48 protein-coding genes (2 of these 48 only partly in view) are annotated in these 57,671 nt (G+C 40.0%); 16 read left to right on the top strand and 32 right to left on the bottom strand.

What is annotated here, in order from left to right:
* Positions 1-539: the 3' portion of a tRNA cyclic N6-threonylcarbamoyladenosine(37) synthase TcdA gene (gene tcdA, locus ACRRSQ_RS02185; protein WP_440874050.1), read on the top strand. It extends 250 nt beyond the left edge of the window; 539 of the gene's 789 nt are visible here — the last part of the coding sequence; its start codon lies off the left edge, out of view; it ends in the stop codon at positions 537-539.
* Here tcdA and ACRRSQ_RS02180 read toward each other — a convergent pair.
* Positions 536-2,221 carry a SufS family cysteine desulfurase gene (locus ACRRSQ_RS02180; protein ID WP_440874049.1) on the bottom strand — a complete coding sequence of 562 codons (1,686 nt, stop codon included), beginning with the start codon at positions 2,219-2,221 and terminating at the stop codon, positions 536-538. The two genes, tcdA and ACRRSQ_RS02180, sit on opposite strands and share 4 nt — an antisense overlap.
* A 160-nt stretch (positions 2,222-2,381) precedes the next feature.
* Between ACRRSQ_RS02180 and ACRRSQ_RS02175 the strand changes: the two genes are divergently transcribed.
* Positions 2,382-2,603: a hypothetical protein gene (locus tag ACRRSQ_RS02175; RefSeq protein ID WP_440874048.1), complete on the top strand. Its 222-nt coding sequence runs from the start codon at positions 2,382-2,384 to the stop codon at positions 2,601-2,603.
* Positions 2,604-2,653: 50 nt separating this feature from the next.
* Here the strand turns inward: ACRRSQ_RS02175 and ACRRSQ_RS02170 are convergent, their stop codons facing one another.
* From ACRRSQ_RS02170 to pnp, 3 genes are all read right to left on the bottom strand, one after another.
* Positions 2,654-4,135 (bottom strand): tetratricopeptide repeat protein, encoded by a 1,482-nt coding sequence (locus ACRRSQ_RS02170; RefSeq protein ID WP_440874047.1) that lies wholly within the window; start codon positions 4,133-4,135, stop codon positions 2,654-2,656.
* A gap of 90 nt (positions 4,136-4,225) precedes the next feature.
* A complete protein-coding gene (nlpI, locus tag ACRRSQ_RS02165) occupies positions 4,226-5,131 on the bottom strand; it encodes a lipoprotein NlpI (protein WP_440874046.1) in 906 nt (301 codons plus the stop codon).
* Positions 5,132-5,258: 127 nt separating this feature from the next.
* Complete coding sequence (pnp, locus tag ACRRSQ_RS02160) at positions 5,259-7,382, bottom strand: polyribonucleotide nucleotidyltransferase (RefSeq protein WP_440874045.1); 2,124 nt, start codon at positions 7,380-7,382, stop codon at positions 5,259-5,261.
* 443 nt (positions 7,383-7,825) lie between these two features.
* On the opposite strand from pnp, the gene ACRRSQ_RS02155 reads away from it, so the two are divergent.
* The gene (locus ACRRSQ_RS02155; RefSeq protein WP_440874044.1) at positions 7,826-8,131 is read left to right on the top strand and encodes an Mpo1-like protein; all 306 of its coding nucleotides are present in this window, start codon (positions 7,826-7,828) and stop codon (positions 8,129-8,131) included.
* 245 nt (positions 8,132-8,376) lie between these two features.
* Positions 8,377-9,732: a YjiH family protein gene (locus tag ACRRSQ_RS02150; RefSeq protein ID WP_440874043.1), complete on the top strand. Its 1,356-nt coding sequence runs from the start codon at positions 8,377-8,379 to the stop codon at positions 9,730-9,732.
* 115 nt (positions 9,733-9,847) lie between these two features.
* On the opposite strand, the gene ACRRSQ_RS02145 is transcribed toward ACRRSQ_RS02150, so the two are convergent.
* The 9 genes from ACRRSQ_RS02145 to rimP all read right to left on the bottom strand — a co-directional run bounded on the left by ACRRSQ_RS02145 (position 9,848) and on the right by rimP (position 21,378).
* The gene (locus tag ACRRSQ_RS02145; RefSeq protein ID WP_440874042.1) at positions 9,848-12,835 is read right to left on the bottom strand and encodes a TonB-dependent receptor domain-containing protein; all 2,988 of its coding nucleotides are present in this window, start codon (positions 12,833-12,835) and stop codon (positions 9,848-9,850) included.
* A 101-nt stretch (positions 12,836-12,936) separates the two neighbouring features.
* A complete protein-coding gene (locus ACRRSQ_RS02140; RefSeq protein ID WP_440874041.1) occupies positions 12,937-14,004 on the bottom strand; it encodes a FecR family protein in 1,068 nt (355 codons plus the stop codon).
* Between the two features lie 28 nt (positions 14,005-14,032).
* Complete coding sequence (locus tag ACRRSQ_RS02135; RefSeq protein WP_440874040.1) at positions 14,033-14,596, bottom strand: RNA polymerase sigma factor; 564 nt, start codon at positions 14,594-14,596, stop codon at positions 14,033-14,035.
* A 110-nt stretch (positions 14,597-14,706) separates the two neighbouring features.
* On the bottom strand, positions 14,707-14,976 hold the full coding sequence (gene rpsO, locus ACRRSQ_RS02130; protein WP_440874039.1) for a 30S ribosomal protein S15: 270 nt from the start codon (positions 14,974-14,976) through the stop codon (positions 14,707-14,709).
* Positions 14,977-15,123: 147 nt separating this feature from the next.
* Complete coding sequence (gene truB, locus ACRRSQ_RS02125) at positions 15,124-16,071, bottom strand: tRNA pseudouridine(55) synthase TruB (protein ID WP_440874038.1); 948 nt, start codon at positions 16,069-16,071, stop codon at positions 15,124-15,126.
* Between the two features lie 3 nt (positions 16,072-16,074).
* Complete coding sequence (rbfA, locus tag ACRRSQ_RS02120) at positions 16,075-16,482, bottom strand: 30S ribosome-binding factor RbfA (protein WP_440874037.1); 408 nt, start codon at positions 16,480-16,482, stop codon at positions 16,075-16,077.
* A gap of 209 nt (positions 16,483-16,691) precedes the next feature.
* Positions 16,692-19,376 (bottom strand): translation initiation factor IF-2, encoded by a 2,685-nt coding sequence (gene infB / locus ACRRSQ_RS02115; RefSeq protein ID WP_440874036.1) that lies wholly within the window; start codon positions 19,374-19,376, stop codon positions 16,692-16,694.
* A 22-nt stretch (positions 19,377-19,398) separates the two neighbouring features.
* The gene (gene nusA / locus ACRRSQ_RS02110; protein ID WP_440874035.1) at positions 19,399-20,895 is read right to left on the bottom strand and encodes a transcription termination factor NusA; all 1,497 of its coding nucleotides are present in this window, start codon (positions 20,893-20,895) and stop codon (positions 19,399-19,401) included.
* A gap of 21 nt (positions 20,896-20,916) precedes the next feature.
* Entirely contained in the window at positions 20,917-21,378 is a 462-nt protein-coding gene (rimP, locus tag ACRRSQ_RS02105; RefSeq protein ID WP_440874034.1) for a ribosome maturation factor RimP, read from the bottom strand.
* 480 nt (positions 21,379-21,858) lie between these two features.
* Between rimP and ACRRSQ_RS02100 the strand changes: the two genes are divergently transcribed.
* The 8 genes from ACRRSQ_RS02100 to nth all read left to right on the top strand — a co-directional run bounded on the left by ACRRSQ_RS02100 (position 21,859) and on the right by nth (position 30,503).
* Complete coding sequence (locus tag ACRRSQ_RS02100; RefSeq protein WP_440874033.1) at positions 21,859-23,748, top strand: EAL domain-containing protein; 1,890 nt, start codon at positions 21,859-21,861, stop codon at positions 23,746-23,748.
* A 241-nt stretch (positions 23,749-23,989) separates the two neighbouring features.
* On the top strand, positions 23,990-24,571 hold the full coding sequence (rsxA, locus tag ACRRSQ_RS02095; protein ID WP_440874032.1) for an electron transport complex subunit RsxA: 582 nt from the start codon (positions 23,990-23,992) through the stop codon (positions 24,569-24,571).
* Positions 24,571-25,128 carry an electron transport complex subunit RsxB gene (rsxB, locus tag ACRRSQ_RS02090; protein ID WP_440874031.1) on the top strand — a complete coding sequence of 186 codons (558 nt, stop codon included), beginning with the start codon at positions 24,571-24,573 and terminating at the stop codon, positions 25,126-25,128. The genes rsxA and rsxB overlap by 1 nt, the downstream gene beginning before the upstream one ends.
* Positions 25,129-25,139: 11 nt before the next feature.
* On the top strand, positions 25,140-27,419 hold the full coding sequence (gene rsxC, locus ACRRSQ_RS02085; RefSeq protein WP_440874030.1) for an electron transport complex subunit RsxC: 2,280 nt from the start codon (positions 25,140-25,142) through the stop codon (positions 27,417-27,419).
* A gap of 4 nt (positions 27,420-27,423) precedes the next feature.
* Positions 27,424-28,485, top strand: coding sequence for an electron transport complex subunit RsxD (rsxD, locus tag ACRRSQ_RS02080; protein ID WP_440874029.1), 1,062 nt, complete (start codon positions 27,424-27,426; stop codon positions 28,483-28,485).
* Positions 28,485-29,105, top strand: coding sequence for an electron transport complex subunit RsxG (gene rsxG / locus ACRRSQ_RS02075; RefSeq protein ID WP_440874028.1), 621 nt, complete (start codon positions 28,485-28,487; stop codon positions 29,103-29,105). Before rsxD ends, rsxG begins: the two co-directional genes overlap by 1 nt.
* A gap of 15 nt (positions 29,106-29,120) precedes the next feature.
* Entirely contained in the window at positions 29,121-29,828 is a 708-nt protein-coding gene (locus ACRRSQ_RS02070) for an electron transport complex subunit E (protein ID WP_440874027.1), read from the top strand.
* Between the two features lie 42 nt (positions 29,829-29,870).
* Positions 29,871-30,503, top strand: coding sequence for an endonuclease III (gene nth, locus ACRRSQ_RS02065; protein WP_440874026.1), 633 nt, complete (start codon positions 29,871-29,873; stop codon positions 30,501-30,503).
* A gap of 166 nt (positions 30,504-30,669) precedes the next feature.
* On the opposite strand, the gene ACRRSQ_RS02060 is transcribed toward nth, so the two are convergent.
* The 11 genes from ACRRSQ_RS02060 to ACRRSQ_RS02010 form a co-directional block, all read right to left on the bottom strand.
* Entirely contained in the window at positions 30,670-31,143 is a 474-nt protein-coding gene (locus tag ACRRSQ_RS02060) for a hypothetical protein (RefSeq protein ID WP_440874025.1), read from the bottom strand.
* 47 nt (positions 31,144-31,190) lie between these two features.
* Positions 31,191-31,871: a 2OG-Fe(II) oxygenase gene (locus ACRRSQ_RS02055; RefSeq protein ID WP_440874024.1), complete on the bottom strand. Its 681-nt coding sequence runs from the start codon at positions 31,869-31,871 to the stop codon at positions 31,191-31,193.
* Positions 31,864-33,036 carry an NAD/NADP octopine/nopaline dehydrogenase family protein gene (locus tag ACRRSQ_RS02050; RefSeq protein ID WP_440874023.1) on the bottom strand — a complete coding sequence of 391 codons (1,173 nt, stop codon included), beginning with the start codon at positions 33,034-33,036 and terminating at the stop codon, positions 31,864-31,866. Before ACRRSQ_RS02050 ends, ACRRSQ_RS02055 begins: the two co-directional genes overlap by 8 nt.
* A gap of 238 nt (positions 33,037-33,274) precedes the next feature.
* On the bottom strand, positions 33,275-33,724 hold the full coding sequence (locus tag ACRRSQ_RS02045) for an adenylyltransferase/cytidyltransferase family protein (protein WP_440874022.1): 450 nt from the start codon (positions 33,722-33,724) through the stop codon (positions 33,275-33,277).
* Positions 33,725-33,994: 270 nt separating this feature from the next.
* Positions 33,995-34,657, bottom strand: coding sequence for a CDP-alcohol phosphatidyltransferase family protein (locus ACRRSQ_RS02040; RefSeq protein ID WP_440874021.1), 663 nt, complete (start codon positions 34,655-34,657; stop codon positions 33,995-33,997).
* A 628-nt stretch (positions 34,658-35,285) separates the two neighbouring features.
* Positions 35,286-36,428, bottom strand: coding sequence for a hypothetical protein (locus ACRRSQ_RS02035; protein WP_440874020.1), 1,143 nt, complete (start codon positions 36,426-36,428; stop codon positions 35,286-35,288).
* Positions 36,429-36,520: 92 nt separating this feature from the next.
* Entirely contained in the window at positions 36,521-38,017 is a 1,497-nt protein-coding gene (locus ACRRSQ_RS02030) for a winged helix-turn-helix domain-containing protein (protein WP_440874019.1), read from the bottom strand.
* Positions 38,018-38,348: 331 nt separating this feature from the next.
* On the bottom strand, positions 38,349-41,543 hold the full coding sequence (locus tag ACRRSQ_RS02025) for an Lcl domain-containing protein (protein ID WP_440874018.1): 3,195 nt from the start codon (positions 41,541-41,543) through the stop codon (positions 38,349-38,351).
* A 168-nt stretch (positions 41,544-41,711) separates the two neighbouring features.
* Complete coding sequence (locus tag ACRRSQ_RS02020) at positions 41,712-43,100, bottom strand: histidine kinase dimerization/phospho-acceptor domain-containing protein (protein ID WP_440874017.1); 1,389 nt, start codon at positions 43,098-43,100, stop codon at positions 41,712-41,714.
* A complete protein-coding gene (locus ACRRSQ_RS02015; RefSeq protein ID WP_440874016.1) occupies positions 43,097-43,777 on the bottom strand; it encodes a response regulator transcription factor in 681 nt (226 codons plus the stop codon). The genes ACRRSQ_RS02020 and ACRRSQ_RS02015 overlap by 4 nt, the downstream gene beginning before the upstream one ends.
* A gap of 335 nt (positions 43,778-44,112) precedes the next feature.
* Positions 44,113-45,090 (bottom strand): helix-turn-helix domain-containing protein, encoded by a 978-nt coding sequence (locus ACRRSQ_RS02010; protein ID WP_440874015.1) that lies wholly within the window; start codon positions 45,088-45,090, stop codon positions 44,113-44,115.
* 388 nt (positions 45,091-45,478) lie between these two features.
* Here ACRRSQ_RS02010 and ACRRSQ_RS02005 point away from each other — a divergent pair, with 388 nt between their 5' ends.
* From ACRRSQ_RS02005 to ACRRSQ_RS01995, 3 genes are all read left to right on the top strand, one after another.
* A complete protein-coding gene (locus ACRRSQ_RS02005) occupies positions 45,479-45,898 on the top strand; it encodes a VOC family protein (RefSeq protein WP_440874014.1) in 420 nt (139 codons plus the stop codon).
* Positions 45,899-46,015: 117 nt separating this feature from the next.
* Complete coding sequence (locus tag ACRRSQ_RS02000) at positions 46,016-46,549, top strand: YaeQ family protein (protein ID WP_440874013.1); 534 nt, start codon at positions 46,016-46,018, stop codon at positions 46,547-46,549.
* 10 nt (positions 46,550-46,559) lie between these two features.
* On the top strand, positions 46,560-47,909 hold the full coding sequence (locus tag ACRRSQ_RS01995) for a M20/M25/M40 family metallo-hydrolase (RefSeq protein WP_440874012.1): 1,350 nt from the start codon (positions 46,560-46,562) through the stop codon (positions 47,907-47,909).
* Positions 47,910-47,951: 42 nt separating this feature from the next.
* On the opposite strand, the gene ACRRSQ_RS01990 is transcribed toward ACRRSQ_RS01995, so the two are convergent.
* Together ACRRSQ_RS01990 and ACRRSQ_RS01985 are read right to left on the bottom strand one after the other, a co-directional pair.
* Positions 47,952-48,413 (bottom strand): GNAT family N-acetyltransferase, encoded by a 462-nt coding sequence (locus tag ACRRSQ_RS01990; protein WP_440874011.1) that lies wholly within the window; start codon positions 48,411-48,413, stop codon positions 47,952-47,954.
* 89 nt (positions 48,414-48,502) lie between these two features.
* Positions 48,503-49,396: a DMT family transporter gene (locus ACRRSQ_RS01985; RefSeq protein ID WP_440874010.1), complete on the bottom strand. Its 894-nt coding sequence runs from the start codon at positions 49,394-49,396 to the stop codon at positions 48,503-48,505.
* A gap of 389 nt (positions 49,397-49,785) precedes the next feature.
* Here ACRRSQ_RS01985 and ACRRSQ_RS01980 point away from each other — a divergent pair, with 389 nt between their 5' ends.
* On the top strand, positions 49,786-50,244 hold the full coding sequence (locus ACRRSQ_RS01980; protein ID WP_440874009.1) for a methyltransferase family protein: 459 nt from the start codon (positions 49,786-49,788) through the stop codon (positions 50,242-50,244).
* 6 nt (positions 50,245-50,250) lie between these two features.
* On the opposite strand, the gene ACRRSQ_RS01975 is transcribed toward ACRRSQ_RS01980, so the two are convergent.
* From ACRRSQ_RS01975 to dnaE, 6 genes are all read right to left on the bottom strand, one after another.
* Complete coding sequence (locus ACRRSQ_RS01975) at positions 50,251-50,820, bottom strand: PhnA domain-containing protein (protein ID WP_440874008.1); 570 nt, start codon at positions 50,818-50,820, stop codon at positions 50,251-50,253.
* 87 nt (positions 50,821-50,907) lie between these two features.
* The gene (locus ACRRSQ_RS01970) at positions 50,908-51,366 is read right to left on the bottom strand and encodes a hypothetical protein (RefSeq protein ID WP_440874007.1); all 459 of its coding nucleotides are present in this window, start codon (positions 51,364-51,366) and stop codon (positions 50,908-50,910) included.
* A gap of 192 nt (positions 51,367-51,558) precedes the next feature.
* On the bottom strand, positions 51,559-52,737 hold the full coding sequence (locus tag ACRRSQ_RS01965; protein WP_440874006.1) for a dicarboxylate/amino acid:cation symporter: 1,179 nt from the start codon (positions 52,735-52,737) through the stop codon (positions 51,559-51,561).
* Between the two features lie 55 nt (positions 52,738-52,792).
* Positions 52,793-54,178: a tRNA lysidine(34) synthetase TilS gene (gene tilS / locus ACRRSQ_RS01960; RefSeq protein ID WP_440874005.1), complete on the bottom strand. Its 1,386-nt coding sequence runs from the start codon at positions 54,176-54,178 to the stop codon at positions 52,793-52,795.
* 43 nt (positions 54,179-54,221) lie between these two features.
* On the bottom strand, positions 54,222-55,178 hold the full coding sequence (gene accA, locus ACRRSQ_RS01955; RefSeq protein WP_440874253.1) for an acetyl-CoA carboxylase carboxyl transferase subunit alpha: 957 nt from the start codon (positions 55,176-55,178) through the stop codon (positions 54,222-54,224).
* A 70-nt stretch (positions 55,179-55,248) separates the two neighbouring features.
* Positions 55,249-57,671, bottom strand: partial view of a DNA polymerase III subunit alpha gene (dnaE, locus tag ACRRSQ_RS01950; protein WP_440874004.1) — the 3' portion only. Its footprint extends 1,135 nt past the window's final position; only the last 2,423 of its 3,558 coding nucleotides appear in the window; its start codon lies beyond the right edge, outside the window — the gene reads right to left on this strand; it ends in the stop codon at positions 55,249-55,251.

The raw sequence follows: 57,671 nt of genomic DNA, 5'->3' as shown, positions 1-57,671 counted from the left end.
TGGCAGAGCGTATTTTGGCGATTAACCCTGATTGTCAGGTTAACCAAGTAGAAGATTTTGTCACTGAAGATAATCTCGCGCAATTACTCACCAAAGAGTTTGATTATGTTGTTGATGCGATTGATTCAGTGCGGGTAAAGTCAGCAATTATTGCTCATTGCAAACGCAATAAATTGCCGATGATCACCGTAGGCGGCGCAGGTGGACAAACAGATCCAACTAAAATTAGTATTTGCGATTTAAGCCAAACTTACCAAGATCCTTTACTTGCAAAAGTAAGAAACCAGCTCAGACGAGACTTTAATTTTTCACGCAATGTTAAGCGCAAGTTCTCGATTGACGCCGTATTTTCTACTGAGCAACTGGTTTACCCAGACAACGACGGCAATGTATGCCATGCAAAACAATCAAATGACGGCGCTATGCGCTTAGACTGTAGCGGTGGCTTTGGCGCGGCAACGCATGTAACAGCAAGCTTTGCCTTTTTTGCCGTCGGTAAGGCGATCGAAAAAATATTGCGTAAAAAGTTAGCCGCCTAATCAGGGGATTTGTTAACGAGTGTTTTAATTCTCGCCACGATTGCTTTAAGCCCGTTACCTCTTGATGGGCTTAAATGCTGCAATAAACCTAATCGCTTAAAATAGCTCTCTAGGTCAAATTCATTAATTTGTTCAGCCGTTTTGCCACTTAGCGCAGTTAGCACAATCATCAGTAAGCCGCGAATCACTTTGGCATCGCTGTCAGCGCTAAAAATAAAACAACCGTTATCTTGTTGCTCGAAGCTGAGCCAAGCCAAACTTTCACAGCCATGAATTAAGGTAGACTCCCCTCGTAACGATTTATCCATTCGATTAAGCGCTTTGCCTAATAGCATAATTTCACGATGGCGTTGATCCCAGCCTTTACTTTTTTCAAAGCGACTAATTATTTCATCAGTGGTTAATACTGATGGATTTTCTGGTGGCGATGTTTTAGCAGCAACCGTAACTTTCTCTGATGAAGCACTGCTATCAATAATTTCATTTAGACAGGTAATTAAAAAATCGACTTCTGCACGCGTATTGTAAGCTGCAAGCGATACACGCAAGCATCCACCGATATTCAAATAAGTCATTAACGGCATCGCACAATGATGACCACTACGAATAGCAATACCATAACTGTCAAGTGCCGCAGCGATATCATGGTTATGATGACCATCGATAGTGAACGACAACAACGGCACATCAGGTTCGCCTTCGCAAATGAATCGCACCCCTAACACGCGCTGTAATTTCAGATAACAATATCGTGTTAGTGTCTGCTCGTACGCCAACATAGCTATAGCGTCTTGCTGAGATAAAAATGTTAACGCTGCGCCAAAAGCGATCACTCCGGCAATATTAGGCGTGCCCGGTTCAAACTTAAACGGGATTTGGTTATAGTGAGTTTGCTCGAAACTCACTTGTTTTATCATTTCGCCGCCTCCTTGATAAACCGGCATGGCTTCAAGCAGTGCTTTTTTACCATAAAGTACACCAACGCCTGTTGGCCCAAACATCTTATGCGCTGAAAAGACATAAAAATCACAATCTAACTGTTCAACATTAACCGCCTGGTGAGCAACAGCTTGTGCGCCATCAATAACCGTAATTGCACCGGCTTTTTTAGCTTGCGCAATAATGGTCTTTACAGGATTAATTTTGCCAATAACATTAGAAATATGCGCCACACTGACGACACGCGTTTTACTGCTGATTAAACGCTCGAGCGCAGATACATCAATTTCACCGGTTTGTGTTAACGGCAGCACTTTAATGCAAGCACCAGTTTGCTCTGCAACAATTTGCCACGGCACAATATTGGCGTGATGTTCACTTTGGCTTAATAAAATTTCATCGCCCGCTTTAAGGTTTGCTCGCCCCCAAGTTTGGGCAATGAGGTTAATGCTTTCCGTTGTACCTTTTGTCCATATCACCTGCTCAAGACAAGATGCATGAATATACTTTTGCACCTGCTCTCGCACTGCTTCATATGCCGATGTAGATTTTGCACTTATAGCGTGTGACGCCCGATGAACATTTGAATTAAGCGCTTGATAATAATTCTGATAAGCGTCGATAACTGTCTGGGGTTTTTGACTAGTCGCTGCATTGTCAAAATACACTAAATCAGCATTATTTACCTGAGTTTTGAGTAACGGAAATTGCGCGCGAAATGCTGTTTTTTCGAAGGTATGCATGACAGGTTATTGACAAATAAGAGGAAAAATTTAGGGAGCATTATACATCAAATTAATGCATAATATTAGCGAATAAAATTTGTAATAAAAATGTTAAATTTAAAGCGTATAATGCCTAAATGGACTATAACTAAATAAGTGGAATAATAAGGTACGTCGTATGTCACTATTTTCATGGTTTGCTCAAAAGTCTGATCTCAGTACAAGTAAAAACAGCCCTGAAACCATTCAAAAAGAGTTAACTGCATTTAACAATACATCAATGTGGCCAGTAGCTAAAGCAAGACCAAATACCGTTGTAAAACAACATATTTTTGTTAATGAAATGAATCACAAACACTCACATCAGGAAGTGACCAAGCTACAGAAAAAAACTGTTTAAAGGGCTACACACTTTCAAAAAATAGATAAAAGCACAAAGAAGCAATTAAATTAAAAACCTCCTATTTTAACTCGTTCTTGGCGGCTTTTATCTATTTCTTTCATACTCGCTCTATTTAACCATTTAACTGCCTGCCCTTTATCCCCCAACTTAAATTTTGCTAAGGCAATATTGTATTCAAAACTTGGCATCGCAAACCGACCATTTAAGTGATCTAGCAAGCGCTGATAACTTGATGGGAATGGTGTTTCGAAGCTCTGCATAAATGTACGTCCCTTTGTGGGTTTATAAGCAAAAGTTTTCGATAAGCTGCAACTGTCGGCATTAAAAACGCCAATTTCATTTTCATTTTCATGTGTTTCTGGAGTACCCAACTGCCAACCTGTTTTATGCGCGGTTAAAATCGGCGTTGAAGATTTAATTTGCTCAGCCCATGGAAGCTTAGTTAATATAAGGCGACGAGCGTCTGCACGTCGGCCTTGATAAAATGAGTCTAAAACGACAATATTATTGGCAAATGGTTCTGTTTGAATTGATGCACATGCTTGATGCTGGGCACTTAGGGGATATTCATCGATAAACCCCAACCAATGTGACAGTTCATGTGCCAATACAAGCTCGTTATCTTGCTGGTCAATATACATAATGCCAAAATGCACATTGGCGCCACCTTCTGGCAGCATGATACCTATATACCGACTATCAATATTATCTGCCCATCGTTGCCAATAACTTTCATCACATTCAATCGCTAATGTTTTCGACTGACCCGCCCGCTTTTTACAATTAAGCTCGGGCAAAGGTACATAGCGCGGTGTTTCAAAACAGAAGTATGTCGATAATTGATGCTTTGAAAATTTAGATAATAACTGCTCAAGCCGTTGTAAATCAGCGAGGTTCGTTGCGTAAAATTGCACACTATTGTGACATTGCGTCGAGGCAGAATTTGTCTTGTTTGCCAAAAGCTGATGAGGTTGATGTTTCGCATCAAATAAACCTCGTTGTATGAGTAACTCAAAAACGCCATAGTCAGCAAGCTGTTTTAGCATAGGCAAATGGTCAGTTTGCTCTATTGGCTTTAATAGCTGGGCAAGCGATGCTAATTGTCCTAAGTGCAGCGCTGTTTGGATACGTAAACTATCCGTTTCTTTATTATGGTTAATCTTATCTAATAGTTGCTTGGCTTGTTCAAAGCGTTTTTCTGTAAAATGTAATTTAGCCAATGCGAAATAGGCAGGTTGGTAGTTAAGGTTAATCGCATGACGGTACCAAAACTGTGCTCTCTCGAGGTGTTGTTGCTCTGAAAAATAATTGGCGAGCAAGTAGGCTTGTTCCCCCTGAGTGTTTGCCAATAGTTGACTATATTTTTGCCAAAGTTCAGAGCCGTAGCTAAGCTGATTTACATGATATTGATAAGCGCTCGGAAGCTTTAGCTCGGTCGCCAAATCAAGTTCAGCTGATGTGGCCTGATTATTATCCAGCTTTATCGTTAATGCTCTGCTTAAAAAAAATGAGCTCGACGATAGTGACACCGTCAAGCTCATTATAATTAATATGAATGTTAGCTGCTTATACATCGAGTTATGCTATTTTCACAATCATCAATAAGCTAAGTTGGCTAACTAATTTTGTGGCTGCGCGTTCACACGAGATTGAAAGTCTGCTCGCATCAGCTCTAATTCCAGCTTTGCATAACGATGCTCAACAAATTCATAGACATTGGTGCTCATCGATAATTTAAAGAAGTTTGCTGCGGCATTCATTTGTCCGGCAAATTGGTTATATTTACCTAAATAAAAATAAGCCTCACACAAGCGTTCCGTCAACTCTTGACTTGACTGCACGCCCCTTGGAACTTGACGCAAAAATTGATTTTGCTCGACATCACCTAAGAATAAATCAATGATATCTTTTGCCCAGTTATTATCACTCACTAATTGCGCACGCTTAGTTAAATTTTGCAGTGCTTTTACTGCATCGACATCGCGTTCAGCTAAATATAGCCATAATACGCGATACGGGTCGTTATCTTGTTTACCATAAAAGTAATCTAAATCTTCAACCGCTAATTCAGCTCGACCACCATAATACAGCGCCACGCCACGGTTTAAATAGGCATAGTCGTGCTCTGGTGCTAATTCGATTGTTGAGTCAAAGGCATCATAGGCTTGCGGAAATTCTTGAAGCTGGGTGTAGTGAATACCAATAAAGTTATAAGCGTCAACTAAGTCAGGTTTTAAACGCAACGCCAAGTTAAAGTCTAAACGAGCGAGTGAACGTAAACCGACACTGTCGTATATTACACCGCGATCATAATAAAGCTGTGCTTTTTGCACATCAGTAATTTCTGCGCGTGAAATCACTTCAGATAGACGAGCAATTGCTACTTCGCTTTTATAATTAATCGGTAAAGGCTCTGCAATAATTAACTGGCCAACTGAGCTACTGTCATTGTTTTGGCCAACAGACGAACACGCTTGTATTAGCGTAACTAAAAAAAGGAAAACTAACTTAATATAAAATTTCACAAAAATTATTGCCTTAGAGAATTCGTTTTTTCGATTATATAAAAAAGGGAGCTAGTTAGCTCCCTTTTTATGTGACAAGTTGTTAGAGAATAAGCAATTAAACTTATCTCGTTACCCGTTTATTTAATTATTCAGCGTCTGGCTTAGCTTCAGCTTCTGCAGCTGGCTTTTCCATTGCTTCTTTAATACTTAAACGAACACGGCCTTGACGGTCAACTTCTAGTACTTTAACCGTTACTTCTTGACCTTCAGATAATACGTCAGTTACTGCATTTACACGCTCTTCAGAGATTTGTGAAATGTGAACTAAACCGTCTTTACCTGGTAATACGTTAACAAACGCACCAAAGTCTACGATACGTACAACTTTACCTTGGTAAATAGTACCTACTTCAATTTCAGCCGTTAATGCAGTAATACGTGCGATAGCATCTTTTGCTTGCTCGCCGTCAGTCGCTGCAATTTTAACGGTACCATCGTCTTCAATTTCAATAGTCGTACCGGTTTCTTCAGTAAGTTGACGAATAGTTGCGCCACCTTTACCGATGATGTCACGAATTTTATCTTGAGAAACTTTCATGGTATGAATGCGAGGAGCAAATTGTGAAATCTCTTCACGAGCGCCACCAATAGCTTCATCCATTACTGATAAAATGTGAGTACGAGCAGCACGTGCTTGGTTTAACGCGATTTGCATGATCTCTTGTGTGATACCTTCAATCTTGATATCCATTTGTAGTGCAGTAATACCTTCAGTAGTACCGGCTACTTTAAAGTCCATGTCACCTAAGTGATCTTCATCACCTAGAATGTCAGAAAGAACAACAAAATCGTCGCCTTCTTTAACTAGACCCATGGCAATACCAGCAACAGAAGACTTAATTGGAACACCTGCATCCATAAGTGCTAATGATGTACCACAAACTGACGCCATAGAAGATGAACCATTTGATTCAGTAATTTCTGAAACAACTCGAACCGCGTAAGGGAATTCTTCAACTGAAGGCATAACCGCTAACATACCGCGCTTAGCTAAACGACCATGGCCGATTTCACGACGCTTAGGAGAACCAACAAAGCCAGTTTCACCAACACAGTATGGAGGGAAGTTATAATGAAGCATGAAATTATCAGTCTTCTCGCCCATGATAGTATCAAGACGTTGAGCATCACGTTGTGTGCCTAACGTTGCTGTTACTAACGCTTGTGTTTCGCCACGAGTAAATACAGCACTACCGTGAGTACGTGGTAACACACCAGTCATTACGTCTAGTGCACGGATCATTTCAGGATCACGACCGTCAATACGAGGAGAACCTTGTGTGATACGACCACGAACAACTGTTTTTTCTAAATCGTGGAATAAATCTTTTGCTTCTTGAACATTAAGCTCTTCATCTTGAGCTAATAATTGCTCGACAACAGCGTTGCGAATTTCAGCAATTTTTTCATAACGAACAGCTTTTTCAGTAATTTGGTAAGCTTCGTTTACTTGTGCTTCAGATAGTTCAGCAATTTTAGCGACTAGGTCAGCATTTTTAACTGGTGCTTCCCATTCCCATTTCGGGTTATTAACTTCAGCAGCCATTTCTTTGATTGCTGTGATAGCTGTTTGCATTTGCTCATGACCATAAACAACCGCACCTAGCATCACTTCTTCAGATAATACGTCAGCTTCTGATTCAACCATTAATACTGCAGAGTCAGTACCTGATACAACTAAGTCTAGTTGAGAGCTTTCTAACTCAGATTGTAATGGGTTAAGAATATATTTACCGTCGTTGTAACCAACACGTGCAGCGCCAACAGGACCACTAAATGGCATACCTGAAATCGCTAATGCTGCAGATGTACCTAATAAAGAAATAATATCAGGGGCAATTTCAGGGTTAGCTGAAACAACTGTAATGATCACTTGAACTTCGTTAGTAAACCCTTCTGGGAATAATGGACGAATTGGACGGTCAATTAAGCGCGCAATTAATGTTTCTTCTTCTGAAGGACGACCTTCACGCTTGAAGAAACCACCTGGGATTTTACCTGCAGCGTAAGTACGCTCTTGGTAGTTTACCGTTAATGGGAAAAAGTCTTGACCTTCTTTTGCTTCTTTTTTACCAACAACTGAAACTAATACCGAAGTATCGTCCATGCTTGCCATAACAGCACAAGTTGCTTGACGAGCGATTGCGCCCGTTTCTAAAGTTACGGTATGTTGACCGAACTCAAAGGTTTTAGTAACCGGATTGAACATAAAGTAGTTCCTTAAATATTTTAGATTTTAATCAATCTGTACAATTATTTATTCACTTAAAACCAGCAAAAATCATGTATTAAGTTGAACAAAAAATTATACAGTTTGATTGATTAGTTAAATTACAAACACTACAAAATTTCGCCTTATAACCATAAGAACAAAATTTTGCAGGCACATTATACTAACAAACCGTTTATTTACTAGCGCCAAAGCAACTTTGTTGAAATATTTTTCTTAACTCTATTTCATTGCTTATTAAAGGAACATAAATACTAGCGGTTGTTGATCTTTGCGGTAGATATTTTGTCTCTATTGTTATTAGTCATGAATTCTTGACAAAGTACGATGAAATTTTGATATCGACATTAGGCACTCTCCTTGCCACCTATGTTATGCTCTGCTTCATCTTTAACAACGTAGTTACAATTGCGATAATAATAATGAAAAAGCAATATCAAAACTTTACTGAGTTTTATCCTTTTTATTTAAGCGAGCATAACAACAAAACCTGTCGACGTTTGCACTTTGTCGGCTCATTACTCATTGTCATGCTTTGCTGCTATGTGCTGCTTTCACATCACGTCCAGTTGCTATGGGCAGTCCCCCTTATAGGTTATGGGTTTGCGTGGTTTGGTCACTTTGTTTTTGAAAAAAACAGACCGGCAACTTTCCAATACCCCTTGTATAGTTTACTTGGTGACTGGGTGATGTTTAAAGATATGCTCATAGGAAAAATTAAATTCTAACACGCGTTTAATTCGCATTTTTACCATACTGTTTGAGAGTATTAGTCAATATTCTAAATAGTCACTGGCCAACAGCTAACCCCGTGACGAATTAAAAAGCGATATTGTAATCAAGCACCATTAAAATCTTGCCAAACGTAACGACTTGCAACCTTAACGTAAAAGTAGCTCACTTAAATTGCATTGCATAAATACTATTGCTATAACGCAATTAATGAATAGAAATGACAAATAACTGAATAAGTATGAAAAATATAATTAATCAATCGCCACGTAATTTTCTGATGTTTTTATTGCCCTCGTTATTGGGTTTATTCCTTTTTATGACGCCGGTTGAATATCAAGGCAACATGACCATTCCTGTCGCAATATTAGCTAAGGAATTACAAAATCAATTCAGTCAATACTTAACACTCGTAGTAACACTCGTTGTGGTAACTACCGGTGTTTTTTCGCTTATTGCTAAAACAGTAAAGCCTAAGTGGCTAATAAATAACGCGCTATTAAATCAATTATTCAATGTTTCACTTCCTTGGCTTATTGTGCGCATCCTTGGCGCGGCATTTTGTTTACTGACTTATTTAAAGGTTGGCAACGAACTTATTATTAGTGGCGATACTGGCGGCTTAATTTTAAACGATTTATTACCGGTGCTTATTTCGGTATTTCTCTTTGCTGGCTTGTTATTACCGCTACTATTGAACTTTGGATTGCTTGAATTAGTTGGCACGTTATTAACCAAAATAATGCGTCCTATTTTCAAGCTACCGGGCCGAGCAGCAATTGATTGTACAACGTCTTGGTTAGGCGATGGCACTGTTGGTGTAATGCTAACAAGTAAACAGTTTGAGCAAAAAATATATACGCAACGAGAAGCGGCTATTGTAGGCACGACTTTTTCAGCAGTATCAATTACCTTTTCCATGGTAGTGATCTCTCAAGTAAAACTTGAACATTTATTCATTCCCTTTTACATCGCCGTTTGTTTAGCTGGCTTTGTTGCAGCATTAATTATTCCAAGGCTACCACCACTTAACCGCAAAAAAGACTTACTTATTGACGGCACTAAACGTGATCAAAATGACGAAGTTATTCCACAAGGAAAAAACTCGTTTAATTATGGTGTTGAACTCGCCGTTGAGAAGGCAGCAAAAATAACCAGTTTATCAAAAGAGCTCAAACACGGTATTCATACTGCACTGGATATGATTTTTGGCGTATTGCCTGTGGTTATGGGCATAGGCACAATCGCGCTAATTTTGGCAGAGCATACATCACTCTTTAGCTTGTTAGGTGCGCCATTTATTCCTTATTTAGAATTGTTGGCGATTCCTGAAGCGGCTAAAGCCTCTGAAACTATGGTAGTGGGGTTTGCTGATATGTTTATTCCATCGATTTTAGCGGCCTCTATTGAAAGCGACATCACCCGTTTTGTCATCGCTGCAATGTCAGTAACGCAATTAATTTACATGTCTGAAGTTGGCGCATTGTTATTAGGCAGTAAAATTCCGGTCAATATTGGTGAGCTTTTCATTATTTTTATTTTAAGAACCTTAATCACTTTACCGGTTATTGCGGGTGTTGCGCATTTAATCTTTTAACCCTAATAAATGTGTTAAAGTTAGCAATCATTAAAAAAGGAGCTAGATGAAATTCTAGCTCCTTTTTATTTCAAGTTAACACATGGCTGCGTTAACGTTTATCACAACCAATCACTTAAAAAGTGAATTCCGCGCCGGCATAATAATAAGCACCATTAAAACCAAACGGCGCTGAACGTCTTGAGTAAGTAAACACACCTGGGCTACTGACAATCACGTTACCGTCAGCATCAACAATAGTACCAGTACGAGAATTACCTATTTCGTTTTTATCGGGCATCACATCAAACAAATTATTTGCGCCAATATTAAACGATAAATTATCGTTTAGCTGATACTTAACACGTAAATCCGTTAAAACTTCAGCGCCATAGGTTTGGCGGCCACCATCGGTTATCGTATATTCACCATAGCGATTAAAGGCTAAGTTAACGGTGAAATCACCCGTTTGATATAAGCCACTTAAGCTCATGCGATCTTGCGGTTGCCATTCTTCTATAATCGAAATATCTTGCTCTGAGAAAATAATACTTGGGTCAATATCGCCTAAGCCACTATCTTGAGGTGCAAATAAATCAACAACATCCGTTTCAGTAAAGTTCGCGGCAAAAGTTAAATCAAGATCGCCATTAAGCACTTCAGTATTCCAGGTGGCAATAATATCAACCCCTTTGGTTTCAGTATCAGCACCATTTAAGAAAAACTGTCCCGCGCCCGCACCTGCAGCTTTTAGCGCGGCATCAAGTGCCGTAGAAAGGCCATCACCTAATTTATTACTAATAACAATGCGATCATCAATATCTATGGTGTAAAAGTCGATAGTGACATTAATATCATCAGCGGGTTTTATCACAGCGCCAATGCTGAAGTTGGTTGACTCTTCTTCTTTCAGTTCAGGAATGCCAATCGCTTGTGCTAAGGTACTGTCATTTCTAAAAGTACCTATTTGCACAGCAATTTGATCCCCCGTAGGATCGTCAGGGTTAGTGACAAATTGCGTACTAATATTATTAAAATACAGTTGTTGCATTGAAGGTGCTCTAAAACCTGTGCTCATTGCACCGCGTAAAGCAAAATCGTCAGTAATTGACCAGTTCGCTGCGAGTTTAAAATTGGTACTGTCACCAAAACCTTCGTAATCATCATAACGCACTGCACCGCTAACGATTAGATCTTCAGTTAACTCAGTTTCGGCATCAAGGTAAAACGAAATCACATCGCGGGTTTCATCAACTTCAGACACTGGGCCAATACCGCCAAAGCCTTGCGAACCAGCACTGCGATCATCAACATATAAACTTTCGCCATCAACGGTGTCGTAATCACGGTATGAATATTCTTCACCAGGGGTTACTTTATATTCATCAGTTCGAATTTCAGCGCCCATCGCAAAAGAGAAATTATCAAACTCTTTAGTGTAATCTAAGTTCAACGTTTGCAGGGCAAGTTCAAGACCATAGGCATAGGCTTCTCTTGGAATAGTGCTTCGAATTTCATCTGCGGTTAAACCAGAACCACCGTAACGAAGGTCATTAGCAAACGAAGAGTTAATGGTATCGCTCGTGGTATAATCTATGGTATTTGAGCCATAGGTGTAGGATAAATCGAGTGATGAATCATTTGAGAATTCAACTTGGTAACCGACATTGTAAGAAACATCACGAATGTCTGAGTTAATTTTAGGTAAAAAACCTTCAGGGATGGTGGCATCGCCATCTTGTAACTGAGCATTGCCGCCCGAGTTATTGTTATGACGAAAGAAGGCTGCCGATTGATTATCGCGTTTCGAATAGGTAATGAAACTATATAACTCACCATCTCCTAATTCATAACCGGCATTAATGGTTAAGGCTACCTGCTTAGAGTCAGCATCACCAATTCTAAAGGTAGTGCGTGGCGCAGTTGCTTCACGAGGATCACCTAAAAGCATGTCGCCATTGGCAAGTTCAGTACAACCAGAAAACTGACAAGAACCATGTAAGCCAGCTCGGTTAGTTGGGCTACGATCACGAATATTTAAGGTGGTATTTAAATACCCCTCTTCCCCAAGGGCAAAGCCTTTTGAAATATCAAGGTTTGTGGTTTCGCCATCACCTTCTGAGTATTCCCCGTAAGAAAGTGCCACTTTGCCGTCTTCATCGTCATCATTTAACACAATGTTGATAACTCCTGCGATCGCATCTGAGCCATACTGCGCAGCAGCGCCATCTCGCAATACCTCTATGCGTTTAATGGCTGCAGCCGGAATGGCATTCATATCTGTGCCGGCAGTACCGCGGCCAACCGAAGTATTAATATGAATTAAGCTGGCTTGGTGGCGACGTTTACCGTTAATCAAAACCAAAGTTTGATCAGGCCCTAAGCCACGTAATGTCGCTGGACGAAGTGCATCGGTGCCATCACTGATCGCTGAGGTAGAAAAGTTAAAAGAAGGCGCAATAGCTTGTAACATCCTCCCTACTTCCGTTTGCCCGGTATTTGCTAGGGCTTCTGCCGATAAAATATCAACAGGTACGGGTAAATCATCTGCCGAGCGGCCAGCAACACGGCTGCCAACAATAGAGATTTTTTCGATACTTTCTTCACTCGCAGCAGGTGTTTCTTGTGCCAAAGCCGTTTGACTGGCGGTGCCTACTAAAAGTGGAATTAAGGTCGCTAACGCTGTTTTTTTATTGTTCATTGTTATAGTTCCATCATGTTTTTGGGGTTGAATGCCCAAATGGCCTGACTCGTGTACTACAACGCTTAAACCAGTAACGGCTAATAATTTTTTTAATCCTGATTCTGCTGAATAATGCCCTTTAAGTTCATTGGCCTGAAATTGCTTCACCTCACCAAATGAAAATAAAATGGTTTGATTGGCTTGTTGACCAAACGCAATTAAGGCTTTATCAGCTCGCTGTTTTTTTATGTCAAAATAAATAACCTCGTTAGCACTTACCTGCATACTTATTGAACTGGCTATACACAACAGCCAAAATCGATAAACGCTAAGTTTTTGTACTAACAGTGCCTCTATTTCGAACAAATGTCGCCATCTGTGCAATATCAATAAACAGCTCAGAATTAAAAATCCTCTATTATTTTTTTGTATGAACGACATTAAAGAATCGTTGGCGATAATTCAAACAATTCTTTTTTAATAATTACTTGGAAATAAAGGAAAAGATAGAAATGATTCTTGAAGACTAAAAATTGGAAACCTTAGCCTTGAATAAGTTTTGATAGGGTAATTTGTTTATTGCCTGTACCACTTCTTTGAATACTGACATCAAAATCGTACTGTAATGACAGTAACAAACCTTCGATATCGCCGGCTTTAAAATAGCCTGATATTTTTAATTGTGCCAGTTCAGCGCTGTCGATGTGAAAATGGGTATCGTTATATCGGCTAATTTCACTTAAAGCATCGGCTAAGGTTTCATTATCAAAAATGAGCATGCCTGAACGCCAAGCTAAATCTCGGCCTAGCTCGTCAGCATTAATCTTTTCAACAACTTTTGATTTGTTATCCTCAATAACCGCTTTCTCGCCTGAGGTCACCAATACGCCGTTAACCGCTATTGGCGTATCATCATATAACTGACTGATATTGTCTGGTGATAAAGAAAGTTCATTGATTAAAACTTTCCCTTCAGTGACTAACAACTCGATAGCTTGTTCACTATTTTTTTGAATATTAAATACCGTACCTAAAGCGGTAAAAGACTTATCGCCAACATTGACCACAAAAGGCCGCGACTTATCTTTGGCGACATCAAAATTAGCTTCACCTTTGACCAGTTCTAAAAATCGTTTTTGCTCAGTATAACTGACCATGACAACGCTATTTGTATTTAGCTGTAGAGTTGAACCATCAGGTAGAGAAAACGATTGTTGCTGCCCAAGCGGAGTTTGGTAAGTTTGAGCGAATGAAATACTCTTATTGCTGATAATAGACGAAGGGCCAAATTCAAATACTAGCGCTGCAAATAGCACCGAAACAAACATAATACTGGCCGCAATCGGCCAAGCGCGCCAAAAGGAAACAGGTTGAGATGCAGTCTTTGTTTTAGATAATGGAAACAAACATTTTAATTCTTCAAGAACCGTTAGATCATCCCACAAAGATGCCATTTTCATTAACGCTTGGTAGTGCGCTGCGCTTTCTTCAACCCACGCGGTTAAGTCAAGCTGTTCAGACGTAGTTAAGCCTCGATCAATTTTACTTACCCAAAGGCTCGCTTGCTCGAGAATCTCGTCTTTACTGTGAAATTGAGTCACCTTAGCCATCAATCATCAACTCAATCGAATATTTTCATTATTTAACATTACGCTGTTTTGCCCTTCCTTTTATTACGTCAGCCTTTTTATGACCATCATCTTGGTCAAATTGTTCCATAAATTTTAATGTGCCCAACAACCCTTTAGCGACATGTTTTTCGACGGTACTTTCGCTTAACGATAGATACTCAGCAATTTCTTTTTGACTAAGGCCATAAACCTTTTTCAGAATAAAGCATTTCTTCACTGAGCCTGACAATGCATCCGTTGCCCGACAAAACAGTAAAAATCGTTCTTTGCTTTCATACTCTTGATCAAAACTGTTGCTACTTAATTCGACAGGTAGCTGGTCAAAATCCTCTATCGAGTCATTAAATTTATTGTCCCATTTATTAACATGATTAATGGCTAAATGCTTCGCGGTTTTAAGCATATAAGTACGTATATACTTAATTTCTTTTTTTAAATCAGCTTGGTAGCTTTTAACAAAGGTTTCTTGAACAATATCTTCGATGTCTTCTTTATGAGCAATGCGGCTGATATATTTTTTTAAATTAGTACTATAACTTACAAAAATTTCCGTGAAGCTTTTCTTATCCATGTGAAGCCACTCTCGTTCCAGTGAAGAACCTCAGTCTAAGCGGCGCATAAAAAAAAGACAATAAAAAAGGAGCCCATTGGCTCCTTTCTCTGCAAAAGTTAAATCTTGTCTTAGCGACGTAGACCTAATTTAGCGATTAGCGCAGTGTAACGCTCGCCGTTTTTGCCTTTTAAGTAATCAAGTAACTTACGACGTTGACTAACCATGCGTAATAAACCACGACGTGAATGGTGATCATGGATGTGCTCTTTGAAGTGACCTTGTAAGTGGTTGATTTGTGTAGTTAACAAAGCAACTTGAACTTCTGGAGAACCAGTATCACCTTCTTTTTGAGCGTATTCTGCAACGATTGCAGCTTTTTCTGAAGCATTTAAAGACATTGTAAATCCTTAGTGTGTTATGTACCCGAAGGTATCTATTAATATCTCACCAGCCAAACACTAATTCAGCGTGGTGACAAAAGAGCGCGTATTCTATCAGCCATCATCAAGAAAGCAAGTAAAATAGCGCGTTAAGCGAATATTCGTTTAATTTTCTTTTACGGTAATGCGTTTGGGTGCCACTAAACCATCATCGTCAATTTGACCAACGCCGATAAACTCACCTGTTTCGACATTATCACCGATATAAACTTGTACTACGCCATCAGCCGGTGCGCCGCTGCATTGCACGGGATTACCATGACGTAAGAAGTTTGCTGACATATCGTCAACCGTTACCGCAGGCATGCCTGCAACCGCTGTATTCATCGGCAATAATAATGGGTCTAATAAGGTCGAAGGAGAAACATCGTCAGCATTGGCTTGTTCAAGTAATGTTTCAAGTTGCTCCATTGTGACCATTTTATCACGCGGGTATGAACCAACGGATATTCGACGAAGCATAGATACATGCGCACCACAGCCTAATAGTTCACCTAAATCATCAACGATAGTACGAATATAGGTGCCTTTAGAGACATGAATTTCCATGTCAACTTCATCGCCCTCAAAGCGTAAAACGTCAAGCTTAAATACCGTAATTTCGCGTGATTCACGTGGTACTTCAATGCCTTCACGCGCATATTTATACAAAGGTTGCCCTTGATACTTTAATGCGGAATACATGGAAGGTACTTGCTCTGTGGTACCGCGAAAAGTGTCGACGGCTTCAAATAACTGTTTATCTGAAACGTCTACTGGCTTTTCACTTACCACTTCGCCATCAGCATCACTGGTGGTTGTACGTACACCTAATTTTGCAGTAACAATATAAGTTTTATCGGTATCTAATAAGAACTGAGAAAACTTAGTGCCTTCACCTAAACATATCGGCAACATACCTGTAGCTAGTGGGTCAAGTGCACCGGTGTGCCCGGCTTTTTGTGCAAAATAAATGCGCTTAACTTTTTGCAAGGCATTGTTTGAAGACATTTCATACGGTTTGTCTAACAAAAGTACCCCATTGATTGGGCGACCTTTTCTTCGCTTAGCCATGGATTACTTGTCCTCGCTTTGCTCATCACTTTCTGGCGCTTCGTCCATTAAGTGTTTATCACTGGCAACCGCTTGGTCAACTAAATGGCCCATACGAACACCTTCTGCCATCGACTTGTCATAAACAAAACGTAAGTGCGGCATTATGCGTGCGCGTAATTTTTTCGCTAACAATGAACGAATAAAACCTGCCGCTTCATTTAATACTTCAACAGAGCTGTTAATTTCACTCTCATCTTCGGTAAAGAAAGTAACAAACACTTTTGCGTAAGCTAAATCACGGGTCACTTCTACCGCTGAAACTGTGGTCATACTTAAACGTGGATCTTTAACTTCACGCATTAAAATAACGGCAATTTCTTTTTGAATTTGTTGACCTACTCGGTCAGTACGAGCGTATTCTCTCGCCATCATGTACTCCTAAAGCAATGAGTTAACAACATTGCTTCTTTAAAAATAGTTAACGCAAAAGGGGCATAAGCCCCTTTTGTATAAAACTTCAAATGACTGTTGTTTTATATTAAAGATAGTTTCGTTTAGAGCAAAGATGGTGCACGGAGTTGACGCGAGTCAATGAGTACACCAGATGCCGCTATTAACGAAAATAGCAAAATATAAAATTACAGTGAGCGTTTAACTTCTACTGTTTCAAACACTTCGATTTGGTCGCCGACACGTACATCGTTGTAGTTCTTAACACCGATACCACACTCAGTACCGTTACGAACTTCTTGTACATCGTCTTTAAAGCGACGTAGTGATTCAAGCTCACCTTCGTAAATTACAACGTTTTCACGTAATACACGAATTGGCGCGCTACGCTTGATAATACCTTCAGTAACCATACAACCGGCGATAGCACCAATTTTTGGTGACTTAAATACGTCACGTACTTCAGCAAGACCAATAATTTCTTGTTTAAATTCTGGTGCAAGCATACCGCTCATGGCAGATTTAACTTCGTCAATCAATGCGTAAATTACGCTATAGTAACGTAAGTCAACACCTTCAGACTCAATGACTTTACGCGCAGCCGCATCGGCACGAACGTTAAAGCCAACCACAATTGCGTTAGAAGCAGCTGCTAATGTTGCATCAGTTTCGGTAATACCACCAACACCTGAACCAATGATTTTCACTTTAACTTCATCAGTTGAAAGCTTCACTAATGAATCAGAAATTGCTTCTAGTGAACCTTGTACGTCAGACTTAAGTACCACGTTAACTTCAGAAACATCACCTTCAGCCATGTTAGCAAACATGTTTTCAAGTTTAGATTTTTGTTGACGCGCAAGTTTCACATCGCGGAACTTACCTTGACGATATAAAGCCACTTCACGTGCTTTTTTCTCGTTTTTAACAACAGTTGCTTCGTCACCTGATTGAGGAACGCCGCTTAAACCTAAAATTTCTACTGGAATTGAAGGGCCTGCTGATTCAATTGGCTTACCGTTTTCATCGCGCATTGCACGAACACGGCCATATTCAAGACCACATAAAACGATATCACCTTGATTAAGTGTACCTTCTTGAACAAGTACAGTAGCAACTGGGCCACGACCTTTATCCAATTTAGACTCAACAACCACACCGTTCGCCATTTTATCAACAACGGCGGTTAGCTCTAATACTTCTGATTGAAGTAATACTGAGTCTAATAATTCATCGATACCTAAACCAGTTTTGGCTGATACGTGACAGAATTGCACATCTCCGCCCCAATCTTCTGGAATAACATCGTGCTGAGAAAGCTCAGTTTTAACACGATCTGGATCAGCAGTTTCTTTATCCATTTTGTTTACAGCGATGATAATTGGCACCTCAGATGCTTTCGCATGCTGAATCGCTTCAATGGTTTGTGGCATAACGCCATCATCAGCAGCAACAACGATAATGACGATATCAGTCGCTTTTGCACCACGAGAACGCATTGCGGTAAACGCGGCGTGACCTGGAGTATCTAAGAAAGTGATCATGCCATGACCCGTTTCTACGTGATATGCACCAATGTGCTGGGTAATACCACCTGCTTCGCCGTCAGCTACTTTTGCTTCACGAATGTGGTCAAGTAGTGATGTTTTACCATGGTCAACGTGACCCATAATAGTGACAACTGGAGCACGCGTGATTTCTTCACCTGAGTGACCACGATCAGAAAGTACCGCTTCTTCAAGGGCATTTTCTTTTACTAGTATCACTTCACGGCCCATTTCTTCAGCGACAAGTGCCGCCGTTTCTTGGTCAATGACTTGGTTAATGGTTGCCATCGCGCCCATTTTGAACATCACTTTAACAACTTCAGCGCCTTTAACAGACATTTTGTTAGCAAGTTCAGCCACAGAAATGGTTTCACCGATGCGCACTTCGCTTAGCTTAGTTTCAACAGGCTTTTGGAAACCATGTTTTAAACTTTGAGGAGCTGATAATGTTTGCTTACCTTTGCCTTTACTTTTGCCACCACGAGCATTTTTATCTTGCGCTGTTTTTTTCTTGCGACGACGACGTCCACCTTCGTCAGCACTGTCAATTTTGTCTTCAGCTTCTTGTGCATATTTAGAAGAAGTTAAATGTACGACTTCTTTTTCTTTCGCTTTACGCTCAGCTTCTTGTGCTTTCCAGCGCGCTTCATTTTCTTCAGCTAGCTTTCTTGCCGCTTCTGCAGCAGCTTTTGCTTCTGCTTCAATTTTAGCTTGAGCTTCAGCTTCTTGTTGTTGACGAAGTTTTTTAGCTTCTTCACTTTCTTCAGCTTTAACTGGCGCTTGCGTTACACCTTCTTCGATACTTTTCGCTTTTTCAATTGCAGCTTGTTTCGCTTTTGCTTCAGCTTCCGCTTTGGCTTTGGCTTTGGCCTCAGCTTCGGCTTCCGCTTTCGCTGCAGCTAAGGCGCGAAGGTTTTCTTCTTCTTTCGCTTGTGCTTCTGCCGCAATACGTGCTTCTTCTTCAGCTTTAGCTTGTGCTTCTGCCGCGGCTTTCGCCTCTGCTTCTGCTTGTTGCTGATCTTCTAATTCACTACGTTTTACGTAAGTACGTTTCTTGCGTACTTCAACTTGTACTGATTTAGCTTTGCTACCGTGACCTAAAACTAATGTCGATTTTTTCTTACGACTTAGTGTCATTTTGCTCGGTTGCGCTGTTGAATCGTCACCATGTTGCTTTTTCAAATGCTCTAACAAGGCTTCTTTTTCTTCTTGCGACACAGAATCCGTTGCCGATTTTTTCACGCCTGTGTCAGCCAATTGGCTCACTAAACGATCTACCGGTGTTCCGATTTCTTTGGCAAGTTGTTCTACTGTTACTTCTGCCATCTAATATTTTCTCCCGGCTTATTTATTCTTCGTTAAACCAACAAATGTTACGAGCAGCCATAATTAACTCACCCGCTTTGGTTTCATCTAATTCTTCAATATCGGCAATTTCATCAACGCCTTGTTCAGCTAAGTCTTCAAGGGTGATAACACCGCGACTTGCTAATACAAATGCAAGGTGACGATCTAAGCCTTCTAAAGCAAGTAGGTCTTCAGCTGGCTCTGCGCCTTCTAAAGTTTCTTCACTTGCTAATGCTGCCGTCGTTAATGCTTCTTTTGCACGATTACGTAATTCTTCAACAATATCTTCGTCCATGCCGTCAATTTCAAGCATTTCAGCAACAGGTACGTAAGCTATTTCTTCTAGTGACGTAAAACCTTCTTCGCAAAGTAGCGTAGCAAAGTCTTCATCTAGATCTAATTTTTCAGTGAAAAGCGTTAATACTTTATCGTTCTCAGCTTGGTGCTTTTCATTCATATCAGCAACAGTCATCACGTTTAATTCCCAACCAGTTAACTGGCTAGCTAAACGAATGTTTTGACCACTACGACCAATGGCCATTGCAAGGTTGTCTTCTTCAACCGCAATGTCCATGGTGTTTTTGTCTTCATCAACAATGATTGATGCAACTTCGGCTGGCGCCATCGCATTAATCACGTACTGTGCTGGGTTGTCATCGTATAACACGATATCAACACGTTCGCCACCAAGTTCACCAGAAACCGCTTGAACACGTGAACCACGCATACCCACACATGCACCAACTGGGTCGATACGTTTGTCGTTACTTTTCACAGAAATTTTAGCGCGAGAACCTGGATCACGAGCAGCGCCCTTAATCTCTAACATTTCTTCGCCAATTTCTGGTACTTCAACGCGGAAAAGTTCGATCAACATTTCTGGTTTAGTACGGCTTACAAATAATTGTGCGCCACGAGCTTCTGGTTTAATTTCATATAATAAACCACGAATACGATCACCTGGGCGAAAAACTTCGCGAGGTAACATATCGTCACGATATACGATCGCTTCTGCATTGTTACCTAGGTCTAAAATTACATTTTCACGGGTCGCCTTTTTAACAACACCGGTAATAATTTCGCCAACTTGCTCTTGATACGCATCAACAACTAATGCACGTTCAGCTTCGCGAATTTTCTGTACAATAACTTGCTTGGCCGTTTGTGTTGTTACACGGTCAAAAGTTACTGATTCAATTTGCTCTTCAATATAGTCGCCAGCTTTTAATTCTGCATCGTCATATTGCGCAGCTTCTAGACTGATTTCTGCGTATTGGTTTTCCATTGGTTGCTCTGATTCGTCAACCACTAACCAGCGACGGAATGTATCAAAATCACCACTACGACGATCAATGCTTACGCGAACGCAAATATCGCCTTCATACTTTTTCTTGGTCGCCGTTTCTAAAGCGGTTTCCATCGCTTCAAAAATGCTCTCTCGAGGAAGTGCTTTTTCATTCGAAACAGCATCAACAACTAGTAATATTTCCTTACTCATGCTACTTAGCCTTTATTAATCTTATTTATCAAAATTATGAACAAGGTTTGCCTTGTCTATATTGCTGAATACCAATTCAAATTCTTGGTTATCAAGCGTTACTATCAGTGTGTCGTTCTCAATGGCTTCTAAAATGCCTTTGAATTTTCTACGTCCATTTAATGGGATTGATAATTTCACATTAATGGTTTCACCAATGACCGCTTGAAACTGAGGTAAATCGAACAAAGGACGGTCGAGCCCTGGTGAAGAAACTTCTAAATTATATTCGCTACTAATTGGGTCTTCGACATCCAAAATAGCGCCTACTTGACGGCTAACTTCTGCGCAGTCGTCAACATCTATACCATTTTCATGATCTATAAATAAACGTAAAACTGACTGATTACCGGCACTGATAAACTCAACGCCTAATAATTCTTTACCTACTTCTTCAACAGCAGGTCTTAACATTTCTGCCAATTTTTGCTCAAATTTAGCCAATCATATTCTCCAATTAGAAACATTTAGAAATAAAAAAAGGGCCTCAAGCCCAGCGAAATACTTATGCTGTTTTTTGTACCGCTAAATTGCATGTACAAAAAAGCCCCATCACTCGGGGCTTACATCACTGACCCCTTTGTGTAGATTCCTTTAAAAATATTTAATGGAATCAAATAACAAGAAGTGATATTTCAAAGTAATTTGCCCTTTGATATCAGTCAGTGTCTTCTTGCTATTATTAAGCTGTGCGAATTATATAGTTGCGCTATCAAAATCGCAACCACTTTAGTCGATTAGCACCCAACTTTACTCAACTTAAAACCAACCATTATAAAATGTGCTATAAAAAGAGAGACAAATGAGTGGAATTGATCAAGTTTTAAATAACTACTGTGTTAGTAATGTAATAATATTCATGTTATATATTACCCACATGTAATTAAATTAGTTATTCATTTTACTAGGGAAATTGATCGAGCAATGTATACGTTCTCACAGTTACTCATTAGAAATTTTTTATTAGGATTGCTGTTTTTAGCAATCATGTTTCTATCGACCTTTTTTTTACTTTCTCAATATTTAAATACCCTTCATAATCAACACCAACAAACTGTATCGTTATTGATAACAGAACAACAAAATGGTGAGTTTGACGGGCAAGCCTTTGGTAAAAAATTATTAGCCATTAATCCGTATTTGCAATTATCTATTTCTGACAACAACCAAGTATCATTGTTTAGTCATAACGGCAATAGCAAGACCACTGGGTTAAGCTTGGTTTCTCCAGAAAGTACCACGGTTAAAGTTGGTGAACCACAAGCAACAATAACCTTTCAACAAGACTTTTCTGTTGTCTTTGTTTTTGTTATTCAAGCGTTAGTCATTTTATCAGCACTTACCGCAGCATTTATATTCATCGCGGCTTGGTCGAGTGATAAACGAAATAAACGCTTATTTACCTTATTTAGTGATCAAATTAAAAATGAAATCTCATCGATTTTAAAACCAAACAAAGACGCAAACAGCGGTGATATTTTTGAAATTCCTGCATTAAAAGATGGTTTAAAAGAAATTCATGAATTAATTGAGCTAGAAAAAGAACATTCTAATTCATTAAAAGAACATGCTTATATCGACCCGCTAACACATTTAAATAATCGCAATCGCTTTATTCAATATTTCGAAGATACCATTAGCACTGACGCCAATTTTAGATGTGGTGTTTTGGTGATGACCCGTTGCTCTGAGCTGCAAACGATTAATCAAATTCATGGTTATACTGTGGGTGATCAATACATCACGGCCGTAGCTGATATGCTTAAATCGTCTATCGCTAATTATAAATCGGCTAAATTGTTTCGATTAAATAGTTCAGACTTTGCCGCCATTATTCCAAATGTGCGCTTAAAAGAAGCCGAAAATTACACCAAAGAAATCACCAACAAGTTTAACGACTATCAACAAGCGTCAGACCTCGACTCTGTTGCCTACAGTGGTTTAGTGTATTTTGAACAAGATAAGCCCTTGGGTGAGTTATTAGCCTTAGCCGATACCGGTATTAGCGTTGCACAAACTCAACATATTAACTCTTGGTATTCTCAAAAAGATAACGATATAGCAAGCAATACGGCTGCTAATTATGGCAACCAAAATTGGCGACAAGAAATTGAGAGTGTCATCGCGAATAAACGCGTGACTTTATTAGTTCAGCATATTCAGCCCAACAACCGTAATATGCGCGTTTATGGTGAAATTTTAGCGCGGTTCTTAAATACCAATGATGAAATGTTGCCAACCGCCTCGTTTATCGCCATGGCTGAAAAGCTCGATAAAATCGTAGAAGTTGATAAATTAATTATCGAAACCGCCATTACGGAAATCACCAATAAGAACCTTCAAGATCATAGTTTTGGTATTAATATCAGTTCACGTACCATTCACGACGAACAGTTTATCGTCTGGTTAGAGCGACGCTTGCTAAGAGAGCCTAATATTTCATCTCGATTGATCTTTGAGATCAGTGAATATGGCTTACAGCAAAATATTCGTGCCAGTAAACGTTTTATCGACATGATGCACCGCGTCGGCTCTCGAGTCACCGTCGAGCGTTTTGGTGTAGGTTTAACCTCGTTTAAATTTTTCAGGGAATTAAAACCTGATTTTATTAAAATGGACAGTACGTATACCCGCGATATTGACGATGATAAAAATAATCAGTACTTCTTACGTTTAATGGTTGATCTTGCTCATCGCCTGAGTATTAACGTATTAGCAGAAAGTGTTGAAAGCCAAGAAGAAAAGCATACCCTAGAAAAACTGTTTATTGACGGTTGCCAAGGCTTTTACATTGGCAAGCCCACTAAAATGTAAATCAAAGCATACAGAAAAACGCCGTAATATAACCTAGCGTATATTACGGCGTTTTAATTTTTGCGCTCAATAACACTCATTTTCCTTGCAAATCAGTACGATTTATCTGCAAGGAATTTAATCCCTATCATTAAAATGCACATTAATTAAACTATCTGAAATAACCTTACTATTGACCAGTTGTTAAATCCCTCATAAAAACGGATAATAGCGTGAATTATCTCACTAATTTAAAAATAAAATGACCGATTACCTGCTGTTGCTAGTAGGCACAGTACTAGTAAACAATTTCGTTTTAGTAAACTTCTTAGGGCTTTGCCCCTTTATGGGGGTGTCTTCAAAAACAGAAAGTGCCATTGGAATGTCCTTTGCCACTACGTTTGTTATGACCCTCGCTTCACTGTTAAGTTATATCGTCAATACCTATATTTTGATGCCATTAGGTCTTGAGTATTTAACGACAATGGCCTTTATCTTGGTTATTGCTGTGGTTGTTCAGTTTACCGAAATGATTGTCCATAAAACCAGTGCCAATTTATATCGCTTGTTGGGTATCTTTTTACCGCTCATCACCACTAACTGCGCTGTATTAGGTGTGGCTCTTTTAAATATTTATGAACAACATAACTTCTTTGAATCTATTGTTTACGGTTTTGGCGCCGCTGCAGGCTTTTCTTTAGTACTAATAATGTTTTCTGCCATGCGAGAAAAACTTGCCAATGCTGATGTGCCAACACCATTTAAAGGCTCGGCAATCGCGATGATCACCGCAGGTTTAATGTCGCTCGCATTTATGGGCTTTTCAGGTTTGGTGAAGTTTTAATGGAAACCTTAATTGTTGCAATTCTCGTCTTAGGTTTATTAAGTGCAGTTTTTGGCGCTTTGCTTGGCTATGCCTCCGTAAAATACAAAGTAGAAGGCGACCCACTCGTTGAGCAGTTAGATAATTTATTGCCACAAACGCAATGTGGCCAGTGTGGTTACCCAGGTTGTAAACCCTACGCAGAAGCCGTGGCAAATGGTGAAGCAATTAACAAATGTGCCCCCGGTGGCGACGACGTTATTAAAAAAATTGCCGACTTAATGGGCGTAGAAGTACAGCCATTAGATGCCGCGCATGAAGCAGATAACTCACCCAAAGTCGCCTTTATTATTGAAGAAGACTGTATTGGCTGTACCAAGTGTATTCAAGCCTGTCCGGTTGACGCCATTTTAGGCACAACTAAACAAATGCATACCATCATTGCCGATGAATGCACAGGTTGTGACTTATGTGTTGCTCCTTGCCCTGTAGACTGTATTGAAATGCGCCCTATTCCGCAGACCCTGAAAAACTGGCAGTGGGATCTCAATACAATTTCCGTGACACAGTTAGATTAAACGAGGTTTTGGTGGAACAGATCATAGAACGCATTAAGCGAGGACATTTTTGGAAGTTTCATGGCGGCATTCACCCGCCTGAGCAAAAATTTCTCACCAATGCAAAACCAATTCGCACCCTAACCATGCCAAAGCAGCTAATCTTACCGCTGCAGCAGCATATTGGTCACGCTGGTAAATTAATCGTTAATGAAGGCGATACAGTATTAAAAGGCCAAGCGCTTACCTGTGCAAAAAGCCCAATGTCAGTGCCGATACATGCGCCAACGAGTGGTGTGATTAGCGCAATAAAACCGGCAATTATTGCACACCCATCGGGAATGCAAGAGCCTTGTATTTTCTTAACGCCTGATGGTGAAGACACATGGCAACCTCGTACCGTATGTCAAGACTTTCACCAGCTGGAAAATAGTCAGCTGATTGAAAAAATAGCTAATGCTGGAATTTCTGGTATGGGCGGCGCAGGTTTTCCAACGCATATTAAGGTTAACAGTGCTCATCCGATTAAATACTTGATCATTAATGCCGCTGAATGTGAACCTTATATCACCGCTGATGATTTATTAATGCGTGAACACTCACCCAGTATTGTCGATGGCATTAAAATTATCGATAAACTAGTACAAGCTGAGTTTATTTTTATTGGTATCGAAGATAACAAGCCCGAAGCGATTAAAGCGTTGCAACAAGCTACCCAAGATATCGACAAAATTACGGTGTGTGTATTGCCAACTAAATACCCAACCGGTGGTGAAAAACAGTTAATAAAAATCCTCACAGGGCAAGAAGTGCCTACTGGCGTATTACCCAGCAAGTTAGGTATTGTAATGCAAAACGTCGCAACTTGTTATGCCATTGCCGACGCGGTAATTAACGACACGCCATTGCTTAAAAGGGTTGTTACCGTTACCGGTCAAGCATTAGCAAAACCACAAAACGTTTGGGCGCTGTTAGGAACGCCAATAGAGCATTTATTAACGCAATGTGGCTACAACAGTAATAACAGTCAGCAGTTAATTATGGGCGGCCCGATGATGGGTTATACTCTGCCGTCAACCCAAGTGCCCGTAGTTAAAACAACAAACTGTATTCTTGTCCCGAGTAAGGTTGAAATTCCTACCACACAACATGAAGTGGAATGTATTCGCTGTGGGCAATGCGCTGAAGTTTGCCCAAGCACCTTGTTACCACAAGAGTTACAGTGGAGCGCAAAAGCTAAAGATCAACAACAACTCAATCGTTTAAATTTGTTTGACTGTATTGAATGTGGCGCCTGTGCTTATGTATGCCCAAGCCAAATTCCTTTAGTGCATTATTATCGTATTGCTAAGGCAGAAATTCGTGAACAACAACAAGCCGATATAAAAGCTGAACAAGCTAAAAATCGTTTTGAAGCGCGAAAACTGCGTTTAGAAAAAGAAAAACGTGCCAGAGAAGAAAAACATCGTAAAGCGGCAGAAGCGCGTAAAGCGCGGATGAATTCAGGTACAGCTGAAGCCAACAAAGAAAAATCAGCCGTTGCCGCAGCACTAGCACGCGTCAAAGCAAAGAAACAACAAACCGTTGGTGAAGACGCAGTAAACAACGCCGCTTCGCCAGAGAAGAGCCAAGTTTCAGCCGCTATCGCAAGAGCAAAAGCTAAGAAACTTGCCGCTCAAAAGTTAAAAGACAATGCTAGCCCAACAAGCGATGAAGAGACAGCAATTGAGAGTTCCGCTACCTCTACAGCAAAAACAAGCGCAGCTGACGAGAAAAAAGCCAAAGTTGCTGCAACCATTGCCAAAGCAAAAGCGAAAAAATTAGCCGAAAAAGCCGCAGCTCAAAGCTCAGAAAATACAGTATCTGACAAAGAAGCTGCACTAAGCCCAGCTGATGCTAAAAAAGCTAAAATTGCCGCAACCATTGCCAAAGCAAAAGCGAAAAAATTAGCTGCAAAAACGGCAGCACAGAGCAGCGAAGCTCAAAGCAGCGAAACAAAAAGCAGTGAAGCTCAAAGCAGCGAAGTAAAAAGCGGTGAAACGCAAAGTCATGCTAAAGACACAGCAGCTGAAAGCTCAGGCAATACTGCATCTGAAAAAGAAACAGAACTAAGTCCAGCTGACGCGAAAAAAGCCAAAATTGCTGCAGCAATTGCTAAAGCAAAAGCGAAAAAACTCGCAGCACAAAACAGGGTCGAAGAAACAAGCACAGAGCATGTGCCACAACCGTCAATCGATACAGACAAGAAACAACGTATTGCTGATGCCGTCGCTAAAGCAAAAGCGAAGAAACAACAACGAGAGTCAATATAAAACTATGGCCTTTTGGATAGCAAGCTCGCCACACAGCCACATACAAGAAAAAACATCTGCGCTGATGCGCTTGGTGATATATGCCACCGTACCCGGCATATTGGCGCAATGGTATTTTTTCGGCTGGGGTAACATCATTCATATTACTTTAGCGATGCTCACTGCACTTATTGCTGAATTTTTTGTCTTATCATTACGTAAACACCACATCAAAGATCAAGTCCTTGATGGTAGCGCCTTGTTAACTGCCGTGTTAATTGGCGTTAGCTTACCCGCCCTCGCGCCTTGGTGGATTTCAGTACTCGGTGCGTTGTTTGCCATTATCATTGTTAAACAATTATACGGGGGGTTAGGCCATAACCCATTTAACCCTGCAATGGCTGCTTATGTCATGCTGTTAGTGTCATTTCCTGTGCAAATGACAATGTGGCAGCCTCCGCTAAGTTTAATGCAAGTGCAACTAAGCTTTGGCGATACACTTTCAACCATATTTACCAGTTTTACCGCAGATGGCTACTCTGTTGAACAATTAAGAACACACATTGACGGTTTCACCATGGCAACGCCATTAGATACGTTAAAAACTAACTTAACTGTTGGTTTAACTGTTATTGAAAGTATGAACAGCCCAATTATTGGCGAGCATTTTGGCATTGGCTGGGAATGGATAAATGCAGGTTTTTTGATCGGCGGTTTATTTCTTATCGCTAAAAAAGCCATTGACTGGCGCACGCCGGTAAGCTTTTTGGCCAGTTTATTTGTATGTTCACTTATCGCATTTTTAATTAGCCCAGACAGCAGCGCTTCAACCATGTTTCATTGGTTCAACGGTGCCTGTATGTTAGGTGCATTTTTCATCTTAACCGACCCTGTCTCTGGTGCAACCAGCACTAAGGGCCGTATTTTAGTCGGTATTTTAGCTGGCGCTTTGGTTTATATTATTCGAAAATTTGGTGGCTACCCAGATGCTGTCGCCTTTTCAGTTTTATTATGCAACATGGCAGCACCATTAATTGATCAATATACCCGCCCAAGAACCTACGGCCATGCTAAAGGAGGCGAGTAATGAAAATAGCCATTGAAAAAAATGCGCGTATTCTAGGCTTGTTTGCCATTGCCTGTACTGCCGTTGTTGGCGTGGTTAACTTATTAACCAAAGATCGCATTGAAATACAAAAGCAGCAATACCTGCTTAATACCTTAAATGAGATTATTGCGCCGCAAAGTTATGACAACGATTTGTATCAAGACTGTGTACTATATGATGATGAAAACCAACACCTACAAACCGCCTATTTGGCGCGAAATAATAATCAAGGCATTGCAGCAGCACTCACTGCCACAGCGCCCGATGGTTATAACGGTAATATTGAAATTATTGTCGCGGTGCAAAACGATAACACGGTAAGCGGTGTCCGCGTTTTGGAACACAAAGAAACACCAGGTTTAGGCGATAAAATAGAGCCTGAAAAAAGCGACTGGATTTTAGTTTTCAAAGACAAGCAACTAGAAAGTGAAAGTGACAGTCGCTGGAATGTCGCCAAAGACGGCGGCATGTTCGACCAATTTACAGGTGCAACTATTACACCACGTGCCGTAGTCAAAGCCGTTAAAAGAACCGTGCTTTATTATGAACAACATAAAGATGATTTGTTTGCATCGACACGATCTTGTCATCAGCAATAGGAATCGAGATCTGTAATGAAATTTAACCAAGAATACCGAGACCTTGCTTGGCAAGGTTTATGGAAAAATAACCCGGGGTTAGTGCAGCTATTAGGTTTATGCCCTTTGCTTGCGGTTACCTCAACATTTACCAATGCACTAGGTTTAGGCTTAGCGACGTTATTCGTTTTAATTTGCTCAAATGCAACCGTGTCTTTAATTCGTCATTGGGTACCGAAAGAAATTCGCATTCCTATTTTTGTCTTAATTATTGCCGCCTTTGTAACCTGTGTGCAGTTATTAATGAATGCATTTACCTACGACTTATATAAATCGTTGGGCATCTTTTTACCTCTAATTGTCACCAACTGCGCCATTATCGGTCGCGCAGAAGCTTATGCTTCGAAAAATCCGTTAAAACAAGCAAGCTTTGACGGTTTAATGATGGGTATCGGCTTTATGTTAGTACTACTTGCCTTAGGTATGATCAGAGAAATTTTAGGTCAAGGTACATTATTTGACGGCGCTCACCTGCTTCTTGGCGACTGGGCTAAAAGCATTCGCATTGAAGTATTCCAATTTGACAGTCAGTTTCTACTCGCAATTTTGCCACCCGGTGCATTTATCGCAATGGGCTTTTTAATCGCGATTAAAAATGCCATCGACGCAAAACTTGAACAGCGTAAACCTAAACTCACCGAACAAGCCATCGAACGTGTTCGAGTGAACTTTGACGCGCAATAATCATTGTAGTGAATATATTAAAACAACAATAAAAATGTCCTTATGAATAAAGAAAAACGCTTAGAGATTTTAACAAGATTACGTGATGATAACCCAGAGCCGACCACAGAGCTTAATTTCAGTACACCATTTGAACTGTTAATTGCGGTACTGCTTTCTGCGCAAGCTACCGATGTTGGCGTTAATAAAGCGACTGACAAGCTTTATCCTGTGGCGAATACGCCACAAGCCATTTTAGACTTAGGGCTTGACGGTTTAAAGTCATATATTAAAACCATCGGTTTATTTAATACCAAAGCGGTAAACACCATGAAAACCTGTCAAATGTTGGTAGACCTTCATGGCGGCGAAGTACCTGAAAACCGAGAAGCGCTCGAAGCCCTACCCGGCGTTGGCAGAAAAACCGCAAACGTAGTATTAAACACTGCCTTTGGCTGGCCTACCATTGCAGTAGATACCCACATTTTTCGCGTATCAAACCGTACCAAACTTGCTATGGGTAAAAACGTTGACCTAGTTGAGCAAAAACTTTTAAAAGTAGTGCCCAAAGAATTTAAAGTAGACGTACACCACTGGCTTATTCTGCACGGCAGATACACCTGCGTCGCACGTAAGCCACGCTGTGGCGCGTGCATTATTGAAGATTTGTGTGAATTTAAAGATAAAACTGAATAACTATAGGCCGCTTTGAGCTTAATAGTCGTAGATGGCTCTTTTTAGATGTACATCTAGCGCGTAGATGGGACTGTTTTATTCAACTAATTTGGCATGGCAACTTTAAATAGTCTTTATAATACGATTAAGCTCGAGTCCATAAAGCAAAGCGAATTAAGTAACCTAGTTATAAATCAACTATGCTAATCAAAAAATATGTCGGCCAAATCTCTCGTACTTGGCTTTCCCATTGCGAGTCAATTTTTCCATTAGTGTGATGTAAAAGCCAAACCTTAGCCCATTTTTGAACAATTTTTCCTGATTTACTTAGTTTTAAAGGTAAAAATTTACGTTCATAATGACCACCTTGATATTCAACGATAGCGCGACTTTTTGCTCTCGAATGCATCTTATCTAAAGCCGCACTAACAAGCTCTACTTTCGATAGAGGCAAAATGTTTTGCCTTTTTAAACAGGCTAATATTTTAGCTTTCTTCACACATACTTGCATGTAAGCATCTTGGTGTGGCCTGTAAACCATCCCAGTTAGCCCATAGATAGAGATTAGTTCTCTGTCGGCTATTTCCTTTAGTGGAATAAGTTCATTATTGATATCAGTTAATTCGCTTAGCACATGAAGCTTGTCATTTGATTTCGACAATTACCACTTCCTCCCATAAATAGATATTCATTTAGCATGGCTTAATATTAACTGAGTGGCTCAGCCTTATTTGTAATGCTGTTGTTTAAATGAAACCAGCCCGCGATTGAGTAGCGGTCACGTTTTGCAGGTAATACTTCATGTGGAAATTCTTCACTTAAAAATACGACAATAGTACCTAAACTTGGCCTTACAACGGCGACACGATTATCAACAATTGGGGCAGCTGACAATTGATTTTCATAAATCACCAACTCTCCACCATCAGCGGCAGACCAGTTTTGATTAAGGTAAACTACAACAGATAGCACACGATTTTCGCCCCCTTTAAAAGCGTCTTTATGCTTCTTATAGAAATCGCCTGCAGTGTAATGGGAATAATGGCTTTCAAAAGAAAACAACCCCAGAAATAAACGTCTGTTTAGATAGTTTTGTAGTGATGTTGTCCATTTTATCCACGCACAACTAGCTTCACTGTTTCCTGTTATCCAAGAGACTTCATCGGTGCGAATGAAGTCACTAATGGCATGTTCTTTGGCTCTTCCAATACCCGCCCGTGCATAGTTTTCCTTTGTTAATTTAGTAATATGTTCTAATAATAAGGTAGTTAAGTCTTTGGGTAACGCATAAGGGCTAATACTATAGCCCTTATCAACAATGTTATTTGAGATTGATTCAAACAAAGAGGAGTTGTCGCTAATAGGCGTCACAATTGGTAAATCAAACAAGATTCAGATTTAGGGTGACACGTTCATCTTCAACAAAAGATAATAGTCCTTCTTTTGTTAATTCCCCTAACCCTAGTGAAGTGAGTGTTCTTCCTTCTTTAAAGAAATCTCTCGCTAAAAGGCCACCGCACATCTCGATCAAGCGATTACATTCTGGCATGTTAATACCTAACTTTTCACCTAACGAAGAGAGTAAAACTAGCCCCATAGGGACATCTTCCGTTACGTATCTGTTATCAAAACTATAAGGACCTGGAGGCGATGATATTTTATAGCTTTCAAATACTTCTTTCGGATCTTGTGTTAAATCTTCTTCATTTCTAAATAGACAGGCATCTAGATAAGGTGTAGGTTCACAGCCAAGGGCACTTAATACCGCCATTTTTTCTGCATCTAGTTTTTCTATCATTAGCCATGCCATATCAGTTGAAAGGGCATCTCTGTACATATATGGCACTTCATCTGGGTGATGTTTGGCACAATATTCAAGCATTGGATACATGACATATAACCCCACGGTATGAACAATAATATTGGGATTATGCAGTGCTGATTCGAATATGTGCTTTCGCACTCTTTTTCTGTCAATGTTATAGGCAGGAAACAAATTAGCGGCAATTGCCATACCACGTGACGTCCTTGCAGCCGGGAAAAAAGAAAGTGAATTTCTAGCATTTTTAAATAACACTTTCACTGTGCCCGGTTCAACTACCCTTGCATCATTAGGCGTCGACTCTCCTTCGGCAAATATGGGATCATTATCGCAAAACTTACGATAATGAATGCTACCTGCATATCCTGGAATTAATATAATCAGTTGATTATCCTGAAAATATTTTGCGACTCTTTCAGCTAATGCAGGGTGATATGTAGTTTGAATAAAAATCATGACTACATCTGCCCCTGCAATAGCTTCTTTGGGCTCTCTGGTGATCATTTCTAATGGTTGAAAGGTTTTTTCGACATTGTCACCGCTGTCGGTAAAATGACCGGTTTTAGTATTGTCGATGCAATAGATGCCTTTATTTTCGACCATTTTTTCAAAATGTTCATCATGAGTAACATGATTTGAAGTCTTCAATAATCTAACTTTATGACCTGCCTCAGCAGCCATAAACGCACAAGCAGAACCAGCATTACCGGCTCCTATGATGGCGATTCTCATTTTTTCTCTCAATAATTTAAGGATATATTCAAGGGGAGAAACTCCCCCTTGCCTTGTAAATGGTGGAAATTTAGAAATTTGGAAATGTTGAGATGTAGAAATTTAGAACTGTGGAAATTTTAAAATGCAGTTAAACAGATGATACCAAGTTAGTTTTAGCGCCAGCTATGTGCTCGATCCATTGTGCGAACTATAAAATGGTGCGAACTATAAATTGGCTATTCAACAACCCAAAAGATTAAGACCAATAATTAAAATTCGAAGCACCATTGGCCTTTTTAACTTTGTCGATCTTATCAATTTTATTCAGCTTATTTATAATTGAAGTCGAGTCTGTCTTAGGGCTTCTTGCAACATAGCGCATTATCCCCATTTTATGAGGTAACTCGTACATGTGCTGCATATTATCGCCTGCGACATGGATATCAATTTTATTTAACTCGTAAAAACTAGCATCTATATTAGGGGTCAGTGGTGCGACAATAACCTCATCGACACATTTTATATTTCTTATGATTTCACACCTTTGCTCACAAGAAATAATAGGTGTACGTTTATAAGACTCAACATCTTCATCTGAATGTACGCCAACAATCAAATAGTCACCAAATTCTTTTGCTTTTTTTAGAACCGATACGTGTCCTACGTGAAATAAATCAAATACACCACTGGTATATACTTTTTTCATTTTATTGCTCCTTTTACAGAGCAGATCGCGAAAAAATTTTCGTTATCTACTCCGGCAAATATTTTCATTACCAATGCATTCTTTGGTAAAGCTTTTCTAGCAAGGTTATAACCACCAAGAGGCTCCATTGCTCTTGGGCTTTCTTTTATCTGCGTCAGTTAAAGAAAAATACGGCCAATTATAAAAGCGACAATAGAATGCTGTGTAATATTCCAACCAGCATTTATTGTTACTACAGGTAGATATAGAGTAAGGAAAACGCTATCCACGTCATGGATTCGAGAGCAACAACCAGCCATAAATCGATGTTATTGCTAGCGTGTATAAAGCAAGTACATAGTACCAAAGGCCACCATTAAGCTTTGGTGTTCTTATTGGTGCTACATTTAACGCTGATAAAGCGATAAGCGTGATATAAAGAACAATTGTGAAAGCAGAGGTTGTTATAAAGCTTTCAAGTAAAAAAACAAAAACAAGGATGATGGCATTGTTGTCATACGCTAGGCCTTGGTATGTTGATTTTCCATCCAAGCCAAAAACATTAAAATAGCTTAGTCGTAAAACACCGGCAGTAACAATAAGAAAAGCGCCAGGGATTAGCCACGGGCTGTAGCCACCATAACTAAGCAAAATAACAGCGGGGCAAATACCGAAACTAACAATATCGATAAGCGAATCAACTTGCCCGCCCACCTGACCCTGCTGTACTGTTCTGCCCTTCATTTTCCGGGCTATCTTGCCATCATTCCAGTCAAAAAAAACCGCCCAAATCAGTCCTATCATTGCAGCTTGATAATTGCCCGTCATTGCGAAGTACAATGCTAATAGCGCCGATAAAAGACCGACCAAAGAACAAATATTAGGTAAATCATATGCCAACGATAATATCGAAGGAGGGGTTGACGGATTGCTTCCTGTTTTTGCTAACGGCATAAATGACTCTCAGTGGAATGAATATAATTACGGGAATTTAATCTAAAGAGAGAACAATTTGTGGGTATTGTTGTCGGTATTAGCTCTTTCAACGCTGTAAATTTACTAACAAGGTAGTTCGTACAACATCAAGTAACTGACTCGAATGAGTGTTGTTGCTAATAGATAACAACGTGGCGCCAGTCTAGCATACTAATGTTGCTCAATCTCATTTATTTCTATATATCTATAAATAGACCAATACAGCAATTCACATTGCTTTACGCCTGCCTAGTATGAAAACCTGAGAATCATTTGTTTCTATTTCATTTTGTTTTTGGATGTTCTTACAATAAAAATTGTTGCCATAGAATGCATTACTGACCATAAAATAATGGATGTCTAAGTTCCACTTAGCGATGTGAGCCCTCATTTGATTTCCAATTATCTCAGCTTTAATACTTGCGTTAATTGTACCGTTACATCAAGCGCTTGTTCGATCACAATGATGAAACTCTCAGCATGATCATAGAGGTAAAATCTAACTCTAACTCTAAAAAATCTATCAAACTAACGATTGAAAAATTTGGCTACAACAAATAAGTCACTTTCACAGCTTTCTGAAAGTGACTTATCAAGTAGCTAAAAGTTAGCTATTGCTCTGTTTAAAGCTCACCAATACCCTTTCAACCAATTGCAATGCCGTCGTTAGGTTAGATACATCTTGGTAGACTTCGCCGTTACGACCCGAGTGATGTCCTCGTCCGATTAGTTGCATTTTTAATAGTTGTTCCGGCTTATCAAAATCAATAAGCGCTTGATAAAGCACCGATGGTTGGGCACTGAAACCGTCTCCTGAATAAACAGGATCATCAGGAAAGCGATCTGACGAATAGTACTCATTAAAATCAAAAGAATGATTAACCTCTAAACGAATACGATATTGACCGGATAATGAATTAGGCAACGTAACGTGATAATTAAAGTTGTCTGTCATCGTGGCGCCGCTAAAACCATCAATAGATAACGAGTCGTCTGTTGGTACAAATAAGCCGTTCTTTGCTTGCATTCCAAGTTGATGTAAGAACACTGGCAAAGACTCAGGTCGCATACGCGTATCTTTACTTTCACGCTCTTCCCTTCCGATTAACGAATCTTCTGGGTTAACATTGGCGCCAATCATGACGTGTGAAGTAAATACCTGCGAAGGGTCTTTCTTCGATACTTTGTTGGTAAAATTATTAGTACCGATTGCACTCGTGACATAAAGCGGTTGTACAAACTCACCGGTTACAGTTTCAAGCCAAATGGCATATTGTGGCCATAAGAAATATGGCCCTTTTTTAAGCTCAATGGATATTGTTTGTCCATCGGCATTTTCTGGCATAAGTGTTCGTTCAATAACGACATATTCTTCATTAGCCGCACCCTTATCAGCGGCTTTCAAAGATTGCCCTAATCGATATACTTCCATTGCTGGCGATAAACCTAAAAAAGGTGAAACAACAAAATACGTGATAATCAGTATGGCCAAAGGAAAAGTAAAGGTGTATTTGCCACCGTGTTTTTTAAGAGGGTTTAGGTATTGCATCAATGGCTTACTATTTTTAACTAAATGCCAAATAACAATAACCACCATGACGATGCCAATTAAGGTGTGGATCAGTGCAATAAGGTTACTATGCTGCTGGCTGAATAATAGAAATGATGTAATTAACATCACTAAAAACGCAAAAAAAAGTGCCCCACCAATAAATGCTCTGGTGGGAAGACGCGACTTGAAAAACGACATAAAACTCTCCTTGAAATAATTAGCACTTTTTTACGTAAAAGCGCCTTTCAAGTCGAATAAAGCTTTCTGAAATTTTCTGAAACCTTTGATTATTAAAGCGTATTTCTTATATCATCAATCTCTTCAATTTTATTAGTGAGGTTGCGTTTTGTGGCAATATTATAAGCCTTATCAATGGCAAGCTTTTGTTTTTCAGTCTTGTTTTGCATTGCAGCTAGTTCACTAAGATAGATCCAAGACTGTGCTTGACCAAGTGGACATTTAAGTATTTTGTGATAGCTAAGCGCTTCATAATAAAGCTGCTCAGCGAGCGAAAATTGCTGAGATTGGATGGCAAACGTGGCATTTAATTCAGTTAAATAAGCTTTGTATAACCAATCATGATTTGCATCTGCGATGCTCAGTCCTTCAGAAATTGACGCTTTCGATTGTGTTTTTTCACCCGTTAGGTACAAATAAACACCATTGAAATACAACAAACGAGTAAGCTCGTTTTCATCATTTAGCTGCCTAGCCACTGCAATTGATTTTTCTAAAAGACTGGCGACTGGATCTATTTCATTGGTTGCTAAATAAGTTTCAATAAGTAAGCGTTGCGCGGTCAAATTTTTTGGGTTTGCACTGACAATACTAGTTAATAATGGAATAGCCTGCTTAAATTTTCCTTCTAGACGTAAATCTATTGCAACACCTAACATTTCATCATTAAAGTCTGCGTAATATTGTTTGGCATTTATGTGTAAATCATTACCAAGTTGCGAGGCAACAATATCGGTTAACTCATCAATTAACGCTTGGCTGTCTTTATTAAACAGCACACCTCGTTGGTAAGATTTACGTCGATAAAGTGTGTAGCTCAATTGATAATCTAGTGGTGAACCAGAGAGTTTAGTGGCAACAATAAGTTCAGCACCTGATACAGTAAATACGTCTGGTATATCATTAACACTTACGTGGCTAAGTGGCAGTTTTGCACGTTCAAGTACCTGTAAAACATAGTCTGTTTGCAAAATACCAAACTGTTTATTGCTGGGTAAGCGTTGAATTAACTGATCCATCATTCCCAATCGCACCCAGCTGTGATCGTTACCAACAATGAGGTTTTCTGTCGGTAGTATGATCACCGATCCAACTATCGATGATGTGTTACTTTGATTTGGCTCTGTTGAGTTAGTGCTATTAATTACAATGAGCATGACAACAATAAGCAGTGCTATTAATGCTAATACATAAAGAAATTTATTTGACTGAATATTAGCTATTGCTACTGTATTTTCGGCTGTTTTATCGGTTGTGACATTATGCAGCCAAATATAGCCTTGTTTAGGCAAGGTCTTTATAACTTCATGCCCGCTAAAGATTTTGCGTAGCTCTTTAATTGATTGAAAAACCACTTGCTCGTCAACAACGCTACCATGCCATACTTTGTTTAATATTTCTGCCTTACTGACAACGCTGCCCTTACTTTTTAATAAAACGATAAGAAGTTGGCACGTTTTAGGACGAATATTAATTGAATCACCTTGCGGTGAAGTTAAGGTAAACGCTTCGGTGTCTATTTTGTAATTGAGGGAGTTAAGAATATACAATTAGATTTTTATGTTGCTTAAACTTCAGTCATCATTGGTAATCTAAATGAAATAATTGTTTTGTCAAGGCGAGAAGACTTTGCTGATACAATGTTTGTAGTCAACTTACTCGATAGAAGTCCAATTAAACAAAGAGTTATTTCCTCGCCCAATTCAACGATTACATCATAAAAACCATATCTGCTTGCGCGAAAGTGCTGCTGTCTTCGCCATCTATCACTAGTATCTTACCGTTGGCCAAGTATCGCAATTAATACACACACTTTAAAAGAACAAATCGTAAGGAAACTATGCGCTTCCTTACGATCTTATTTAGCTTAACCGTATTCGATTAAAGCTTATTACCGTTTTTATCTTCTCCAATAAGTATCCAGTTTGGATTATCGTTATAGTCTGGGTGAGATGTCCAATTGCTCTCATCAAAAATCCATGGTTGCAAACATTCTCGGTCAGTAACGCATGGGTCGGTTAATGTTCCCATAAACTCAATCACCTTATCCGATTGTTCGGTGTTTATATCAATCTCAGGTGCTGGAGAATGCGATGAGGTTTCATCAAAGGTTTGACGAAATAAAATTCGCGTATTGTCAAAAGCATCCGGATTCATGTTTTCATAAACCTGCTCACATGTCTCATCAGTTTTATCCATAATATCGAGAATCGAGATTAGCTCGCAGTAATCTGCATTACCCAACTCATTAAAGGTGGCATTGTCATCCAATATAGTGCCAATACCAAGTAAATCATTCATTGCCCCGCCGGGGTTCCCATACACGTCCATAACCTGACGTAGCGTTGATAAAGCGCCATTATGCATATAAGGACCTGTTTCCGTAATGTTCAGCAAAGGTGACGTGCGAAAATGATAAGTATCACCAACATCTCCAGTGATATTAGCACGGCCAAAATCAGTGTTGGTTACTGGCGGGAAGCTTGAACTGTCGCCATTACCTGGGCCAACTTGTCCTAAGCCAATAGCATGAAACTCCTCGTCTGAGAACGCATCACCTGAGTGACATTCGCTACACGCAGCACCACCTTCATCTCCTGCGGTCATAAATAGCACGGCACCAATTTTTTCATTCTCGGTAATGGCTTCAATATCAGCATTGGTATCACCACGTATGGCCGCAACATATTCTCGCCATGGGTTCTCTATAAACACCATAGACTCTTCAAATGCCGCTAACGCTTCTGCAATACGATCAAAACTGATACCTGTATCACCATAAGCCGTTTGAAAGAGCATTTCCCACTCTGTATCTCCTACAAAACGGTCGGCTAGCATTTCACGATAGCTTTGATTGTCATCATCCGTTAATGGCTCATCACCACGCATCTCGTTATGATTCACCGTTGGGAAACGAGACTGCGCATTAGCCAAAGAAGCGCCTTCAGGAATATTAGCGTCTACCGTATTAAAGTTTGGAGAGTCAGGCGTAATAATACCCGCATCCGTACCCCTTGCTCCTGCGCTACTGCTCTCGCTTTCAATACGCGAATCCCAAAACAAGCCACGGTCCAATAGGCCTATATTAAAAATCGTGGGCGCATTACGGCCAATCACAGGGTATCCACTGAGTTCATTTGAATCACTGCCATTAAAGTAACGGCCAGACCCCAAGGTATTGGAAGAAAAGTTGTGAAAAACGTCAACCGCATCGTAACCGACCGGCCACGACAAGTTATCGCCGCCACCTAAAGCTGGATGATGACATGAAGCACAAGCGGTGTCGTATTCACCACTTAACCGTTTAGAATAAAATAACGCCTTTCCTAGCTGTGCCTTATCATCATTAATGTTGGGTAATTCACGACCAACTGTAGGGTCTCCGGTATAGCCTTGCTCTTCAATTAAAACCTGAGCATGAGTATCAACAGGAGACATTTCGCCTTCAAGTGAGCCTAAGCCGTCTTCGTCAACAATGGCAGGGCCGTCTTGAAGATCAACACTTGCTAAATGACTATCGTTAGCGCCGCTACGTACCATTCTCACTAACATCTCAGAACTGCGACCTTTAAACCAATTCAAACCCGCTTTAAAATTAACAAACCAAGCATCCTGTGAAAAATCGATCATCGGAGACGAACTCCATGTGTAATCGACGGTAGTAGCAGGAAAAATATTCAGGTTAATCGCAGGTTCAACTCGGTTAAAATCCACTAATGAATAGAGTTCCTTAATATTAGGTAGGCGCCAATCATTATAGCCCGCCAACTCGCTAGTTTGAGCTTCTTCTAATGCTAACGCCCAATTCATAGCCTCTGCTGTCCCGTTATCACAGTTCACACCACTAAGCCCGACAACACATTGTGCCCACATAAGATCAGTGGCTAAGTCAGTCACTGTTCCGTCGTCGTGCACGGTATAGCGCTCATCAGGTGTTTGGTCTACATTATCAACAAAAGGATCCATAATCCGAACTAAACGCAGCGCTGAAGCTTGATAGCGCTGAACATTTTTATTATTGCCAAATGCTAATTGAAACGCCCAAGCATAAAATTTACCATGAGAACCACGATATGGTGATGCTGTCCAATAAAAGTCACTGGTTGCATTAGGAAAATAGGCTTGGTCAATCTTATAGGTCGTTGGACCAAAACCATTGCCAAAGTTGACTAACGACATAAACTGGGCATTATCGGGTACTCTCCAGTCACTATACCCACAAAAATTCTTCTCGTTAGTGGCGATGATCAGCTCATTCCAATCATCATAATAATCACCGACTCTTTCTTCACTGTCTCTTTCTTGTGCCGTTAAGCCACCCCAACGATAAAAATGACTCGCATCATGGATACCACCATCTTGGGTTTTTACTTCCCACAATAAACCCGTGCGATCATCACGAACACATGCCCAAGGCTCGGAGCTGTAATTTCCATTGCCACTGTAAACACTGCCATCAGCATTTATACGAGTAAAATCAAAACCACCGTAACCATCATTTCCTGAATTAACGGTAGCGCTGCGACCTTGGCTGCAATCTTGTGCTAGTAACGAGCCATTTGTACCTGTGATAGTTGTATTACAGTTTGAACCGTTGATTGATTCATCTGAGCCAAATGCTATGCCGGTATCGTTTAAAAAAGCCATGCCGGTATTAAATTGTTCTGCGGGCTCTTCTTCCTCTTCTCCCTGCTCTCCTTCTTCCTGTTCTCTTATCGTGGCTTGGGCTTTAGCTTCAGTGCTGCCCCCTTCGCCGGTACAAGTGAGGATAAATTCTGAAATTCCGGCAATATCAAATATCACGCTATCTTCACTACCTGAAAGTGACTTATCGCCATTCCAAGCACCAGAAGCTGAACAACTTGTCGCTAAACTACTTTCCCATTCGACTCGAGTACGTTCTCCAATTTCAAGACTTTCAGGGCTAACGGATAAAACAACGCTAGGTTTAGCTGGTGCTGGGCTTTGGTCACCTTCAGCCACATCACCTCCTCCTCCGCCACAAGCGGTGAGAAAAAAGGCAGGTAAAACAAGATGTAGTACTAAAAACGATTTTTTATTTATTCTTTTCATCATAACAATGCTGACCCAAAATTTTTAAGTTTAACGATTAACACTGGCTATAATATTTTAAGAAAGATGAGCGGAAGATGAGCGCCATAATTTATATGTTAAATGGTTAGCTCTTTACAGAAAACATAAGGGATAACAAGCTTTTATAAGCGTAATAATCTGGGGGCAGCTTTATCGCTGCGCGTACGCCAAGCTCATGGTTAGTATTTGTTTATTATCTAGTTTTGCGGTCAAATTAAGCGCTAGTGATTTTGCAGCAGAATGCGCAATAGAAAGCCCTAAGCCGACATGTTTTGTATCCGTTCGTGCGTCATCTTTTCGCCATAAACGATCAAACATACTTGTTAAATCACTTTCGTTTAAGTTAGCGGCAATATTAGCAATGGTTAAAATTGAATGCGTATTTTTGCAGTCAATGAAGATCTCACTATTATCAGGCGAATACGCTACGGCATTGCTAATAAGGTTAGCAATAATAATACGTAAAAGGTCGGGGTTACTATCGATTAAATATTCTTCGTTCAAAGAGGAAACAACCGATAAATATCGCGCTTTTATAAGAGGTAATTGCATCGCAATGCACTCTTTAATGAGGGTTGAAATACACACCTTTTCGATGAGTATTTCCGCAACAGAACTATCAAGTCGAGCCAAAGAGAGCAAGCTATCTATGGTATTTTGTAATTGCGCTGAAGATTCGGCGATATAACGATGATCTTCAACAGAAGCTTGCTCAGGCCATTTCATTGCCACTTCACTGGTCGTGCGAATGGCAGCTAACGGCGTTCGCAACTCATGCGCAAGGTCGTTATTAAATTGCCGCTCTCTTTCAAAGCTTTGCTCTAATCGGGCAAGCAATTGGTTCAACCTATCAACTAAAGGGCTAATTTCTGACGGAACTTCAACAGCATTTAATCGATTATGCAATGTACCAGCTTTTACTTGGGCCACTTGTTCAGACAAAGAATCAATCGGCGCTAATGTTTTTCTGATGGTGAAAACGAGGATGAGAGACAATAACAAGCAAAAAAATAGCCCGCCTGAGATTAATTTATAGGTGAGTATCGCCAGTTGTTGATTGTGCTTTGTTTTACTCATTGCAACGGAAACATTGATTTCACCACTTCTAGGCCCTAACCTCATCGAAAATGAGTGTATACGAATAGCTTCGCCCGAAGTTAACTGACTATTATAATGCCTTGGCTGGTGCTGCTGCTTCTGGTAGCTAAGTTGTTGCTCTGCAAGGTTTTCAGACTTACTTATTGTTGTTCCAGCTTCATTCCAAACTTGCAGATAAAACGCGAGATTGTCATCGTTAAGTAAGCGTTTTGTTTTTTCGGCAATATTATTTGCTGTGCCTGTAACTGCGCCAAAGCGCCGAGCAGACATCGGCATTTTGTTAGCAAGCTGCACAGCGCGAGCAAGTTTGTTAAGTTCACTATCAAGGTTACTATCAAGCCGACGTTTTTCAGATAAATACAAAGATGCGCCTGCTAAAATCGCAATAACAATAAAACTCGGAACAAGCCAAAACAACAGCTGAAAACGGATACTTTTCATGGTTTTTCTACACTAATAACGTAGCCCATACCTCTGCGAGTATGAATAAGTGCAGCATTGCCTTTAGAGACTTTGATCGCTTTTCTTAATGCACATATTGCCGTATCAACTACGTTGCTCATTGGCGATACTTGCTCATCATAAATATGTTGTTCTATCTGCGTACGAGAAATGACACTGCCAGCATTTAGCATCAGATACTCTAATAATGAAAACAGTTGAGAAGACAATGCGACGTTTTGCGCGCCTCTCATCACGGTTTTAGCGGATCGGTCTAAAGTTAAATCACCAACACTTAATTTGGGCGATCGGCTTTGGTATTTTCGCCTTGCAAGTGCTTCGACTCTAGCAATAAGTTCTTCAATGGCAAATGATTTAACCAAATAATCATCCGCGCCTAAACGCAGACCTGCAACACGATCTTCAATTGAGTCTTTCGCCGTTAGAAATAACACCGGCGATTCATTATTCGCTTCCCGTAATTGTTTTAGCACTTCTCGACCATCTAAGCCCGGTAGCATAATGTCAAGAATGATAACATCATAGTCATGCTCTAATGCCATCCATAAACCTTCTTGGCCATTATCTGTTGCATCAACCGCAAAACCTGATGCTTTCAATGCTTTAACAACAGCCCTACGCAAGGCCTCTGAATCTTCAACCAATAATAACTTCATCTTACCGCTCTTCTACAATCAAGGCTTAGTGGAAAATTTTTTCACATAGCAGTTAACGTTGAAATACCCTGCATGCTAACCAGCTAATATATACAAACTAACATGAGGGGAAGATGAAGAGGAATCCACAATGACGAAATAGTGCAATTTTCTAAAGCCGTTAATGCTATTACTGCTGTAAATATAAAGCGCACCAATAACCCAATCTAATTTTTTAGTTGGCCGACCATCTCGGTAGATAGCTATATTTTTAGAGTTTAAAGAGAAAGCCGAGTGGCTCTCTCTTTGTTCTACCGGTTATTTTCAATAATTTCAAAGTCGCTACATAGTTCAACTTAAGACTCTTTTTCGAGCAATTCTATTAAACCGACCAATGCAGCAAAAAGTACGCCACCGACAGGCCAAACAATCCAAGTTACGCCCCAGTTCATTGTCCACAGGCTCCAACCTAAGTAGATAGCAACTAGCAAAGGCCAGTAGAAAGCAGCAAGCTTTTCAGCACGTTTAGTACGTTCACTTTTGGCTGATTTCGCATTTCCTTCTTTTAATACGTTATTAAACGCATCGAATTTTGCAGAAACTGGCGAAATAATATAAATACCAAGCGAAATAATAAACAGCAAAACAATCAGCATCATTAAGGTAACCCCAGGACCATTAAAAAACATGCTGGCAACCATAAGAGGAACAAAGCTAAAAATGAAAATAAAGATGCCAATCGACAATCTCAGATTGTAACTTGGTCTGAGGTTTTTCAGCTTTTCCTCAAAAACACTGTATACGCCGTATTCTAATTCAAATGGCTGCTCTTCAATCAAATCGAATGATTTTTGATACTCGTTGGTGCGAATAAAAAAGCTGATACCAATAGAGATCATCACTAAAATGCTGACAATTCCTAATACTGAGGCTACTGCGCCACTCATATTTAATCGCCCAGTTTCTGCTAAAGCCAAAAAGAAGAATAACGGAACAACAGAGCAAACACACAAAATAACGCCTTTGGTAATTAAACTAGCAACATCTAACTTTTGTTCAACGTAATCTAGTGCTTGCTCTAAACTCACTTTTATTGTGCCCGTTTCTGCACTTTCGCTCATCGGCGCCGGCACTTCTACATCATCTTTTAATAAGTAGTCTGTGGTTACATCAAAAATTTCAGCCAGCTTAATAATTCGATTAAGATCTGGAATACTATTAGCACTCTCCCATTTTGAGACAGACTGCCTCGAAATATTCATTTTTTCGGCTAACTCTTCTTGTGACCAGCCCATTTGTTTTCTTAATTTAACAATCTTATCTGCTAATATCATAAAGTTCGCTTCTTGGTTAGTTATCGAGCGCTAAGCATAAGATTTCGGTTAGTTGCACTCTAGCAAGTGGGCTTGTTAATTTGACAACTGGTGGTTGCTTTTGCGTTATTTCAGTATATTTTACTTAATCTTAGCGTATAAAACGCTTATGAGATGATACATTTTACTTGAAAGTCACTAACGTTTATTTAACGCATATTTAATTACATATACAAGGTGCAATCTCACCTCAACGTCTCAATACTGATATTTTCCCGAACATTATCATGATAGAATTTTCACCATTAAGCGTAATTACCTACACGTAATTACCAACAAGGTTTATTCAAGCCGTGAAAATGCAGCAAAACCCAATGCTGCTAAGTTAACTAAAATATAGGTAGATAAAATGAAGTTTTTGCACACTATGGTTAGAGTTGCTGATGTTGACGCATCATTAGATTTTTATATTAATAAACTCGGTTTAATTGAAACTAAACGCATTGATGTACCTGAAGGGAAATTTACCCTAATATTTCTAGCGACAGAGCCTGGTGGTCCTGAAGTAGAATTAACTCATAATTGGGGCAGTGAAGAAGAGTACACGCAAGGCAGAAATTTTGGCCATCTTGCCTACGAAGTTGATGACATTTATCAACTGTGCCAAAAATTAATGGATGCAGGCGTTGTCATTAACCGCCCGCCTCGTTGTGGTCATATGGCGTTTGTAAAATCACCTGATGGCATCTCAATTGAATTATTGCAAAAAGGTGAACGTCTTGCGCCACAAGAGCCTTGGGCAAGTATGGAAAACACCGGCACTTGGTAAACGATAAGTTTACAAAAAATAGTAAAAACTGATAATTTGAATGTGCGAGCAGCTATCAACCCACTGTGATAGCTGCTAGTATAATTGATAATATTTCCTATAAAAATCAATCATTCAATGGCACTAAAATCTACAATTGTCAAAGCCAATGTTCAGCTCTCTGATATGGATCGTAATTACTACGATACCTTACAACTTACCATTGCCCAACACCCTTCTGAAACTGACCAGCGCTTAATTATTCGTTTAATCGCCTATATTCTCAATGCTCATGAAGATCTAAAATTTGGTAAAGGTGTGAGTGATGAAGATGAAGCCGCCTTATGGCAAATTAACTATTCAGACGAAATCGAACTTTGGGTTGAACTTGGGCAAATTGATCCTAAACGTTTGAAAAAAGCCAGCAACCGCGCCAAAGAGGTGAAACTCTATTGTTACGGCAGCAGCGTTGACACTTGGTGGTCGCAAAATAAAAATGCGATCAATCAATTAAATAACGTTAGTGTTGAACAATTTCCTTTGCCAGTATGTGAAGCCTTAACAGCGCTTGTTAATCGCTCAATGGAATTTCAATGCTCTATTCAAGATGGTCAACTGTGGTTAACCGCTGAAGATAATACCTTACTCATCGAAACCGAAAAACTTAACTAGTGAGTCATACATGTTCAAACTACAATCAATCAGTAAGCACCTTTTTATTGGCTTAACGTTTTTAGCGAGCAGCAGCCATGCGGTGAGCATTTCACTCGATAAAATCACTCATGATATTGCCACATTGGCAAGTGACGATATGCAAGGTCGTGCTAATTTTTCGCCTGAAATAGAAAAAGCCGCTCAGTATATTGCTAGCCGATACCAAGCGATTGGTTTAACCCCTTTAGCTAACAATAACGACTTCCTGCAAACGTTTAAAGTCTATCAGGTTAGCCCACAAAATAGCGCGGTAGTGATTAACGGTAAAGAAATAGCCAATACACACCTTGCTAGCGCCAGTGCCATTACTCAGCTCAGTTGGCAACAAAGTTTATCTAAAGACGTTAAGGTCAGTATTGTTGGCCCAGAAGACGATATGCGCGAAGTTGTTGGTAATATCAATCAAGTGGGCGGTAACAATTTGGTGATTATTGACCCTACGCATGAAAAAATGTTTAAGCGTTATCAACACTACTTTCAATCGGGGTTAACAAAATTAAGCCTAAACCCTGAACATGCACTTGTTATGGTATTAAGTGATGAAAAAAACGTTAGCCAATACCAAGTTGCCATTGCTAATAACATTGAAAAAAAATCATTAAGCAATGTTGTTGGTATGTTACCCGGAAAAAGTAAACCTGAAGAAATAATTATCTATTCAGCTCATTACGATCATTTAGGCACTAAACAGGCAAATAGCACCAAAAAACAAAATAGTTCTGATGATGTTATTTATAATGGCGCAGATGACGATGCATCTGGCACCGCTGCGGTAATTAACCTTGCCGAACATTTTGCTAGGCTTGATAACAATCAGCGCACTTTAATGTTTACTGCCTTTAGCGCAGAAGAAATTGGTGGCTTTGGCTCTCGTTACTTCTCTAAGCAATTAGATCCTAATAGCATTATCGCCATGATAAATATTGAAATGGTTGGCAAGCCGTCTAAATTTGGTGAAGGACAAGTGTGGATGACCGGTATGGACCGCTCTAATTTAGGCGATTTACTTAATCAGCAACTTGGTAGTAATAAAACCGCTATCCATGCTGATCCTTACCCAGAACAAAACCTATTTTATCGTTCAGATAATGCAACGTTAGCAAGATTAGGTGTGCCTGCGCATAGCTTTAGCAGTACTCAAATTGATAAAGACCACCATTACCATCAAGTCTCTGACGATCTTTCAAGTTTAGATTTACTGTCCTTACAGCAAGTGATCCAAAACCTTGCCATAGCAACTGAGCCACTGGTAAATAAAAACATTACGCCAAGTCGTGTTGATGTTGAACAAGTAAAAGCGAAAGGAAAAATATACTAATATTTTTAACAATTGCTGTTAAAGCAATGAAGTGAGGCAGAACTAGTTTTCACTCGCAGTGGGTTGACTAGGTTGACCGACCCACTTTAGTTGATATTCTAAATCGTTTTGACCAACGACTTTAAAGCCTTGTCGAGTATACAAATGCTTGGCAGGGTTTTTTAATAGCACATTAAGCGTTACTGGCAGGTTTAACTTCTCCGCACGCTGTTTAACTAACTCAACCACTTTTGCACCAATACCCCGGTTTTGAAATTCAGGTAATATTTGGATTTGACGAACATGCACACTTTTTTTAAGCACGCTAAGCTTTAACAAACCAATCACCTGGTCGTTCGATAAAATGATATTTGAGTCTTGGTAAAATTCTTTAATGCGCGACAAATGATAAGCTTCTGATATTTCAAGACCAGCAGCTAACAAATGTTCATCCATGGTTTGTTTACGTAAGGCAAGTAAAAAATAAATATCTTCTTGATCTGCCTTACGAAAACTTATGCTCATTTTCATACAATGCCTACCAGGTTAAAGACAACAACTTTACCTGATCAAATATACCTCATTATCTCAAAAGCTCAAGCACTTAGCTTAGTTTAAACTTTTAAGCGCTTTTTTTGTTCGACATGCTTGTAACCAAAATGGTAAATCCATAAACCAACCATAACTAAACTTGCGCCAATAATCACCTGAGCATCAATAGTTTCATTATTAAATATCGCGCCTAATGAAATAGCGACAACCGGCGTGATCATGGTGATTAATGCCACCGTCGCAGCAGACAGTTTTTGCAGCACAAAATAATAAGCAACAAAGCCAATAAGTGAGCCAAATATACCTAAATAAACTATCGCCCATAGCGATCTTAACTGCCACGTATTCGTGCTTAGTTCGCCATCAAATATCAGCCAGCTCAGAAAAAACAACGGCAAACTCACCAGCAATGCCCCAACGGTAGTCGCAACAGGGTGAATCGATATTGCCACGCTTTTCACTAATACCCCGCTTAAACTAAAGAAGAATACCGCGCCAAGTATTAACAACAAACCGAAGATAAAACCGGGTTGATAATTAAATTTAGTCGAACAGACAACCGCTAAACCGATTAATGATATCGCCATTGCCACAGTTCGAGTAGTACCAAATTTACCCTCATTAAGTACTTTTTGTGCCATTAACCCTGACAAAATGGGCGCTAAACCAAAAACCAATGACATCATGCCTGATGAAATATAGCGCGCAGAAAGGTATGAGCAAATCATGCCGCCAAAAATACCGATAGCAGAATAACAATAGAGAGTTTTTGCCTGTTTAGTCCAAGGTAAGTTTATTCGAGTTACTAAAATAATCACTAAACCAATTACCACGGCAATAAGCATGCGAAGCAATACTGCTAATGCTGGCGTTACAGACTCACTGCTCCAAACAATGCCCAACGGCGTTGTTGACCAAATTAATATGACTGCTAGATAAGCAGCTGATACTGGCATGTTCCTTCTCCTAAAGGTGTTTGCAGAAAGTTAACTCAAGGTTTGATATTTATAAGGTCTATAAAAACAAAAACCGCAGAGTAAATTTCTGCGGTTTTATAAAAATAGTTTTTTAACAATTACACTTATTTTTACCGCAGCAGAAATCGGTTAATCACCAGCATTAGCCATTTACGGCTAAGACAGCGGTTAACTCGATTTAATGTGACGGTTTGTTTGTTCATTAGTAACCTAGTAAAAAAGCGGACAAAAATAAGTAATCTTGACTCATCATCAGGCTAACAGCGTTAACTGTCAACCTAGCTGCTAATATTTTATTTACCCAATTGCATTTGTTTAAGGTAAGGTATTGATAACTATAACGACTTAAATAAGCCTTATCAGCAAAAATGAATCTAGAACTAAAAGTGATCCCCGTAGTGCAGCTGGCTATAGCGATGTTCATTGCTTTTGCGTTGAAATATTGCTTTGCGCAGTTTAATTACCAAGTAGCGAGTACAGCAATACTTGCCTTAACCTTATTTGCATTGGCGCTATTAATTGGCGTAAAAGCTGTGCTTGATTTTCGCCGCAATAAAACAACCGTTAATCCAACGACCCCTGAAAAAACCAGCGCCGTCGTCGATTCAGGAATTTTTGCCTATTCAAGAAATCCTATGTACCTTGCCATGCTATTGGCTTTAATTTCAGTAACACTGTGGCTACAAAACCTACTCTGTTTTGTCGTTATACCATTGTTTTTCTGGTACATCGTTAAATTTCAAATCATTCCTGAAGAGCGAGCACTAAAGCACCAATTTAAACAAAACTATATCGACTACCAACAAAAAGTACGTCGTTGGTTATAAAAGCAATTAGGCTTTTTTCAAGTATGCTGAAACTAGCACAATACGGGTGCCGTTAACTTTACCTTCAATATGCTCTGGGTTATCAGTTAATGAAATGCCACGCACCATAGTGCCTTGTTTCGCGGTAAAGTTAGCCCCTTTTACCTTTAGGTCTTTAATTAAGGTAACGTTATCGCCGTTTTGCAGTTCAGCCCCGTTGCTATCACGAGTTGGTCCGTTGCTTCGCTCAGCGGCAATGCCTTGTTCAGCCCATGTTTTCACATCATCTTCTAAATAAATCATATCTAACGCATCTTGTGCCCAGCTTTCGCTCGATAACTTATGTAGCATACGATATGACATCACTTGTACGGCAGGCTCAGAATTCCACATACTGTCGTTTAAACAACGCCAATGATTAAGATCTAGCGCTGACTTGCCTTCAATTTGATCTAAGCAATTTTGACATAAATAAATACATTGTTGAGCGCTACCATCACTTGTTGGTGGCACTTCCACTACTGATAATTGAGCAGTTGATGTACATAATTCACAGCTGCTATTACTGCGTTGTTTTAAAGCATTTTCTGTAGACATAATTAGAATTTCACGTTGATAATGAGGCAAACAATAAAGCGCTATTATGCCTGTAAATGGTAAGGGGTAGTAGTACTAACTCTGTAATTAAACTGCAATAGCAAATGAAGAAGGCGTTGCAGGTGTAACGGCTTCTAAATACTGGTGTGTTGCTGAAAGAGATAAATCAGCAACTTCTTTTATTGCTGTCTTTGTTTCTTTTACCAGGTATTCTGATGTAACAAAGTCGTTACCACTTTTACTTTGGTAATGAGGCTTTAGCGCACGAATATTATTTAACATGCTTGCTAATTCAGTCTGCATTTCTTTTAATTCAGACTGCAATGTATTTAAGCGTTGCTCAATTATTCTTTGCTGATTTTGCTCGCTAAAATAGTGTGAAACAGCTGAGCTAAATGATCTCGTTTCACTTGGGCATTCAAGCGTTGAGTCTGATCTCAATAGCCAATTGTCTTCATTACTTGAAGTTTGTGACTTTTTTCTTAAGTCATTATTGCCTGCACATGAACGAAGATTATTTGCACGGGTTATTGGCTGAATGTACATAGGATTTCCTCGTTAGAACATGCTTAATTAATAAGCTGATTTTAGCGAGTAAATCACTACACCTCTGTGATCAAATGTAACGATTCTGTAGGGTTTTGCTATTAGGGATACAAATTATAGTGCACTAAAACTAAAAAACGACGAGCCAACTTGACTCATCGTTTTGTTTAATTTTAACGTTTCAAGGCTAAGTTATTCTTGCACCATTGTGGCTACAGGAGTTACTTTTTCTTTCGCAAACTTATCCACCCATAACGAAATAGCGCCGTCGCCAGTAACATTACAGGCAGTTCCAAAACTATCTTGCGCCATATATAAAGCGATCATCAAAGCAAGCGCAGCATCAGTGAAACCTAACATACTACCTAACAAACCAAGTGCAGACATAACCGCGCCACCAGGAGCACCAGGTGCTGCGATCATAGTCACACCTAACATTAAGATAAAACCAACCATGCCAGCAAAACTTGGTAAAGCAAGCTCTGGTGTTAATAGCATAACCGCAGTTGCACAAGTCACTAAGGTAATCGTTGAGCCACTTAAATGAATTGACGCACATAGAGGTACGGTAAAGTTTGCAATTTCATCTTTAACGCCATTAGATTTAGTTGCTTTTAACGACACAGGAATAGTCGCAGCGCTCGACATAGTTCCTAAAGCCGTGAAATATGCAGGCATCATGTTTGATAAAAGTTTTGCAGGAGACTTGCCCATCGACATTGCGGTAGTAACATACATAATCGTTAGCCATAATCCGTGCATGATAATGGCCAGTAACAATACGATGCCGAAGGTTTTTAATGTGGTAAATACGGTGCCTTCTACACTCATTTGTGCAAACACGCCGGCAATATAAAACGGCAATAATGGAATAATCACTTTAGATAGCAACAAATCGATAATGCCACGCGCTTCGTTAATTCCATTTCTTAATGTTTTTGCATTAATAGCGCTAATACCAATGCCAATAATAAAGGCAAGTGCCAATGCACTCATCACATCAAAAATGGGTGGAATGGTAATATTAATAAAACTACTTAATTCATGCGCATTTTCAGCAACTTTTGGCATACTGCCTGATGTAAAGTGCGGTAAAACATTACTTGCAACAATATAAGCTAACGTACCAGCAACAATAGTGGAGCCATACGCTAAGCCCACAGTTTTACCAAGCAACGAACCAGATCCTTGAGGAAGAGAGGCAATACCACTGGCAATGTAAAAGAAAATGATCAGTGGGATAGTAAAGGTTATAAGCTGCCCAATAATGGTTTGCCCAGTAAAGACCAATTCAATAAGAAAGTTCGGCGCATATAAGCCGATAACCATTCCTAAGATTATACCAGCGATGAGTTTTACAACTAAATTCATAAGGGCTCCATGTTAAGGGTATTTTTTAAATAATAACCGCTGCATTCTACCCTTGTTATGAGGTCGGCTGCCACATTATGCACAATTTGTCACAAACTTGTTGTGGGATATATTCTTTACAAACAAAAAATCCAAGCGCTGCAACTAGCTGATCATCATAGTATAAAAATGGAATACGTTGCCGCTGCCAAGGAGGAATATTCAGCTCTTGCAGTATCTTTTTCACCGGCCTGCGCTGCTGCCGATAATGAGGTAAGCATTTAGGATTAGTATGTTTAAAAGTAATCGTCACCTTTTGCTCAGGCTGAGGCAGGCACACATCGACAAAATTCTCAGCTTGGCAAACTTGCCCAGCGCTAAATTTTAGCAGCGTTAAACTTGCCAAGCTATCGGGCAAATCAACATATAAATGCTGATCTAAATTAAGTAATTTAAGTTCATCCGTTAACGTTATGTTGTGTTGGCTAATATCAGTAAAATCGGTCGTTAAATACAAATAACCGTGATAACGGCGCAGCCAATGATCACCCACTTTGATTTGTGGGCATTTATCTGGTGCGACTGAAATTTGTTGATGAACCTGCGCAAGCTGCTCAGTACTTGGCATTAAATCACAATGTAAGCTAAGAAAATAACGCAACAGATTGTTAAATCGTGCTTTTGACAAAGTCGTTAAATGCTCAATCACTAAACTCGGCTCACCTGAAGCCTGATGATAACAAAGATTGAGATCTTCTTGTGCCAATTCATCTAATAGCGTTTGACCTTGCTGGCAATGGCGAGCGGCACGGCTAATAGTGCGAGTCATACTTGGCCAGCGCTCAGTTAATAATGGCATGACTTGATGACGAAGAAAATTTCGGTCAAAGCGGTGGTCTAAATTAGACTCATCTTCAATCCATTCAAGTTGATGTTCTTGCGCATATTCAACAATATCACCGCGAGAAACTGTTAGTAATGGCCGCATTAAATTATGTTTACCTAGCAATGAATGGCTTTTCATGGCAGATAAACCTTTTAAACCAGAGCCGCGTTTAAGTGCCAATATAAAGGTTTCGGCTTGGTCATCTAAATGATGGCCAGTAACAATCGCACTGGAAGCTTCTACATGGCTTTGAAGGGCTTGATATCGAGCGTCTCGTGCCAAGGCTTCAAGACTTTGGTTGCTTTGAAGATCAATATCAACCTTAATGCATTTAATTGGTAGGCCTAACTTCTGGCTTTGCTGTTGAGCAAACATTTGCCAAAGGTGCGCATTATCACTTAACCCATGGTTAATGTGATAAACAGAAATAGAATGGCTAATTTTATTTTGCGTTTTAAGTTTTGCTAAGGCGTGAAGTAATACTTGAGAATCGACGCCGCCACTGTAGGCAATAGCGATATGTTGCTGCGCTAATTGCTGGCAAAAGGAAGATAACGTCGATTCAATTAATGACATAAGAAATAACGCTAGCTCACACTCAGTGAGCTAGCTTATTCGATTAACAGTAACCGTATGACATTAAACGTTGGTAACGTTGTTCGATAAGTTCTTCTTTAGAAAGCGACTCTAAATTAGCAATATCAGTTTTAATCGCTTGCTTTAAAAACGCAGCCATTTGGTCAACATCACGGTGCGCGCCACCTAATGGCTCTTCAATAACACTGTCGATTAATCCTAACTCTTTAATACGGTTAGCTGTGATCCCCATCGCATCTGCAGCAGTTGATGCTTTCTCTGCAGTTTTCCATAAGATAGAAGCACAACCTTCTGGTGAAATTACAGAATAGGTTGAGTATTGCAACATGTTAACTCTGTCACCCACACCGATAGCCAATGCTCCACCAGAACCACCTTCACCAATAACAGTACAAACAATTGGTACCGTTAAACGCGCCATAACTTTCAAGTTAGTCGCGATTGCTTCTGATTGACCACGTTCTTCAGCGCCAATACCAGGGTAAGCACCAGGGGTGTCGATAAAAGTAATGATCGGCATATTAAAACGCTCTGCCATTTCCATTAAACGCAAAGCTTTACGGTAACCTTCTGGACGCGGCATGCCAAAATTACGTTTTACTTTTTCAGCTGTTGAACGACCTTTTTGTTGGCCAATCACCATCACTGGACGACCATCTAAACGCGCTGTACCACCAATAATGGCTTTGTCATCAGCATAAGCACGATCACCAGCAAGTTCATCAAATTCGGTAAAAATACGTGGTAAGTAGTCCAAAGTATACGGACGTTGAGGATGACGAGCGACACGAGCAGTTTGCCATGCGTCTAAGTTTGCAAAAATCTTTTTAGTACGTTCAACATTCTTTTCACGCAATTGAGAAATTTGTTCTTCAAGATCTAAGTTAAGCTCTTGGCCATTGTTGACTAAACGTAGCTCTTCAATTTTGGCATCAAGCTCAGCAATTGGTTGTTCAAAATCCAAAAAATTTAATGACATATCTTTATTTTCACCTAAATTTTCTTTACCTGCATCAGTGCAAGTAAGCATTATTCTAATCTTTGTTAAGTTAGTTAAACTGTAAGGCTACACTGTTTTCACCCAGTAAAACCTTCAATTCATGTAATAAAATGTCGGCAGGCGTAACCCGCCACTGTACACCAAGCTCCATCATAGCTTGCGCTTCTTCACGCTGATAGAATACACGTACAGGGCAAGTACCGTCTTTATGAGGGGACAATACTTGCGTAAAATTTTCAATAAAGTCTTCTGCTAAAGCGTGCTGATTAAGCTGAACATCTAGCGATGTTACATAATTTTCTCGCGCAGTAGCAATCGACATTATATCGCGACCGGTCATTGTAATACCACCGGAGTAATCATCAAAGCTGACCTGTCCTTTACAGACCAATATAGCATCATTAACCAGTAAATCTTGAAACGCATCGTAATCATCAGGAAACAAACGTACATCAATGCGTGCACTTTTGTCATCTAGAGTGACAAGTGCCCAACGACGGCCTCTTTTATTAACTAACACGCGTACGCCAATCACTAAACCAACCGCGGTTGCCGAGCTATCACGCCCTGTTGGCTGCATACTTACTAAGCGCCCTGACGTATAATGTTTAATTTCTGATAAATAGCGATTGATCGGGTGACCGGTTAAATACAGACCTAAGGTTTCTTTTTCACCCTCTAACCATACTTCTTCTGGCCACGGTGGCACATTTTTAAAGGATTGACGACTGTCTTCAGGCTCTTCATTAATCAAACCAAATAAATCGTTTTGCCCAATAGCTTGTGCTTTAGCGTGTTGTTCAGCCGCTTTTATCGCTTCAGGTAATGTTTCATACATCGCGGCGCGATGAGGACCATTGCCATGTTTTGGCCCAAGACCGTCCATCGCTCCTGATTTAATTAAACGTTGTAATATACGTTTATTGGTTTTTTTCAAATCAAGACGAGCACAAAAATCAAATAAATCGGCGAAAGGTCCGCCCTCTTCTCGTGCTTTAATAATCGCTTCAATTGGCCCTTCACCAACACCTTTAACAGCCCCTAAACCATAAATAATTTGGTTTTCGTCGTTCACGGTAAATTTATATTGGCCGGCATTGACATCTGGCGGCAATAAATCGAGCTCCATGTTGGCGCATTCATCAACTAAGGTGACGATTTTATCGGTATTATCCATATCTGCAGACATAACCGCTGCCATAAATGGCGCTGGATAATGGGTTTTCATCCACAGTGTTTGATAGGAAACTAAGGCATACGCAGCAGAGTGAGATTTGTTAAAACCATAACCGGCGAACTTTTCTACCAAGTCAAAAATTTTCATGGCGAGTTCGCCATCAACGCCACGATTTACCGCGCCTTGTTCAAAGCCGGCGCGCTGCTTGGCCATTTCTTCAGGCTTTTTCTTACCCATAGCACGGCGAAGCATATCTGCGCCGCCAAGAGAGTAACCAGCTAATACCTGCGCAATTTGCATGACCTGCTCTTGATATAAAATAATGCCGTAGGTCGGCTCAAGAATCGGTTTTAAGTCAATATGTTGCCACGTTTCATCGGGGTAACTTATTGCTTCACGGCCATGTTTACGTTCAATAAAGTTATCAACCATGCCTGATTGCAGAGGTCCAGGGCGGAACAAGGCAACAAGTGCAATGATATCTTCAAAGCAATCGGGTTTTAGCTTGGCGATTAGTGACTTCATGCCACTGGATTCAAGCTGGAATACCGCAGTAGTTTCAGCGGCAAGTAATACTTTAAAGCTGGCAGGGTCTTCTAAATTGATACTGGCAATATCAATACGCTCTTTGCCTTCTTTGATCAGTTTGTCATCGGCCATTTCAATGGCCCACTGCAAGATCGTTAGTGTTCTTAATCCTAAGAAGTCAAACTTAACTAAACCCGCATCTTCAACGTCATTTTTATCAAATTGAGTAACCGGATTATTACCCTCTTCGTCACAATAAAGTGGCGCAAAATCGGTAATAGTAGTTGGCGAAATAACAACGCCACCTGCGTGCTTACCTGCGTTTCGTGTTGTACCTTCTAAAATGCGGCACATGTCGATTAAATCTTTTACGTCAGGGTCTTGCGCGTAAGCTTCTGGTAGTTTTGGTTCTTCTTCAAAGGCTTTGGCTAAGGTCATGCCCGGCGTTGGCGGAATAAGTTTTGAAATACGGTCAACAAAACCGTAGGGATGACCCAGTACACGGCCAACATCACGAATTACCGCTTTTGCTGCCATGGTGCCAAAGGTAATAATTTGCGATACGGCGTCGCGACCATAAAGTTCGGCAGTATGGTCGATTACTTCATCACGTCGGTCCATGCAAAAATCGACATCAAAGTCAGGCATTGAAACACGTTCAGGGTTTAAGAAGCGCTCAAAAAGTAAGTCATATTCAAGTGGGTCAAGGTCGGTAATTTTTTGCGCGTAAGCGACCAATGAACCGGCACCTGAACCACGACCTGGGC

The sequence above is a fragment of the Thalassotalea sp. PLHSN55 genome (assembly GCF_052030545.1).
Taxonomy (GTDB): Bacteria; Pseudomonadota; Gammaproteobacteria; order Enterobacterales; family Alteromonadaceae; genus CANMXU01.
The sequence above is the reverse complement of the archived record's forward strand: the minus strand, read 5'-3'. Positions and strand labels throughout refer to the sequence as shown.

What these genes read in the sequence shown, in the direction of transcription:
- ACRRSQ_RS02180 (WP_440874049.1), bottom strand. Translation starts at nt 2,221, where the DNA reads ATGCATACCTTCGAAAAAACAGCATTTCGCGCGCAATTTCCGTTACTC.
- ACRRSQ_RS02175 (WP_440874048.1), top strand. Translation starts at nt 2,382, where the DNA reads ATGTCACTATTTTCATGGTTTGCTCAAAAGTCTGATCTCAGTACAAGT.
- pnp (WP_440874045.1), bottom strand. Translation starts at nt 7,382, where the DNA reads ATGTTCAATCCGGTTACTAAAACCTTTGAGTTCGGTCAACATACCGTA.
- ACRRSQ_RS02155 (WP_440874044.1), top strand. Translation starts at nt 7,826, where the DNA reads ATGAAAAAGCAATATCAAAACTTTACTGAGTTTTATCCTTTTTATTTA.
- ACRRSQ_RS02150 (WP_440874043.1), top strand. Translation starts at nt 8,377, where the DNA reads ATGAAAAATATAATTAATCAATCGCCACGTAATTTTCTGATGTTTTTA.
- ACRRSQ_RS02145 (WP_440874042.1), bottom strand. Translation starts at nt 12,835, where the DNA reads ATGTCGTTCATACAAAAAAATAATAGAGGATTTTTAATTCTGAGCTGT.
- ACRRSQ_RS02140 (WP_440874041.1), bottom strand. Translation starts at nt 14,004, where the DNA reads ATGGCTAAGGTGACTCAATTTCACAGTAAAGACGAGATTCTCGAGCAA.
- ACRRSQ_RS02135 (WP_440874040.1), bottom strand. Translation starts at nt 14,596, where the DNA reads ATGGATAAGAAAAGCTTCACGGAAATTTTTGTAAGTTATAGTACTAAT.
- rpsO (WP_440874039.1), bottom strand. Translation starts at nt 14,976, where the DNA reads ATGTCTTTAAATGCTTCAGAAAAAGCTGCAATCGTTGCAGAATACGCT.
- truB (WP_440874038.1), bottom strand. Translation starts at nt 16,071, where the DNA reads ATGGCTAAGCGAAGAAAAGGTCGCCCAATCAATGGGGTACTTTTGTTA.
- rbfA (WP_440874037.1), bottom strand. Translation starts at nt 16,482, where the DNA reads ATGGCGAGAGAATACGCTCGTACTGACCGAGTAGGTCAACAAATTCAA.
- infB (WP_440874036.1), bottom strand. Translation starts at nt 19,376, where the DNA reads ATGGCAGAAGTAACAGTAGAACAACTTGCCAAAGAAATCGGAACACCG.
- nusA (WP_440874035.1), bottom strand. Translation starts at nt 20,895, where the DNA reads ATGAGTAAGGAAATATTACTAGTTGTTGATGCTGTTTCGAATGAAAAA.
- ACRRSQ_RS02100 (WP_440874033.1), top strand. Translation starts at nt 21,859, where the DNA reads ATGTATACGTTCTCACAGTTACTCATTAGAAATTTTTTATTAGGATTG.
- rsxA (WP_440874032.1), top strand. Translation starts at nt 23,990, where the DNA reads ATGACCGATTACCTGCTGTTGCTAGTAGGCACAGTACTAGTAAACAAT.
- rsxB (WP_440874031.1), top strand. Translation starts at nt 24,571, where the DNA reads ATGGAAACCTTAATTGTTGCAATTCTCGTCTTAGGTTTATTAAGTGCA.
- rsxD (WP_440874029.1), top strand. Translation starts at nt 27,424, where the DNA reads ATGGCCTTTTGGATAGCAAGCTCGCCACACAGCCACATACAAGAAAAA.
- rsxG (WP_440874028.1), top strand. Translation starts at nt 28,485, where the DNA reads ATGAAAATAGCCATTGAAAAAAATGCGCGTATTCTAGGCTTGTTTGCC.
- ACRRSQ_RS02070 (WP_440874027.1), top strand. Translation starts at nt 29,121, where the DNA reads ATGAAATTTAACCAAGAATACCGAGACCTTGCTTGGCAAGGTTTATGG.
- nth (WP_440874026.1), top strand. Translation starts at nt 29,871, where the DNA reads ATGAATAAAGAAAAACGCTTAGAGATTTTAACAAGATTACGTGATGAT.
- ACRRSQ_RS02050 (WP_440874023.1), bottom strand. Translation starts at nt 33,036, where the DNA reads ATGAGAATCGCCATCATAGGAGCCGGTAATGCTGGTTCTGCTTGTGCG.
- ACRRSQ_RS02045 (WP_440874022.1), bottom strand. Translation starts at nt 33,724, where the DNA reads ATGAAAAAAGTATATACCAGTGGTGTATTTGATTTATTTCACGTAGGA.
- ACRRSQ_RS02040 (WP_440874021.1), bottom strand. Translation starts at nt 34,657, where the DNA reads ATGCCGTTAGCAAAAACAGGAAGCAATCCGTCAACCCCTCCTTCGATA.
- ACRRSQ_RS02035 (WP_440874020.1), bottom strand. Translation starts at nt 36,428, where the DNA reads ATGTCGTTTTTCAAGTCGCGTCTTCCCACCAGAGCATTTATTGGTGGG.
- ACRRSQ_RS02025 (WP_440874018.1), bottom strand. Translation starts at nt 41,543, where the DNA reads ATGATGAAAAGAATAAATAAAAAATCGTTTTTAGTACTACATCTTGTT.
- ACRRSQ_RS02020 (WP_440874017.1), bottom strand. Translation starts at nt 43,100, where the DNA reads ATGAAAAGTATCCGTTTTCAGCTGTTGTTTTGGCTTGTTCCGAGTTTT.
- ACRRSQ_RS02015 (WP_440874016.1), bottom strand. Translation starts at nt 43,777, where the DNA reads ATGAAGTTATTATTGGTTGAAGATTCAGAGGCCTTGCGTAGGGCTGTT.
- ACRRSQ_RS02010 (WP_440874015.1), bottom strand. Translation starts at nt 45,090, where the DNA reads ATGATATTAGCAGATAAGATTGTTAAATTAAGAAAACAAATGGGCTGG.
- ACRRSQ_RS02005 (WP_440874014.1), top strand. Translation starts at nt 45,479, where the DNA reads ATGAAGTTTTTGCACACTATGGTTAGAGTTGCTGATGTTGACGCATCA.
- ACRRSQ_RS02000 (WP_440874013.1), top strand. Translation starts at nt 46,016, where the DNA reads ATGGCACTAAAATCTACAATTGTCAAAGCCAATGTTCAGCTCTCTGAT.
- ACRRSQ_RS01995 (WP_440874012.1), top strand. Translation starts at nt 46,560, where the DNA reads ATGTTCAAACTACAATCAATCAGTAAGCACCTTTTTATTGGCTTAACG.
- ACRRSQ_RS01990 (WP_440874011.1), bottom strand. Translation starts at nt 48,413, where the DNA reads ATGAGCATAAGTTTTCGTAAGGCAGATCAAGAAGATATTTATTTTTTA.
- ACRRSQ_RS01985 (WP_440874010.1), bottom strand. Translation starts at nt 49,396, where the DNA reads ATGCCAGTATCAGCTGCTTATCTAGCAGTCATATTAATTTGGTCAACA.
- ACRRSQ_RS01980 (WP_440874009.1), top strand. Translation starts at nt 49,786, where the DNA reads ATGAATCTAGAACTAAAAGTGATCCCCGTAGTGCAGCTGGCTATAGCG.
- ACRRSQ_RS01975 (WP_440874008.1), bottom strand. Translation starts at nt 50,820, where the DNA reads ATGTCTACAGAAAATGCTTTAAAACAACGCAGTAATAGCAGCTGTGAA.
- ACRRSQ_RS01970 (WP_440874007.1), bottom strand. Translation starts at nt 51,366, where the DNA reads ATGTACATTCAGCCAATAACCCGTGCAAATAATCTTCGTTCATGTGCA.
- ACRRSQ_RS01965 (WP_440874006.1), bottom strand. Translation starts at nt 52,737, where the DNA reads ATGAATTTAGTTGTAAAACTCATCGCTGGTATAATCTTAGGAATGGTT.
- tilS (WP_440874005.1), bottom strand. Translation starts at nt 54,178, where the DNA reads ATGTCATTAATTGAATCGACGTTATCTTCCTTTTGCCAGCAATTAGCG.
- accA (WP_440874253.1), bottom strand. Translation starts at nt 55,178, where the DNA reads ATGTCATTAAATTTTTTGGATTTTGAACAACCAATTGCTGAGCTTGAT.